Annotated in this window: 60 protein-coding genes (2 of these 60 cut by a window edge); 30 read left to right on the top strand and 30 right to left on the bottom strand. The window is 44.1% G+C overall.

Annotated features, from left to right (window positions below; all coding sequences use genetic code 11):
* Positions 1–163 carry the 5' portion of a hypothetical protein gene (locus tag CFI10_RS11640; RefSeq protein ID WP_206834608.1) on the bottom strand. 56 nt of this gene lie to the left of the window's left edge, so the window shows 163 of its 219 coding nt (coding positions 1–163); it begins with the start codon at positions 161–163; its stop codon lies beyond the left edge, outside the window.
* 1 nt (position 164) lies between these two features.
* Entirely contained in the window at positions 165–551 is a 387-nt protein-coding gene (locus CFI10_RS11635; protein ID WP_206834607.1) for a hypothetical protein, read from the bottom strand.
* A 320-nt stretch (positions 552–871) separates the two neighbouring features.
* On the opposite strand from CFI10_RS11635, the gene CFI10_RS11630 reads away from it, so the two are divergent.
* Positions 872–1,822 (top strand): hypothetical protein, encoded by a 951-nt coding sequence (locus CFI10_RS11630; protein ID WP_206834606.1) that lies wholly within the window; start codon positions 872–874, stop codon positions 1,820–1,822.
* Positions 1,823–1,835: 13 nt separating this feature from the next.
* Here the strand turns inward: CFI10_RS11630 and CFI10_RS11625 are convergent, their stop codons facing one another.
* Genes CFI10_RS11625 through CFI10_RS11615 form a run of 3 tightly spaced genes read right to left on the bottom strand, consistent with a single transcriptional unit; the run spans position 1,836 to position 4,354 of the window.
* Positions 1,836–2,651, bottom strand: a complete 816-nt coding sequence (locus CFI10_RS11625) for a hypothetical protein (protein WP_206834605.1) — start codon at positions 2,649–2,651, stop codon at positions 1,836–1,838.
* 4 nt (positions 2,652–2,655) lie between these two features.
* On the bottom strand, positions 2,656–3,168 hold the full coding sequence (locus CFI10_RS11620; RefSeq protein ID WP_206834604.1) for a hypothetical protein: 513 nt from the start codon (positions 3,166–3,168) through the stop codon (positions 2,656–2,658).
* Positions 3,169–3,187: 19 nt separating this feature from the next.
* Complete coding sequence (locus tag CFI10_RS11615) at positions 3,188–4,354, bottom strand: DUF4238 domain-containing protein (RefSeq protein WP_206834603.1); 1,167 nt, start codon at positions 4,352–4,354, stop codon at positions 3,188–3,190.
* 175 nt (positions 4,355–4,529) lie between these two features.
* Between CFI10_RS11615 and CFI10_RS11610 the strand changes: the two genes are divergently transcribed.
* The 5 genes from CFI10_RS11610 to CFI10_RS11590 all read left to right on the top strand — a co-directional run bounded on the left by CFI10_RS11610 (position 4,530) and on the right by CFI10_RS11590 (position 8,342).
* Positions 4,530–5,492: a hypothetical protein gene (locus CFI10_RS11610; protein ID WP_206834602.1), complete on the top strand. Its 963-nt coding sequence runs from the start codon at positions 4,530–4,532 to the stop codon at positions 5,490–5,492.
* A gap of 155 nt (positions 5,493–5,647) precedes the next feature.
* The gene (locus CFI10_RS11605) at positions 5,648–6,034 is read left to right on the top strand and encodes a hypothetical protein (RefSeq protein WP_206834600.1); all 387 of its coding nucleotides are present in this window, start codon (positions 5,648–5,650) and stop codon (positions 6,032–6,034) included.
* A 133-nt stretch (positions 6,035–6,167) separates the two neighbouring features.
* A complete protein-coding gene (locus tag CFI10_RS11600) occupies positions 6,168–6,773 on the top strand; it encodes a 3'-5' exonuclease (RefSeq protein WP_206834597.1) in 606 nt (201 codons plus the stop codon).
* A 158-nt stretch (positions 6,774–6,931) separates the two neighbouring features.
* Positions 6,932–7,504: a hypothetical protein gene (locus CFI10_RS11595; RefSeq protein ID WP_206834595.1), complete on the top strand. Its 573-nt coding sequence runs from the start codon at positions 6,932–6,934 to the stop codon at positions 7,502–7,504.
* A gap of 166 nt (positions 7,505–7,670) precedes the next feature.
* Positions 7,671–8,342: a hypothetical protein gene (locus CFI10_RS11590; RefSeq protein WP_206834593.1), complete on the top strand. Its 672-nt coding sequence runs from the start codon at positions 7,671–7,673 to the stop codon at positions 8,340–8,342.
* Between the two features lie 67 nt (positions 8,343–8,409).
* Here CFI10_RS11590 and CFI10_RS11585 read toward each other — a convergent pair whose 3' ends face one another.
* From CFI10_RS11585 to CFI10_RS11565, 5 genes are all read right to left on the bottom strand, one after another.
* Complete coding sequence (locus CFI10_RS11585) at positions 8,410–8,901, bottom strand: hypothetical protein (RefSeq protein ID WP_206834591.1); 492 nt, start codon at positions 8,899–8,901, stop codon at positions 8,410–8,412.
* On the bottom strand, positions 8,901–10,259 hold the full coding sequence (locus tag CFI10_RS11580) for a hypothetical protein (protein ID WP_206834589.1): 1,359 nt from the start codon (positions 10,257–10,259) through the stop codon (positions 8,901–8,903). The genes CFI10_RS11585 and CFI10_RS11580 overlap by 1 nt, the downstream gene beginning before the upstream one ends.
* A 233-nt stretch (positions 10,260–10,492) precedes the next feature.
* On the bottom strand, positions 10,493–12,748 hold the full coding sequence (locus CFI10_RS11575) for a hypothetical protein (RefSeq protein ID WP_206834587.1): 2,256 nt from the start codon (positions 12,746–12,748) through the stop codon (positions 10,493–10,495).
* Positions 12,749–12,752: 4 nt separating this feature from the next.
* Positions 12,753–13,682 carry a hypothetical protein gene (locus CFI10_RS11570; protein WP_206834585.1) on the bottom strand — a complete coding sequence of 310 codons (930 nt, stop codon included), beginning with the start codon at positions 13,680–13,682 and terminating at the stop codon, positions 12,753–12,755.
* A gap of 1 nt (position 13,683) precedes the next feature.
* A complete protein-coding gene (locus CFI10_RS11565; RefSeq protein WP_206834583.1) occupies positions 13,684–14,217 on the bottom strand; it encodes a hypothetical protein in 534 nt (177 codons plus the stop codon).
* A 379-nt stretch (positions 14,218–14,596) separates the two neighbouring features.
* Here CFI10_RS11565 and CFI10_RS11560 point away from each other — a divergent pair, with 379 nt between their 5' ends.
* The 5 genes from CFI10_RS11560 (at position 14,597) to CFI10_RS11540 (ending at position 22,285) form a co-directional block, all read left to right on the top strand.
* Positions 14,597–17,848: a hypothetical protein gene (locus CFI10_RS11560; protein WP_206834582.1), complete on the top strand. Its 3,252-nt coding sequence runs from the start codon at positions 14,597–14,599 to the stop codon at positions 17,846–17,848.
* An 84-nt stretch (positions 17,849–17,932) separates the two neighbouring features.
* Complete coding sequence (locus CFI10_RS11555; protein WP_206834581.1) at positions 17,933–18,829, top strand: hypothetical protein; 897 nt, start codon at positions 17,933–17,935, stop codon at positions 18,827–18,829.
* A gap of 289 nt (positions 18,830–19,118) precedes the next feature.
* Positions 19,119–21,527 (top strand): hypothetical protein, encoded by a 2,409-nt coding sequence (locus CFI10_RS11550; protein WP_206834580.1) that lies wholly within the window; start codon positions 19,119–19,121, stop codon positions 21,525–21,527.
* A 78-nt stretch (positions 21,528–21,605) separates the two neighbouring features.
* Positions 21,606–22,091, top strand: coding sequence for a hypothetical protein (locus CFI10_RS11545; RefSeq protein ID WP_206834579.1), 486 nt, complete (start codon positions 21,606–21,608; stop codon positions 22,089–22,091).
* Positions 22,088–22,285: a hypothetical protein gene (locus CFI10_RS11540; protein ID WP_206834578.1), complete on the top strand. Its 198-nt coding sequence runs from the start codon at positions 22,088–22,090 to the stop codon at positions 22,283–22,285. The genes CFI10_RS11545 and CFI10_RS11540 overlap by 4 nt, the downstream gene beginning before the upstream one ends.
* 911 nt (positions 22,286–23,196) lie before the next feature.
* On the opposite strand, the gene CFI10_RS11535 is transcribed toward CFI10_RS11540, so the two are convergent.
* Complete coding sequence (locus CFI10_RS11535) at positions 23,197–24,390, bottom strand: hypothetical protein (protein ID WP_206834576.1); 1,194 nt, start codon at positions 24,388–24,390, stop codon at positions 23,197–23,199.
* 447 nt (positions 24,391–24,837) lie between these two features.
* On the opposite strand from CFI10_RS11535, the gene CFI10_RS11530 reads away from it, so the two are divergent.
* The gene (locus tag CFI10_RS11530; RefSeq protein ID WP_206834575.1) at positions 24,838–25,365 is read left to right on the top strand and encodes a hypothetical protein; all 528 of its coding nucleotides are present in this window, start codon (positions 24,838–24,840) and stop codon (positions 25,363–25,365) included.
* A gap of 48 nt (positions 25,366–25,413) precedes the next feature.
* Here CFI10_RS11530 and CFI10_RS11525 read toward each other — a convergent pair whose 3' ends face one another.
* Entirely contained in the window at positions 25,414–25,620 is a 207-nt protein-coding gene (locus CFI10_RS11525) for a hypothetical protein (protein ID WP_206834574.1), read from the bottom strand.
* 134 nt (positions 25,621–25,754) lie between these two features.
* On the opposite strand from CFI10_RS11525, the gene CFI10_RS11520 reads away from it, so the two are divergent.
* The 3 genes from CFI10_RS11520 to CFI10_RS11510 are packed head-to-tail and all read left to right on the top strand — an operon-like array spanning position 25,755 to position 28,010.
* A complete protein-coding gene (locus tag CFI10_RS11520) occupies positions 25,755–26,348 on the top strand; it encodes a hypothetical protein (RefSeq protein WP_206834573.1) in 594 nt (197 codons plus the stop codon).
* A 19-nt stretch (positions 26,349–26,367) separates the two neighbouring features.
* Complete coding sequence (locus CFI10_RS11515) at positions 26,368–27,336, top strand: hypothetical protein (protein ID WP_206834572.1); 969 nt, start codon at positions 26,368–26,370, stop codon at positions 27,334–27,336.
* A gap of 11 nt (positions 27,337–27,347) precedes the next feature.
* Entirely contained in the window at positions 27,348–28,010 is a 663-nt protein-coding gene (locus CFI10_RS11510) for a hypothetical protein (protein WP_206834571.1), read from the top strand.
* On the opposite strand, the gene CFI10_RS11505 is transcribed toward CFI10_RS11510, so the two are convergent.
* Entirely contained in the window at positions 27,991–28,572 is a 582-nt protein-coding gene (locus CFI10_RS11505; protein ID WP_206834570.1) for a hypothetical protein, read from the bottom strand. The genes CFI10_RS11510 and CFI10_RS11505 overlap by 20 nt on opposite strands.
* Before the next feature lie 187 nt (positions 28,573–28,759).
* Positions 28,760–30,619: a recombinase family protein gene (locus tag CFI10_RS11500; RefSeq protein ID WP_206834569.1), complete on the bottom strand. Its 1,860-nt coding sequence runs from the start codon at positions 30,617–30,619 to the stop codon at positions 28,760–28,762.
* Positions 30,620–30,625: 6 nt separating this feature from the next.
* Here CFI10_RS11500 and hrpA point away from each other — a divergent pair, with 6 nt between their 5' ends.
* From hrpA to CFI10_RS11475, 5 genes are all read left to right on the top strand, one after another.
* Positions 30,626–33,676 (top strand): ATP-dependent RNA helicase HrpA, encoded by a 3,051-nt coding sequence (hrpA, locus tag CFI10_RS11495; protein WP_242529972.1) that lies wholly within the window; start codon positions 30,626–30,628, stop codon positions 33,674–33,676.
* Positions 33,677–33,997: 321 nt separating this feature from the next.
* Positions 33,998–34,972 (top strand): porin, encoded by a 975-nt coding sequence (locus tag CFI10_RS11490; protein WP_206834565.1) that lies wholly within the window; start codon positions 33,998–34,000, stop codon positions 34,970–34,972.
* Positions 34,973–35,164: 192 nt separating this feature from the next.
* Positions 35,165–35,869 (top strand): MlaA family lipoprotein, encoded by a 705-nt coding sequence (locus CFI10_RS11485; RefSeq protein WP_091823662.1) that lies wholly within the window; start codon positions 35,165–35,167, stop codon positions 35,867–35,869.
* A 71-nt stretch (positions 35,870–35,940) separates the two neighbouring features.
* Positions 35,941–37,110, top strand: a complete 1,170-nt coding sequence (locus CFI10_RS11480; protein WP_091823659.1) for a PP2C family protein-serine/threonine phosphatase — start codon at positions 35,941–35,943, stop codon at positions 37,108–37,110.
* The gene (locus tag CFI10_RS11475; protein ID WP_091823656.1) at positions 37,107–37,592 is read left to right on the top strand and encodes an STAS domain-containing protein; all 486 of its coding nucleotides are present in this window, start codon (positions 37,107–37,109) and stop codon (positions 37,590–37,592) included. The genes CFI10_RS11480 and CFI10_RS11475 overlap by 4 nt, the downstream gene beginning before the upstream one ends.
* A 19-nt stretch (positions 37,593–37,611) precedes the next feature.
* On the opposite strand, the gene tal is transcribed toward CFI10_RS11475, so the two are convergent.
* Entirely contained in the window at positions 37,612–38,559 is a 948-nt protein-coding gene (gene tal / locus CFI10_RS11470; RefSeq protein ID WP_425270395.1) for a transaldolase, read from the bottom strand.
* Between the two features lie 37 nt (positions 38,560–38,596).
* Complete coding sequence (gene dusA / locus CFI10_RS11465; protein ID WP_425270451.1) at positions 38,597–39,580, bottom strand: tRNA dihydrouridine(20/20a) synthase DusA; 984 nt, start codon at positions 39,578–39,580, stop codon at positions 38,597–38,599.
* Positions 39,581–39,731: 151 nt separating this feature from the next.
* On the opposite strand from dusA, the gene CFI10_RS11460 reads away from it, so the two are divergent.
* Together CFI10_RS11460 and CFI10_RS11455 are read left to right on the top strand one after the other, a co-directional pair.
* Positions 39,732–40,853, top strand: coding sequence for a site-specific integrase (locus tag CFI10_RS11460; RefSeq protein ID WP_206834560.1), 1,122 nt, complete (start codon positions 39,732–39,734; stop codon positions 40,851–40,853).
* Positions 40,826–41,509 (top strand): hypothetical protein, encoded by a 684-nt coding sequence (locus CFI10_RS11455; protein WP_206834559.1) that lies wholly within the window; start codon positions 40,826–40,828, stop codon positions 41,507–41,509. Before CFI10_RS11460 ends, CFI10_RS11455 begins: the two co-directional genes overlap by 28 nt.
* Positions 41,510–41,550: 41 nt before the next feature.
* On the opposite strand, the gene CFI10_RS11450 is transcribed toward CFI10_RS11455, so the two are convergent.
* The 11 genes from CFI10_RS11450 to CFI10_RS11395 form a co-directional block, all read right to left on the bottom strand.
* Entirely contained in the window at positions 41,551–41,910 is a 360-nt protein-coding gene (locus CFI10_RS11450) for a pyocin activator PrtN family protein (RefSeq protein WP_206834558.1), read from the bottom strand.
* A 292-nt stretch (positions 41,911–42,202) separates the two neighbouring features.
* On the bottom strand, positions 42,203–44,005 hold the full coding sequence (locus tag CFI10_RS11440; protein WP_242529971.1) for a DNA cytosine methyltransferase: 1,803 nt from the start codon (positions 44,003–44,005) through the stop codon (positions 42,203–42,205).
* Positions 44,002–44,205, bottom strand: coding sequence for a hypothetical protein (locus CFI10_RS11435; protein WP_206834556.1), 204 nt, complete (start codon positions 44,203–44,205; stop codon positions 44,002–44,004). Before CFI10_RS11435 ends, CFI10_RS11440 begins: the two co-directional genes overlap by 4 nt.
* A gap of 70 nt (positions 44,206–44,275) precedes the next feature.
* Positions 44,276–44,914: a DNA translocase FtsK gene (locus tag CFI10_RS19400; protein WP_341868531.1), complete on the bottom strand. Its 639-nt coding sequence runs from the start codon at positions 44,912–44,914 to the stop codon at positions 44,276–44,278.
* A gap of 25 nt (positions 44,915–44,939) precedes the next feature.
* Positions 44,940–46,049, bottom strand: coding sequence for a DUF1351 domain-containing protein (locus tag CFI10_RS11425; protein WP_206834554.1), 1,110 nt, complete (start codon positions 46,047–46,049; stop codon positions 44,940–44,942).
* Positions 46,046–47,017 (bottom strand): RecT family recombinase, encoded by a 972-nt coding sequence (locus tag CFI10_RS11420; protein ID WP_206834553.1) that lies wholly within the window; start codon positions 47,015–47,017, stop codon positions 46,046–46,048. Before CFI10_RS11420 ends, CFI10_RS11425 begins: the two co-directional genes overlap by 4 nt.
* Positions 47,014–47,895: a PD-(D/E)XK nuclease-like domain-containing protein gene (locus CFI10_RS11415; protein WP_206834552.1), complete on the bottom strand. Its 882-nt coding sequence runs from the start codon at positions 47,893–47,895 to the stop codon at positions 47,014–47,016. The genes CFI10_RS11420 and CFI10_RS11415 overlap by 4 nt, the downstream gene beginning before the upstream one ends.
* Positions 47,892–48,125: a hypothetical protein gene (locus CFI10_RS11410; protein ID WP_206834551.1), complete on the bottom strand. Its 234-nt coding sequence runs from the start codon at positions 48,123–48,125 to the stop codon at positions 47,892–47,894. The genes CFI10_RS11415 and CFI10_RS11410 overlap by 4 nt, the downstream gene beginning before the upstream one ends.
* Positions 48,122–48,424, bottom strand: coding sequence for a hypothetical protein (locus CFI10_RS11405; protein ID WP_206834550.1), 303 nt, complete (start codon positions 48,422–48,424; stop codon positions 48,122–48,124). Before CFI10_RS11405 ends, CFI10_RS11410 begins: the two co-directional genes overlap by 4 nt.
* Positions 48,424–48,588 (bottom strand): hypothetical protein, encoded by a 165-nt coding sequence (locus CFI10_RS11400; RefSeq protein ID WP_206834549.1) that lies wholly within the window; start codon positions 48,586–48,588, stop codon positions 48,424–48,426. The genes CFI10_RS11405 and CFI10_RS11400 overlap by 1 nt, the downstream gene beginning before the upstream one ends.
* On the bottom strand, positions 48,585–49,043 hold the full coding sequence (locus CFI10_RS11395; protein ID WP_206834548.1) for a helix-turn-helix transcriptional regulator: 459 nt from the start codon (positions 49,041–49,043) through the stop codon (positions 48,585–48,587). Before CFI10_RS11395 ends, CFI10_RS11400 begins: the two co-directional genes overlap by 4 nt.
* A gap of 162 nt (positions 49,044–49,205) precedes the next feature.
* Between CFI10_RS11395 and CFI10_RS11390 the strand changes: the two genes are divergently transcribed.
* Positions 49,206–49,514 (top strand): hypothetical protein, encoded by a 309-nt coding sequence (locus tag CFI10_RS11390; RefSeq protein ID WP_206834546.1) that lies wholly within the window; start codon positions 49,206–49,208, stop codon positions 49,512–49,514.
* A gap of 6 nt (positions 49,515–49,520) precedes the next feature.
* On the top strand, positions 49,521–50,000 hold the full coding sequence (locus CFI10_RS11385) for a hypothetical protein (RefSeq protein ID WP_206834545.1): 480 nt from the start codon (positions 49,521–49,523) through the stop codon (positions 49,998–50,000).
* 63 nt (positions 50,001–50,063) lie between these two features.
* Here CFI10_RS11385 and CFI10_RS11380 read toward each other — a convergent pair whose 3' ends face one another.
* The 3 genes from CFI10_RS11380 to CFI10_RS11370 are packed head-to-tail and all read right to left on the bottom strand — an operon-like array spanning position 50,064 to position 52,417.
* Positions 50,064–50,879, bottom strand: coding sequence for a DUF3037 domain-containing protein (locus CFI10_RS11380; RefSeq protein WP_206834544.1), 816 nt, complete (start codon positions 50,877–50,879; stop codon positions 50,064–50,066).
* A complete protein-coding gene (locus CFI10_RS11375; RefSeq protein WP_206834543.1) occupies positions 50,873–51,601 on the bottom strand; it encodes a HipA family kinase in 729 nt (242 codons plus the stop codon). Before CFI10_RS11375 ends, CFI10_RS11380 begins: the two co-directional genes overlap by 7 nt.
* Before the next feature lie 21 nt (positions 51,602–51,622).
* Positions 51,623–52,417, bottom strand: a complete 795-nt coding sequence (locus CFI10_RS11370; protein WP_206834542.1) for a LexA family transcriptional regulator — start codon at positions 52,415–52,417, stop codon at positions 51,623–51,625.
* 105 nt (positions 52,418–52,522) lie between these two features.
* Between CFI10_RS11370 and CFI10_RS11365 the strand changes: the two genes are divergently transcribed.
* From CFI10_RS11365 to dnaB, 6 genes are all read left to right on the top strand, one after another.
* Positions 52,523–52,729, top strand: a complete 207-nt coding sequence (locus tag CFI10_RS11365) for a Cro/CI family transcriptional regulator (RefSeq protein WP_206834541.1) — start codon at positions 52,523–52,525, stop codon at positions 52,727–52,729.
* A gap of 517 nt (positions 52,730–53,246) precedes the next feature.
* The gene (locus tag CFI10_RS11360; RefSeq protein ID WP_206834540.1) at positions 53,247–53,687 is read left to right on the top strand and encodes a tellurite resistance TerB family protein; all 441 of its coding nucleotides are present in this window, start codon (positions 53,247–53,249) and stop codon (positions 53,685–53,687) included.
* The gene (locus CFI10_RS11355; protein ID WP_206834539.1) at positions 53,684–53,860 is read left to right on the top strand and encodes a DUF3927 family protein; all 177 of its coding nucleotides are present in this window, start codon (positions 53,684–53,686) and stop codon (positions 53,858–53,860) included. The genes CFI10_RS11360 and CFI10_RS11355 overlap by 4 nt, the downstream gene beginning before the upstream one ends.
* Positions 53,861–54,330: 470 nt before the next feature.
* Entirely contained in the window at positions 54,331–54,855 is a 525-nt protein-coding gene (locus CFI10_RS19460; protein ID WP_206834538.1) for an HNH endonuclease signature motif containing protein, read from the top strand.
* Between the two features lie 262 nt (positions 54,856–55,117).
* A complete protein-coding gene (locus CFI10_RS11345; protein ID WP_206834536.1) occupies positions 55,118–56,077 on the top strand; it encodes a hypothetical protein in 960 nt (319 codons plus the stop codon).
* Positions 56,064–56,208, top strand: partial view of a replicative DNA helicase gene (gene dnaB, locus CFI10_RS11340; RefSeq protein ID WP_206834534.1) — the 5' portion only. 1,274 nt of this gene lie beyond the right edge of the window; 145 of the gene's 1,419 nt are visible here — the first part of the coding sequence; its start codon is at positions 56,064–56,066; its stop codon lies off the right edge, out of view. Before CFI10_RS11345 ends, dnaB begins: the two co-directional genes overlap by 14 nt.

The raw sequence follows: 56,208 nt of genomic DNA, 5'->3' as shown, positions 1-56,208 counted from the left end.
CAGCTTCTTCTTCTATAGCTATTGCTTGAGCTTTTAGTGATCGTTGCTCAAAGAAGAAATAGACAACTGAAAATATGATTGCTATTAGGGCGACCCAAATTGACACCCAGCATACAAATGTTCCTATGTTTAATAAGATTTGTCCTAGAAATTCCTCATTCATTTTATACTCCTTGAATTGTTTGTGTTGTTATGATTGCTACAATAAAAAGAAAAGCGATCAAAGTTATTGAAGAAACTTTAAGCGATTTTTTAAAGCTGAATTTTTCTTTTTTACTGTTTAGAGTTGAATCTAATACTTTACCAAGTGCTACAGCATCGTCATTTTCTGTTTTAGGTTTATTTCCAGTAAAAGCAATGTATCCAGTCAAAACAGAATTCAATGTTATATAAATAAATGGGTTCTGAATGTAAATGTGATCGAATGATATTGCTGAAATTGCAATATATGACAAGTATAGATTTTTATTTCCTCTTTGCTTTGTTGCTAAAAAATAGAACGATACAAGCAAGAGTATCAAATTAATTATTATTATAACTGATTCTGTCATTATTCTTCTCTTTGTTATTTTAAAACTAGTATGTGATTTATTATACATGTGTGTATAAACAATGCTGAATATAAAAAATGATAAAGGTATAGAGTTGTATTTCCTTTATGATTTGTTACTAAATTATAGTACGATTTAAGTAAGATCATCAAATTAAATATTGTTATAGCTGTTAGTATCATTATTATTCTCTTTGTTATTTATTTAAAAATTAACATATCATTATAATATGTCAATGATATATATTATATATATGTGTATTGATCTTTATGTAAATGGTGTTAATATTATAATAACGAACAATCTTTTAGGTTAAGAATATGGAGTCAATTAAATTAAATAATTTATTAATGAATGCTTTAGAAAGTGAAGATCCACAAACACTGCATGATATTTATTTCAAGTGTAAAGAAGTGGCTGAACATCTAAGAAATGAATTTGAGTCAGTAAAGGCTGAAAGATTTGATAATATAAGTGACTATGCACTTATTAAAAGTGGTTGTGTATTTGGCGACGCACCTTATGCAGAATCACTGAATGATTCTTTAAAGTCTGGTATTGGTCGTTCTGGATTGAATGTAATGATATTAGCTGAGTTATCCAATTTTAAACCGCATGACATTGTTCATGCTGGTGAGTGCTATGAGAACTCAGTCGTTAGCTTCTGTGATTTAATCAGAGAATCAGGATATAAAGACGGTATCAGTGACTTGTTGCACCAAGCTCTGAATGATATTGCTGAAGCGGGTATCAACATTCAATCTGATGAAGACTATGAAGAGGCTATGTCTGTTGTATCTGATGAAGTAAGAAGGCTTGTAACCTATACAAGAAGCATTGGTGTCTTTACAGCTCCAGTAGAGGATATAGGAGCAGCACAAGAACGAGTCTATGACACAATCATAGATAGCCTTGAATCAGGCGATAGAGTGCTTGCTGAAGCGATCTGCAAGGATTCAATTAACGCATTTGAAAAACAGGCTTCAAGATTAAAAATCGGGCAACATTGGCCTGAAATATTAGACAGAGCTGAAGCTGAACCTGACTTCTGGAAGTCTGTGTTTGAACTCAGAATGAGTGATCTTTTGAGTGATAAATACGAGATTTTGACAGTCGGTAAGAACGGTAATTCTATGTTCTACTACGACAAGGAGAAAAAGGAATCATTTGTCTTAGAGGCTCAAACACCAGAATCACTTTACCAAGTCTGTAAGCGAATCATGAAGACTCCAGAAGAGAAGCAAAACAACACAAGAAGAATGAGGCCATAAGCCTCATTTCTTTTTATCGTTTCCAGCTCCATTGCTTCTTTTTCAGTACCTGTTCTTTGAAGCAAAGAAAGAAAGGAAAAAATTCATAAAGGTGTGGGATTCGGCTTTCAATTCCCAGCTCATCCTCAAGATCAAAAAGTCTTTCAACTAAGCTCTGAAGAAGAAAGTAGAATGGATTGAGTATTGTAATGATTGTCCATATGATCCTTGGACTAACCTTCTCAATTCCAGTGTAATAGTAATGAAATTCAAATACAGTCATGAAGCCACCATCAAGGTGTCTTTCTTGAGAGTAATTGCTGTGTAGATTCCATTTATCTACATAATTTCCAGCATTTATCTGTAACTGTTCTCTAACACTTGGTCGTAATTCCCATAAGTGCGAGTCAATCACTTCTTTCCATAATGCTAGAGGGTCTTCATTCTTGTTGTCCTGTGTTAGCACATCAAGATTATAGTAACGAGAGCCTTTACCGAACTGAGATAGAACATTAATTATTTCAGCTTGTATATCATCTGCCTGCATATCAGTATGCGGTAAGTAAGTCTTCCCAATCTCTACTGATTTTTGATATAGCTGATTAATATCATGCCCATAGTCTTTAAGCTCTTTGTTAGAGGGGTATCTATGTTTGTTCTCGGACTTGTGGTGAAGAATAACAACCAGCTTTAAGAGTCTTTCAAATCCAATGGATAGTTGGAAAAGCCCTGAGTAGAATAGTCCTTTATCATCAAGATTCGCCTTTCTCAATGAATCCATACCAGATAGTAGGGCTGACTTGGCAAGATGAGCCTCTTGGCTGAGTAAGCGGTATTCTTCACTGAACATTAAATCATCCTTGCTCTAATGGCTGAATTTTATGAGGTGATAAATCTGAAGTGTAGGAAGTCGCTACGAAGTAGGGCGAAGCCAACACACATGACAGAAAGTAAGTTTGATGATAACTGTAATCAAATATAGCTTCTGCCAGTGTGTAACCGATCATAAAGAAAAAACCATATGATACAGCTCTTAAAAACCTATTCCCCAATAAAGTGTTGGGCATCTGTAACAGAGTGTTAGCCAATTCCTTATCAGCGATTGATTTCCAGTTATCAATAGCCTTTAGAACAGCAAAGCTCGCTACAACACCGCATAGGAGATAGAGAAGAAGCATAGTAAGCGTGAACGCTTCAAATGTAGGAACTTTAACTGATATGACTGGTATAGTGTAAAACTGAGGATCTTCACTACTACTGATAGACCAGTAAGCAACAATAGAAACAATAATGCCCGTATATATTGCTCTTTGAGCAAGAGTTAGAGAATCAGTAAAAAAATTTACTTTAATGTCTTCTTTATTCATATGTCGTATAAGTTGCAAGTTATGATCGAATAATTTGACCGAGTTTTAGTTGCTGAACTATCTGAATCTTGTTCCCTTTCACTGAACCCCACTCAATCTGTCTCATGCCTCTTATAGCATGGCCGTTCTCGTATAGCTCAAATGATACAGGCGATTCCGTTACAAGGCGCATCAGGGCTTCGGTATCGTCTAAAGTAAGCTCTATACCGTCTTGGATGTCGTTGTACTCCAGCACTTCGAGAAGGTATCTGTTTTCGTCTGTATAGAGTTTTATAACGATTCCTTCGGGCTTGTACTCTTGCTGAAGCTCTTGTGAAAGTTCGGGTTCTATCGCTCCAAATGGGAAGGGTCTATCAGCTATTACCAGTTCCTGAGCTTGATCTAAGAGGAGGCGATTCAGGCGAAAGATTGCATTAATGTCTGAGCAGGTTAGGTAAGGGCTATCAGAGTAGCTTTCCTCAATCATTCTGCATGATACAACGGCCAAGACTGGTGTAAGAGGTATGAAGAACAAGGGGGTCTGTTCGTTCGGCTTTATCCCTTGTTTACAGTGAGATCCTGAACCTACAAGAAGCGGTATCTCGTCTGAGTGACAGTCTCTTCTCAGAACGGGTGTATCCGTTGTAATAAACGGTAAATCGGTCGTGTTGACCAAGAAGTGAATGCCGTGATCGAGCAGGAGCAACCCAGCCTCACTCTCCAGAATCAGCCGTTTTGTGGTGTTCTCGTAGTCGCCTACATAGTCCCTGAACTCAAGGGTATCACCCATGAAGGCTTCGATATGACCTGTTATCTCGTTTATGAACTCTTGAAAGTGGTTCTGGAACGATTCAACACGAATAATCATCAAGCCTATGAACAAGGCCAGCTCTTCGATTTCTCGCTGTGTGAGCCTGCTGTGAGCCTCTACAGCTCTCAATAGTTCTGCATACCGGCCTTCATGTTCACCAAGATAGTGTTCAACAGCCAGTTCCTGTCCTTCGTCTGGCAAGTTGTAATACTGGTAACGAGTGAAGTCCTTGTGTCGAACTCCTTTCATCCTCCACTCACCGGAAAGCTTCTCGTTATTTGTATAAACACCCAATTCAAAATTGGGGTTGTTCCTGTGCTCTGGTGGTGGTTCAAAGGCTATGAAGCCTCTGAGATAGGCGGCTGGAAGAATGTGTTGGTTGTTGTGCTTTGACATGACAATCCCTGTTCTTAGTCAGAGTGTGTAACTGAAAATATTATATCCTATTAATCAGTGTCGATAAAATAAAAATAAATACAAATAAATTAAAGTTGAGCTATTGATATATATTATATATAGGGTAAAATAATATTATAATATCATATTAATATATTTATTCTGCTGATATAATATGATTTTTCTCTATCATATAGATAGTCTTGCAAGAGCAGGAGATAAAATAATAAACAATAAGAGGTTTAAAATGAATATAGAAAAATTTAAAGTACATACACAAGAATTAGTTTACATAGATAATCCAAGTGGTCGAGATAACTGTGAATATAGTGTCACTTTCGTTGATCATGATTCTGGTGTTACATATGAACATAGAATAGGTATTGATTCATCTAATACTGGATTTGACTTTAATGATGCTTTTGATTCTGATCTAATTGATAGAATTAATTTTGAAAATTCTAATTTATCAGATGAAGAAGAAGATGAATTATTAGAGAGCATTAATTTTTCATATTTTGACAAAGTATGCCAACAAGAGTTCTTGGAAAATGGTATTGATGAATATTATAGAAATAGATTTGACGATAGTGCATTAATAAATAATATAATCAGTGAATACAATTCATATGAATCAGAAAGTGGTAAAGAGTCAGTTAAGAGTAATTGGGCTGAATATGCTGGAATCTCTGAAGCCATATTTGAGGAAATAATTAAAAATGGAACGAGCCATTTAGATTATGAGTATATTGATAGCAGACTTTATTTTAATGTGTATAGTTCTTTGAATAATAAAGATCTTATCATTGTAAAAGATAACACAGGAAGTCAGCCTTGCTATGGATTTGCTTTAAAGGTTGAATACACTCCAAACGCATATAGTCATACAAATCATGTCAGAGTAGGTGATATTTACAAAGTTGAAGGAGCTTCTTTCGATAGCATGGAAGAGTTAACTGATTTTGCTAGAATAAACTCTACGACAGAAGCCGGATATTATGCTAGTGACGAATTTATGGTAGGACTTGAAATAGATGAAAGCGGTGATTATTGTATACCTGATTCATATCACGAAAAGTATCAAGAAGTCTTAAAGAATAGAGCTAAAAACAGAATTGGTTCAAGAAGAAGACCATAATCATGAAAACTCATAAATAATAAAGCTCCTTAAAGGGGCTTTTTTTATGTCTGCGTATTGATATATGTAATATATATGCTCTAATGATATTATAATATCGTATAAATTAAATAATTTATTTGGTATTATGTAAAAAAATAAAAAAGAGGAGCGGTATGGATAGTATAATAGTTATAGAAATATTTGATGATAATACTTCGCAAGTTTGGTCGGAAGCAAGCAAACAAGATTTGGTAGAAACTACAAAACAATTATTTGATGATTGTGATCAATTACCATATTACAAATGTGGTGTGAACTTAGACACTCTTGAATTTGCAGAATGTAGATCTCTTTTAAAACCTGAAAATGGTCGTGTTTTTATATTAAGTGTAGATCAAGCTATTGAAGCTTATAAAACAAGTGGTAAATCACTTAATATTTGCTTGTCAGAAAGTGCTCATAATCAACTAGGAGAAGAATTCAATAATCTTAAAGAAAAAAATATTCTCGACTTAACATTTCTGAATCATAAACCAAAAAGGAATAGAAGAAAGCCATGAAATATCAGTATGATTAATAAAGCTCCTTAATGGGGCTTTTTTAATTCCTATTGATTGCTATATATAATATATATGATAATATTTTATTATTGGCAATATTTTGCCAGAAAATAACAAATACAAGAGGAATGAAATGAATGAAATATTAAATCAAGAAATATACGCAAAGCTTCTATTAGCGAGTGATATAGTAATACTCGATACAGAAACAACAGGGTTAGAAGATCCTGAAGTCTGTGAAATAACGGTGATAGACAGTCAAGGCAATGTGTTACTAGACAGCCTTGTTAAGCCTTCCAAGCCCGTATCAGTTCAAGCTAAATTAATCCACGGCATAACATCCGAAATGCTCTCCACGGCTCCTACATGGCCTGAAATTCACGAAGACTTTATCAAAGCAACAGTCGGTAAGACGGTTCTCATCTACAATGCTGAATTTGACGAAAAAGCCATAGACAACACTATAAAGGCTGCTGGTTTAGACAGCTATCCATTCCGTTCTGAGTGTGTCATGGAGATGTTCGCCGCTTATAACGGTGAAGAAAACGAATACTGGGGCGGCTACAAGTGGAAGAATTTAGTCTTTGCTGCAAATAGCTTTGGTATCAATCCAGATGGTGCTCATAGAGCCAAGTCTGATTGTCTTATGACTCTTGGAGTATTGAAGGGTATGGCTGGGGAATTGGATACACCAGAACCTGAAAAAAAGGTTAAGAGTAGGAATAGAAACAAACCATGAAATATCAGTATGATTAATAAAGCTCCTTAATGGGGCTTTTTTAATGTCTGAATATAAAAAATAATTATTTTTCATTCATCTATTGTATTAAATAAATAGTGCGTTATAAATATTTATAGGGGCTTTAAATAGCGCTATTTAAACTATGTAGGTGGAATATGAAATATGAAATTAAAAAATTAAAAATGAGGGAAGTGTTAGAATCGCATGAATCGTTTTCTGAAGATACGAAAAGAAGATTGGATAGACTTAAAGGCATATATGAAAAGAAATTAGAATTGATTGAAATTCTAATGGAAGAAGGTGATGTCTTTGATGAAATGTTAAAGGAATTCGCAAGTATAGGCGGAAAAGTGAGCGGCATTATTCGTGAGCACAAATCCGATATAGCAATGATTTATCTTTTTGCTCTAAAGGAAGCAAATGAAGAAGTGTTCTCAGACTTCTCTGTTAATCATTACAGAGTGTTGGCAAAAGAGATGTTCGACTTTGCACCAACTACAAATAGCCTTCTTATACTTCTGAATCAGGAACAGCACTGGACAGACAGAAAGATAACGGTGAACAGAAGAGACTATAAAGAGGCTGTAGTAGAGCTTGTTGAAGGTGCTGGATTGAATTGTAAATCTGAATTTAATTCTATCTACAGTGATTTTAGAAGTAAGGTTCAGATTTTAAGTGAAGAATCTTCAGATAAATTCAAAGAATTAAAGAGGTTGGTGAAGTCTTGATTTATATGGGACTTTAAATAGCGCTATTTAAACCTTAACAAAACAAAATTAACTGATCTTTAAGCATTGCAATATATAATATATAGGGTAAAATATTATTATAATATCGTATAAATGAAATTATTTATCTGGTATTATAAAAAAAATAACTAAAAAGAGGAATGATATGAATGAATTAATAGTTTTGGAAATACCGCACCGAGAACCAGCTCAAGCTTGGACTGCTAATAATCAAAAGGATTATATAGAGAAAGTTGCAGAAGAATTCTATTCTAAAAATAGCTCACTGAATGAAATAGAAAATCCTACGTTTGATGATTATGTAGAAGCCGCTAGTGAAGATTTGTATGGTTATAGAGTAATGACTGTAAAAGAAGCTATTGAAGCTTATCAAACAGATGGAGAATCTATAAAACTAGGTGATCACCAGAAATGGAAGGCTCTTCTTTATCTTGAAGATAAGCTTTATGATCTTGGTGTTGCATATAAAAAAGATTCTGAATTAAAAGAATTTATAAGTGAATACCGTGAATATCTTGATGATAAATTTAAAAATACAGGAAAAACTTTTGCTGAAATAGGCGAAACAAGAAAATATCTTGAAATATATCTTAAAGATGAATATAATATTTGTAATATTTGTTCGTTTCATTCTAAAAATAAATATATAAGTGATCTTACAAATGGAGATTATAATTATGTGATTGGTCATATGGCTGACGAATTAAGAGAACCACAATTGGAACTTATAAATAAAGAGCTTGAAGTATATGATCAAGAGGTTATGAGACTTCAGCAAGCGAAAAGTAAAAAGAATCGTTCCAGAATGAGGCCATAACAATGAACCACTGTAAGTAAAGAAGCTCCTAAGTAGGAGCTTTTTGTTGTCTATCATTGATAAATATTTAATTAATCATTAATTTTTTCTTATATTCTTCAATGCTGAATTCATAAGCAATCAACTCAAATGGTTCATAGTCTTCAGCTTCAGCCTCAAAGATAGCCATAATCCATTTAAACAAATCAGTAAAAATCTTGTATGAATCCTCATCTGCAAGAAGATACTTATGACTAATCATCTTAAGTTCATAAGTCTTTGCGATGTTGAATTCTTCTTTACTTAATATTTGACCTTCTTTAATTTTTAAGACAGTAATGTTGTCTTTGTCTGTATCGAAGTCATGCTTGGTGCAATCATAAAGGAATTCTTCTATTGCAGCAGATAGAATCTCTTTTCTGAGATAACAATCGCCATCAATATATTTATCACAAGTCAATGATATATGATTCTTCACTTCACCAGTCAGAAGAGAAGATCTGATAATTTCAAATTCGTAATGCTTATCTTGATTCTCTAACGACATTACAAATTCATAATAAAGCTCGTCTATGTCCATCAAGACCACTTCCTATTTCTCATATAATGTTCCATTCTACTTCTTTGCTCTTTGAGCTGTGCTTGTAGATCCGCTTTCTGTTCTGGTGTGTTAATGAATTTCAGCCTTGCCTTTAATATTTTAATCTGAACCTGAATCTCTCTTGCTTGTTCAACATCTAAGTTGCAATAGTAAAGATCTGTATCAACATTTTTCTTCCTTTCATTCATCTCCGCTTTGTAATCAACCAGAACCTGTCTAATCTGGTCGTTCTTCCAGTAGAAGTGGTCGTTCCCTTTAAAGTCGGTATGGAACAGGAAGAAGTTGTCTGTACTCCTGAAGGCTACATTCTCAGCATAATACTGGTAAAGCTTTACAAGCTCTTTTCTGTCACTTCTTGAAGACAAATTGAATGTCTGGTCAATGTAGAAGGCATCTACGCCTCTGGCTCCGTCATAGCTGAATATGAAGTGATTCTTGCCTTCGTGCATGACTCTGGTAGGTCTGGAGAACTGCTGGTAGAGGGGCTGTATCTCGCTCTCTGGAAGGGGAGTGAAGATGTTCTTGCCTCTGTAGAGGCCGGTGTAATCAGCTTCAAAGTCTGCGAGGTCTGGAAGGTCTACGAATGACAATGAATCCATCCATTGTTTTATGCTGGTGTTTCGTTCCTCAACAAGAGCCTTCAGCTTGGCTCTACGCTCCTTTGTAAGCTTCTCTGTGAGTGTGTCGCTGACATGGAGCCATGTCTGTCTCTCTGGGGCTTGTAGGGCTTTTCTGAGCAACTGGCGAAGGTCTGGGTTGGTTGCCTCTTCAAGAAGGTCTGAAAGGTCTATCTCAATAGTTGAGAGATCCATTTTCTTAATCTTCTGTAGCTTCTGGTCGTCTACAGGGTGTGTGACATGGATTTCTATGTTCAACGGGTATGTCTGACCAGCTATCAAGAGTTCAGCTAAGACATCAGCTCGTATGTTGCCGTGCTGGGCTTCCTGCTGAACATTGTGGAGCTTTATGATTGTATTAAATGCTCTGTAGCAGCCGGACTTGTACTGGACACCCATGAAGTCTTCAGCCTCGATCAGGATGTCATATTTCTTGAAGAAGAAGGATTTGTCCTCTTCTATGATTTGCTTTGCATAGCGGTGAATAATGGATTCTTCTGTTCCGCTACAATAGACATCTGATTCGTGCCTGAAGTGAGCTGACTTCTTCCAGATTTTGTTGTTTCGTTTTTGGTAGTTCGCTATAGCGATAAGCGAGGCTGAACAATCAGAATTGGGGCATATACAACCGCATTCTTTGCCATTTGGAACTGAAAGAACATCTACTATCTTGTTTGTTTTTTTGTCTATTGCATAAATAAAATTGTCGTTAGTCTTCATACTTTAACAGGTTGTTATATAGTAAAATATATAACAATTATTAAAATAATCAACATGACAGGCTGTTGGTTAAATATTCTTTAATGATTTATTAAATATTTAACAATGATTATTCAATGATAAGTTAATTATTCTTTAATGGCGGGATAATTATTGATTAAATATTTATACAGCAATAAAATAAAAACCAGCTCTGAGGCTGGTTTTGTAAAATATTAAAATATAAAATTAACTTATTTGTTCTTCCTGTCAATGCTGGATTTATTATTTTTAATATTTGTTTTTGGTTTTTGAATTTCAGGTTTAATTTCTGTGTTATCAATTTCACTGAAATATTGTTTCATTAACTCAATTTTATCAGATGGTATAGCACTTAAGATTTTATCTCTATCTTGTAGAATTTCGTCAGTGCTGTAGTTATAGAATCGTTTAAACCCTTTCTCTACAGCTTGTGCCAAGCTCTGATATTTCAATTCTTCAATGTTCCAGTGTGTTGCCACTCTGACCATTTTTGACTCTGGTTCTTCACCTTTATTAAGTCTCTGAAGTTTCAAATCCAAGTTTTTTTCAGCCTTAGAAAGAGCATTAGCAATGAAGTCCTTCTTGGCCTGTTCAACCTCTACACTCAAAGACTGGTCGTATTCAGGCTTCCATAGTTCAGGGAAGTGTAGATCTATCTTCACCTCCAGCAACTGAGCCGCTATGTATGAGTTTCTGAAGAATGTGTCTGAGTCGATAGACTGTGAACTGACTTCGATTGAAAGCTGTTCTCCTGCCGCGATCCTTTCAGCATTCATAGACACGAACTGGTCAAGCATAGCCTTGGCTACACTGAGACTGCTCTTGCTTGTTGTAATAGTGGAGTTGTCTTCAGAGACACGGAACACTTCAATGTCTTTATTTATGTTCCAGAACGCATTACTACCTTCGATACCGATCTTGTGGTGAAGTCTTCTCTCTATAAGCTCAAGCTCGAAATTGGAGCCGTAGATGTAGCCTTGGCTGAACTCTTTGAAACTGTTTTCTCTTCTTCTCCAGTAGGCTTCTTCCTCCTCGATCTCTTCAAGCAACACCTGTTCTTCAAGTGCTAGAAGTTGCTGTATAGACATCCAATCGAAGCCGGGAAGCCATGACAGCTTCATAGAGATATTTTTATCGAGAATCCTGATAGTGCCACCTTCAACATACTTCTCACCTGTAGTCTTTGTTTTGAGCTTTGGAACGAGTCTTATGTTCTGCTTTTCAAGCTCACGGCAAAGAATAGGGTATGGAACGTGTTCAGGTATTGTAGAAAGAACTTTGTTGATTCTGGAGCGAACCTCTCTGATAGAGATGTCGTTCTCCTGCTGGTAGTGAATCTGTTGTCCGATCCTGTCCAGCTTCTGTGATAACTCCTTCTCAAAATAGGTGTGTTCCAACTTGATCTCTGGGTGTTGCTTGTGACGAAGCACAAGGTCTTTGAAAAGAGTTTTATCAGTTTTTCTACCAGCCTTGAGCTTGGACTTATTGTTTACAAAAGCTTCAAATCCAGTGTCGGCAAGAGCAGCATTTAGCTCCTCCAATGTAAGTATTTCTTCCTGTTCTTCAATGCTGTTTAGAATAGATGCTTCTACAAGCTCAATGGACTGGTGAAGTTTCTCTTTGACAGCATCCAAAACACGAATTTTATTATGTTCAGGGCTGGTCAATCTGACGAATGGAATCTTGTTCCCATTCTTATCTAAGATAAGCTCTTTCTTGAATAATCCGTCCTCGCCACGAACCAGATTCCCCATATCATCTTTGACTAATCTGAAGCGATATTGGAAGTTCAAATCGGCCTTGGCTGCTGCTGCACGAAGAGCAAGATTGGACTGTGTAACATTGAATGTTATGCCGTTGCTGGCCTTGGCTGAGAAAGTGAGATGAACATGGTAGTTATGGTTTAAAACCTCTACTGAACCAGTGTCATTGTCTTTCTCTGATTTTGTCTTTTCATTGTGAACGTTGATCGTGAACATTCGGTCTGTTCCACCACAATTTTCACAAAGATAGTGAAGTGTCTCTATCGCCAATGCTTCCTGATAAAGAGCTTTCTCATATGGGTCTTCAATCCAGTCAAAGTCTTCACTGTATACAGCACTTACGAACTCATAGACTGGTATCTTGGGAAGCTTCTGACTACGAGAATTGCGCTCATGGGCTTCTTGATTGTAACGAAGCATGGCGGTCGCCAAGTCCTGAGCATAAGTGTTGAGTTGCTGGTTGAAGAGTGGGCTTGTGTGAGAGACAAGGATAGGTCTTATCTGAGCGCCTATAGGAGCATTGTAGAATGATCTTCTAATGTTTCTTAATGTAGAACCGTCCTCTTTCAAATGTGCTTTCTCAACATTATTGAGATACTTTAATTTTCCCTTTAAATTCTTCTTATGAATGTGTCCTTGTTTCTGTTTGTCAGAAGGTCTTTCTGATTTCTTTTCGTTACTGTTTAATTGCCAAAATGCTGCCATATGTTTACCTATTATTGTTTATTTCATTGTCGATAATCCTCTTCAAGTCCTTGTTGATCTTTGTGTAAAGTTTCACTGAGTTGGATATGTTTTTATTCATTAATAATATAATGTCTGTTGTTAGTTCTCCGTCCATGTTCATGATATGAAAACTCTTGGTTGTGTCGTTTAGAATTTCAGAGTCCTTCTGAATCTTGTTAATAATATTTTTCAAATCCTTTTTTGAGGATTCTGAAGTTATCTCTCTCGCATAATTAATAAGATTTTTAGCACGAAAAACATTAATATTCTCAAAACTATAAGATATGATATTTCTTATTGGTATATTGTATTTGTACTTAAATCTTTTAAGTGCTTCCCACAGCTCTTCGCTATAACTGAAAAAGAAACAATCATCATAATTAGCGTATTGGTATGCGAGTTTGTCATTCACAAATGAATTGATTTTTTTGGCTTCAGTGTGCAAGACAAGTTGACCAAAAAATAGATCAATAGTTGAGTTTATAGCTTTAGATAAATCTGATAATTGTTCTGAAGTTGAAATGTAAAGATCATAATTCCTATCATCCTTATCAAATCGGTTGTATTTCTTTTTAATGTATTGTTGGCTCCAATTTTCGATTAGATACGCATTTTGATTTATGTTGGCATGATAGGAATTTAAAGTGTTATAAAGCTTTGATAATGTCTTGCCTTCTTTTCCATAAATAATGAATGTTTCTTGGTGAAAGTAGGCGAGAGACATCTTTACAAAAGATGCTTCAATTGTCTTAGATAAAGTTGTAAGACTTGCTCGAAATTCCTTGGTAGTATTAAATCTAAAATTATGTTTTTTACCACCAGTAAAAGATAGAGCATTAACAACTTCTTGATACTCTTTTGAACCTATAGCCCTCTTCAGTATTTCACGATCTAATTCATAGGAGCTGTCCATGTTAAGCTCCGTATGATTGATTGTTCTTATCCTTTAAAGCCTTATATATTTTGCTTTTTGAAGTAACTCTTTTATAGCGGTTAAGCAACTTGCTTTTTAAGCTATCATCTCCAAGTTCCCATATCTTAGAAATAAGAGACAATTCTAAATCTTCAGCAGATATACCAGCATCCATTATTGCCTTGATAATAGAATCGTTGCTTAGTGTAGTTTGAAGAGTTTGTATGTCTCTAGTAAAGGTATCTAGGGCTTCTTTCTCCTTCGCTTCACGTTCCTTCTTCTCTGCTTCGATTCGTTCTTTTTCAAGCTCTGCCTTCTTATCCATTAAAGCTTTTATCTGAGCTTCTATCTCTTCCTGAGTGATATTCTTTTTAATTCTCAAGGGTGCTTTTTTTAACTTAGACTTAGCCGAATCTTTGCCTGTCTTAGAAGCTTCAGGCTTCCCTACATTATCAAAATTATCGCCTGACAAATTACTTATATTGCTGTGATTTAATGCATTGTTATCGTTCATTGTATTATTGTTATTTTCCATTTTTTTACCTTTATGGTTGTTATCTATTCATTATAAAAATCCTCTTAGACTCAGCCTCAATTTCGGAGAAATTACGTTCTATTCCACCCGACACCCTCCTTGGAGGTGGAGGTGGGAAGAACACCACCTTGCTCTAAAATTAAGATCCCTTATTTATCGGATTCTCTATATTTAAAAAATTATCATAAAATAAAAGCACGTCAATACTTTAATATTGTTTTACCTTTCATCCTACCTTTTTAATTTAACGATTTTATAATCTGGTTTTTCTTTTGTTGTGCTTCGCACTTTTTATAAATGTTTATATATCGTCAAGTATTGCTTTTATTAATCAATATGGTAAATATTATAATATGGAGTAAATAATAAAAGGTTTGCAATGAATGGTAACAACAAAACAATAAAAAAATATTTAATAATTTTAATATCTATGATTCCAGTAATGTTTTCAGGTTTAACATTGAATGCTGAAAATGTATCGGGAAAGAAAGCTGAAGCTCAAGAATATTGTCAGCAAGTTCGTTCTGGTGAGATAGCTGGAAATTATGAACTACAACAAAGGGCTGTCGCTCAAGGCTGGATATGTAATGAAGACTTAGCAACAAATTCTCTTTATGCTGCATTTGGTGAAAATACAGGTTCTGAAAATCTTAAAGCTCATGGGTATGATTCATATTCTGAAATTGAAATTAAACATGAAAACAATAAACCATTTTGGGACACGATATCAGTCTTCTTAGAAAAGGCAATGATATATATAGGAGTGTTTGGTTTAGGATATTTTTTATTAATCCATGTCGCTCTTAGATTAGCTGCTGGAAAAGAACTTAATAATTCAAATGCTGCTGTTTATACATTAGTGACTGGAATCATTGGCTTTAAAGGAATGGCAATAATTTTCTTTGTCGTGTCGGTGTCAATTATATTAGCAAATCGCTTAACAATGTTCTTCTTAAATGAAATAGAAGTATCTGACTACAATCAAATCGTTTCAGATAAAAACATTGTAGCTATTGAGATGAACAACGCGAATGAATTTATTGCAATGTCATTACAAGCTGATAGAACAGGAAGAGTGAATCAAGGCAACTTCAATAACATATTCTCAGATGACAAAAGCAAGGCTTGGTATAACTTCATTGATCAAAAAATTTCAAAGTCTGGATCAAGAGAAAGAGTATTAAGTGAAACGGCTCCAACATATGCAGCTTCAGTTGATAACGAATTATATATTGAGTTCTTCAGATTCTCCGCTTCAATCAGAAAGTTCGTTGATAAGCTTGTGTTACTTAAGAACGATGAAGAGAAAAAGTTTGATTATGAAGAAGACTGGTATGGATATGAAGGGACATATGGAAGTGTGTCAGTTCAAAACAATGTAAAAGACTTAGAAGGAAGATTCGCAACTGGTGAAGTAGATAATCAAAGTGAGATACAAGAAGCAGCAGAACAAGCTTTATTGTCGTTATCACGTTCGTTAGCAAATGATACTCAATTAGAAATCTTGTATACACAAATAAGAAAGCAAGTTGAAAATAAAATTAATGCATCTGGTAAGTCAACATTAGAGCTTTCTGACATTAATGCTTCTATAACAAATTATCTTCTAAATCAAATGCAACCGGCATTCAATCAAGCCATGTCTCAAGCAAATATAGTCGATCCCAAAAAGAGACAAATCTTCGCTCAAATGATGGCTGGTCAAATTGTTTCAATGATGCAGGGAGCATCATATTCAGAGTTAGAGATTGAATCTGAAATGGGGGCTACAACTTACTCTCAACCGCGCTTTTTAGATATACAGAGAGTATTTGTTCAGCCGTTCATTAAACAAGCTGATTTGTATAGTTGTTCAGGTAAGAATAATTACCTCAACTATGTAGCTCCAAATAAATCAAAAGTTGAACTTTACAATACGATTCCAGAATCAACTTCACAGTATGAAGTCTTAGAGATGACTGACTACATCAATACAGCTTGTGTGAATGTAACTGAGACTGGATTGGAACTTATAGGTTCATATGATGAGCAGGCTCAAGACGAAGCTCTTAAGCAAATGCATATCGAAAAATTAACACTTGCCATGTATCTATCTGCTATCAAAAAAGCGGGTGTGATTATGGCTCAGGAACAAATGAGTAAAGAGAATGATTGGTTAAGACAAGTTCAACTTCATGGGTTCCTTGGTTTATTTATCAAGTTAAAGGATATCTTATCGGCTGACGACTCTTTGAATTTTGGTCGTGAATACTTAACTAACACTGTTACATATTCAGCCAATGTTGATTATGGAATTAAAAATTACTTCATTAATGATAATGTATTGAATGTAGAGAAAAATGATTCTGTAAGAAGAAGAATTGAAAAGGATTATCCAAAAATAGATCTATCTTCAGTGTTTAGAGCAGGGACAGTTTTACAACCAAGAGTTAATACAGCACTTACAAAAGATGAAAGTGCTTTTGCTGGTTCATTCTTAAGTATGGACGATATATTAGAGTTTTTACTTTTTGTAGATCTAACACCAGTTAAACAAATGGCTTGTGTCGATACTGAAAAATCTTTTGCTGAAGGTATAGCAGAGAAAAAAGAAGATAGAATTAATTATGAAAAAGGGAATTATAAATGTGTTGATCTTATGACTGGAACACAAACACTTGGAAAGAATTTAATTGAAACAGGTATTTTCATAAAAGTATCTAAAGCTTCAGTTGATGCACTTTTAGCAGGTATGGATTCTGCTGAAGAACTTGCTGGATTGAAGAATGGGAAAGCAGCAACTGTTTCAAAAATGATTCCGTGGAAATTAGTGGCAAAAGGTATATTGATAGCTATAGCAGCGGTATTAGTACTATACAATCCATTTGCAACTCTTATGATTATAGCGGGTGTAATGTTTCAATACTTAACTCCGCTTTCTGCCGCAATAGCTGGTATCAGTGCAATGATTGCTTACTTTGGTTTGATCTTTAGAGCGATGGTCACTTTGGTGTATGAGATTTTAACTTCAGCGATTAAAGGTGATCATATAGAAGAAAAAGCTTACAAAGCATTAATAGCAGCTTACCCGCAAACAACACGAAACTTGATAGCTCTATTACTTACACCATCCATATTGGTTCTCGGATTAATGTTGTTCGTTGTAATGATGAATTCAATCGGCACTGAAATAATTGTCACTATCATAGAATCAATTTTTAGTGTTACAGAAGCTGGTATATTCGTTCAAGCATTGCTTCAAGTTGGCGGAATAATAATATTCTTAGTATTGGTTTGGATTGTCATTCAAATGCTTATAAATGAATTCATTAAGAAGTTCCCTGAAACAATTCTTTCAATATTTAATGTTTCATTTAGATTTGAAGCTCAGATTGATAAAGCTGTAGAACAATTAATAGCAGGCGGTATGGTTACAAACACTATTGATTCTGGATTAAACGCTGCTAAAGCTGGTTCTAACAAAGTGACTCAAATGATTAAAGAGAGGAAAGAGCAGTTGAAGAATGCTCCGACAGCTCCTCAACAAAATGCTTTCAGTGAAAGAACTGAACAACCAGTGTCTACAGATACAAATCCTTCACAACCTGAAAAAGTTGATGAAGATAAGAAAAAAGAAGATGCGGATAAATAATAAAAAGGATTCTTCGGAGTCCTTTATTTATTGATTTAAAGGATATATATATGATATAATAATAGTTCAATAAAGGTAAATATTATGGGAACAATAAATTATGAAGAATTAAAAGAATGTGATAAAAAATTAGATAAAGGTTTTAATCAGCATGTTTATAAAAAATATCTTGAAGAAAGCTCTCTGAGATTGGCTCTTAATTATGACTTCTACTATTTCGAGCTAGATGCCTATGTTGATGATGATTATGACTTTGAAGATTTTGAAATCAGTTTAGATAATCATCTGAACTTCACAATTCCTTCTTTAGATACAGATAGCTCTTTAGTCAACTTCTTCATATCTAATTATGATATAGAAGATACTGACGCACTAATATCAACTCTCAAACACTATCTCACGAAAGAAGCTGAAGAGATTACTTCTTCTCTTCATAGAGATCTTCTAGTTTATCTTTTTAATCGTGAATTAGATATTAACAATCAAAGTCAGCAATTTGATTTAGAAGTTATTGATTCAAAGACACTCAAGATCACATATAGTCCTTTAGATGTGTCGTTTGTCACTACAGACAAATACTCTCTTGCTGATCATATCCCTATCATCAGCTTCATTGAAGAGTTTCAGAATGGTTATAACATTCAATATGAAGGTGATACTCCAGTCATTTATCACGGTGATGAAGTAGTAGCAAAATTAACTGAATCGATCTTTAGTGAAGGAATAGAAGCGGTCTTCAGGGATTACATAGGGAGAACAGGCTTACAGAATCATTTTCTAACGAGTCACTACAGAGAACTAATCGTTTTTGCATACAATAAAATTTTCGACCTGAATCATGAGACTGACGATTTCACTACAATGGAATTTGCAGAGTTAAGAATTAAACTCAATTCAATCTATGAATTCATTAAAGAAAATGAACTGGATATCGCTGAAGGGAAAAGTCTCAATATTGTGAAAATGAATTTTTCAAATTAATACAATAATATTGATTTTAAAAATGAACGTGCTATATATATTATATATAACAATAAAAAAGGTTAAATATGATATATGTATTAATTATAGGGGCTTTGCTTACAATTCTTTATTTTGCGGATAGAAAGGTAAGCCGATATATAAAAGAACAGAAGGAGTTGAAGGAATTTTCAGACGAAGAAAAAACAAAAAATAAAGAGTTGGCTATAAAAGCTTACTATGCTTTTGCAATCCCTTTTATAATTTTAGTAGTGGCTTTCATCATTAAAACATTTTAATGGTGAATGCTATGAAAAAAATCTTCTTACTACTTTCAACTTTAATCGTTAGCTTTACTTCAGCAGAACAAGCCATCGATCCAAATCTATCTACTGAATGTTCTCAGTATCAACAAGATCTAATCTCTTCAAATGAAGGGAAGTCTTCTTATGAAGTATCTAAGAATACAATGATCGGTGCTGGGAAATGTATCTCTTCTGAGTTAGATAATTTCGCTGTAATAAAATCAGTTACAAAAGAGCTATTCCCTGAAAGTTCATCAGGTTCATTAGCAATTCTTGGAACATACGGAAATGATTTAGCAGGCGAAAATGTTGTTCAGCATGGAAAGGAAGCAGGGGGTAAGAGTCTACTTGAGAAGTTGCTTGTAGCCTTCTTCAGCACTCTATTCACTGTTCTTGTTGGTGTTCTGTTGTTCACTCATGCAGGTTCATTAGTAGACTTGGCGAGATTCAAGAGAAGGGATGTAAAGAAGGAAGCCTTGCTTACAGGTGTTCAGGGTGGTGTCTCGATCATTCTATTGGCTCCTCTTTTTGGCGGTATACCGTTGATCGTCTACTTGATTGTAGGCGCTGCGATTATCGGTCTGGCTATCTTCTATGTCTTCTTAACCATTTTCACGTTATGGATGGTTCCTGAATCATTTGAAGATACAGATATAGTGAAGACTATTGAGTCTGATCTTCGTGTTCAGGTTGATACATTGATTGAGAATTCTTTGTCTATTCAGACTTGCGACATAACGAGCAGAAAGAACCTTCAGGTGCTGGAAGCCAATACATTGTTCTACAACAGCAAGAACAAGGTTCAAGACTACGAGAAGAGTAAGACTCAACAGTGTTTGACCAACACTAAGAAAGCTCCTCAGAGCTGGAATGGTGAGATTGCAGTTCTTCAGGACGATTACAGCTATACATCTAAAGAGTGTTTCTACGATAGCAGTGTTGTCTATGAATACGAGTGCGGTAGGACTCTTGCCAATCTCCAAAGCTCAGAATCTATCAATACTGATCTCATTGAGTTCTATAAGAAATACAACGACTACTATCAGCTCAAGGTGAGAGAAGTAGCAAATGCATTGGTTGAATTCACTTGTGCGACAAGGGACGACTTAGACAGCAAGAATGACCCTTACAACTATCAGCGATACTGTGCCGATCAGGACATTACAGGGCACTTCAAGGCTACTGAATCAGGTGACATAGCAACTTATGAGAAGAGCGATTCAATAGAACTTGCTGATGTGTCTGCCCAACTCCAGAACTTGAAGGACGAGTTTTACAACGAGTTCTTGTCCATTGCGAAGGCTGCGGCGAAGACGGAAGTGACTTACACAATGAGCAGGCAAGACCTTCTCAATCTTGGAACTTCAATAGTCTATATGTTCGAGAGGGAGAGTCGTTATGAACAACAGTATGCTGAATCTATCAAAAGAGCATTTAACGGCTTGCAAGTGAAACCAGAGCAATTGGTTAGCTTTGCCAACAAAACGATTCCAACACAGGAATCAGGGCTTAGAAGAGACAATCTATCTAACACTCTACAGAAAGATGAGAAGCTTGAAGAGAATCTTAAGACAATAATTAATTCTTCTTCTGAGAGTGCTGAAAGTTCTTTAGATTTTATTGGATTTGATATTGAAAAAATCACAATAGGAAACTTGCTTGAATGTAATGAAAAGGAATGTGATAAAGCTCCTGTATTTGCACCAAAATTATACGCAGACTATGCAGGAGAGGTTATGCAATTCAGTAGTAAAGTCTACCTTTCTGCTATTGCTATAGAGGCCACACTCAAGGCAGGAGGAATGGCAGTTGATGGATTAAAACAAAGTGCAATCATTGTAAACGCACTTAAGACTTTAGATTCTATTAAGGCTTACTCATTTTTGTCACTTATCATATCTGTATCGTTTGAGTTATTAATTGTATCAACAATAGTGGCATTCGTTTGTTTTGGATTGCTTGTATATATAATGAATGTTGTTAAATCAATATTTGAAATTCCAATAATGATAGTCTTCAGAACTTTGTTCAGTCAAACCGAAACATTCAATACATCAGATATAACGAAGCGATTCGTGTATATATTGGTAAAACCTGCTTTGATTGGATTGTCTTTGATGGTGATATTTATCTTAATGAGCTTTATTGTTTCAATCATAAGTGTTTCATTGGTTAGTGTATTAGATTTGTTCATATCTACAACAAATATTGTATCTCAGTTTATTTCATTTGTTGTCCAAGTAATTGTTTTCATGATTATGCTATATATAGCAATCAAAGAAGGTAAGCAGCTTTCAGCTACGATTGAAAGATCATTGGGAATAGAAGTGCATACATTTGATTATTCAGAGATGTTGGTTGGAATATTGGTTACACACTTGATATATAACAAATCAAATATTAGTAAAATATAACGACACATTAACTATATATATTGACTTTATATTGAATTGATCATATATTATATATATAGGACAATAAAAGAGGTTTTTATGAATTATAAAAAAATGGTTGGTATTGGAGCCGTGTTACTGTCATTTGCAGGTTCAAATGTAAGTGCTGAAATTATCAAATATGAAGCTTACAACAGAGCAACAGGTAAATATAACGAGCATGTGAATTTTACAGGTGAAGACATTCCCTTGAATGATACTTCATGGGTTGTTAGAGGTTATCCATTGAGCTATGAGAAAGGAGCTTCTACAGCCGATGTAAAAGTGCTATTTGATGATAATGGATATCTTAGTGTCTATACATTAGACGGTAATCCAATTGATAGTTTTAAATTTCACAGATTTACAATTGCTGAATTTGGCGGTTATAAACATTACAGATTCAATAAGAACAACTATTTGGTTTTTGCTATGAATGTTGTTGACACTGAGAATCCTGAAGAATGGCAATTTGTAATTGGTGATAGTGGAAAGATTATTTATAAGTTGGAACTCGAAAAAATAGATGATGAGGTGTTGAAATGAATAGAAACGGAAGGAGTTTAAAAGATTATGAAGATTTTGTTAATGGTCTTTATGTGGTACTCATGGTGTCAACTGTAGGATTTGTAATATTAACTTTTACAGTTGGTAGTGTTATTCTTTTTTATAATGGGATTGATGATTTTGGAATTGTTGAATCATTCAGGAAGGTCTACATTGAACCTTTCTTTGGTTAAAATGGATATCAGAGTTTGGGGTAAGTTGGGGTGAAAAGACTGATTCAGAAATGTTTCGGTCTTTTTTTTGTCCTTTCTACTGCCTTGTTTCAACGATTGTCATAGCTGGTTTTGTTATGTTGCTATCGCAACTATTCGCTTCGCTCTGTTAGGGAATCATCTTAACTCTCAAAATTAGCCATTTAAGCCCCTGTTTTGTTTTTCCTAACCACTTGCCTATGTTCAACCATTTACCCTTCTTAAAATTGAAATTAGAGCGGGTATTTTTGATATTTATAGTTGTTTTGTCTCTCTGGTACTACCCTCACAATCATTCTTTGCCCCTGTAAGCCGTTTTTATCAATCACAACAAGCAAATACATATCAGAAATGTAATTCAAGCTGTATGAGGCTATTTGGCACTATCCCTGAAGCTACAACCCAACTTCAACAACAATGTGCGAAGCACAACAAAGATTCAGATATAGCCTTAACTATCATCCAAGCTTCACTTAGTTGATCATCATCCCACCAAGACATAAAAAATGTTCTTCCAAGTGGTCGAGTTTTAACTTGACCTATTTAAGAGTTATTTACCTCTATTATTTAATAATTATTTAAGGGATTTTTTCGACCCTTAATTTTCTTAGTGTTTATGCGGGTTTTTTGGGTGTTGAAAAAAATAAAAGGTGTAGGGTTTACGGAAAAAGGTGTAGGCTTTACGGAAAAAAGGTGTAGGCTTTACGGGAAGGGGTGTAGGGTTTACGGAAAGGTGTTCGCTTGTCGGAAATAAAAGGTGTAGGGTTTACGAGAAGGTTGTGCTATATCAATAATAGTTTTTCCTTTAAATAATGTTTTTTTAATTTTTGGTGTAGGGTTTACGGATGAAATATTGCGGTATGTTCATAAATAAAAATAAACCTTTAAAAGGTTTATTTGTTTCTTTTTATATAGAATTTGAAGTTTCCCTTATCTATTCGTTCTTTTTTTATGAACTTTAAGTATTTTTTTTCTTCTAATGAAGACAATGCTTTGTTGAAGATTCTATTTGTCTCTTTAAATTCCTTTCTTTTCATATCTGTGACTTCGATGAAGTTCTGCATTGTGAATGAAACTACTTCATTGTCAGGTAGTGATTCAATATATAAATACAAAGCTTGTTCCCAGTCACTCATCTTTCTCATTAAGCTGATAGATGGAAACTTATTGTGTCCAACATATCTAATATTTTTAGCGAATTTTGAATCAATCTGGAATGTGATAGTTTCTTCTAAATAATCAATTTCAGTCGCACTACATACAATAAAATTAATATCTTTTTGAATAGCTCCAGTGTTCTTGTCGTAAACCTTGCTGCTTATTTTAAAGTTTCTAATTTTTATGGCAAGTAATTCGTAATGGGTCTGATTAACTCTTTTTATTTTACTTATTTCATTAATTGCTTCTTGAGTGGTTATTTTTCCGAAGTCTAAGTTTCTTTTTATTTCTTCGACTCTTTTCATTTCCTTATCATTGAATCTTTTTCTATCTGCCTTATCAGCAATAAAGCTCAAATTGTCCAATTCACTAAAAGTCATTGTGACTGTGTTGATGTCTTTCTTTTCAGTTATTGAATCATTGTTTATCTTATTTAATACACTAAGAAATAAAAAGAAATCAGTCCCATAATCAAACATATTGGAGCTAATAGTTACATATTTCTTATCTCTTACAATACGAGTCTTTTCTTTAACATTAAGACCGTTATTGTAAGAAGAAGTCGCAGTGTTATTTAGAAATAATACACTTAAAGGAGGGGCTTCAGCAGAAGTAGGGGAGTGAGCCAATCCGAACTCAACACCTGCTCCGAGATCTTTCAGAATCTCTTTATCTGTTTTGCTGGAAGGTTTCTTGGCTGGAGTTGTCGCTTTTCTATTAGAGTGATTTTCAGCATTCATAGATATCATGTCGTCTACTGAGAAATCTTCTTCTGCTTCTCTGTTCTTTCTTATGATCTCTCCTTCTATAGCCTCTTCTTCCTGAGCTATCTTAGTAGACCTTTCTTTTGAAGTAATTTCTCTTTGTTTGTGTTGTTCTATCTCTTCGTCTGTAAAGAAATCATAATCGTCATTAAAAATATCATTCATTGTTGTCCTCGTGTTAGTTGTTGGGAAAAAAACAGCCTTTCGGCTGTTAAAAGGTGAACGTTTAATTAGTTCAAGTTTAGTATTTCTTCAATCATATTCATTGTAACTAAAGGTTGTCCGTTAGAGTCATATCTATCAAAAGATCTAACTTCACCATTATTGTATTCGTAAACGTCGATTGTGTCATTTTTAACAAATACAGTTGAATTATTGTTATTGAAACCGTTTAATTCATTTCTTAAAATTGTTGTGTTCATATTAGCCTCTTTATTTATTTTTGTTATCTTATATTATTAATATAACCCATATTAAATATATGTCAATGATTAATTAAATATTTTTTAAATATATTTTAAATATTTTTCAATGATTGATTAAATATTGTGATTATTTCTACATTCATGGCTTTTATTTTATTTGGTGTACGTTATCATATGGATATCTTAGGTGAGAGATGAAGTTATGGAATTTGTTAATATTATCAATTCAATTAAAGAATCAGTTATTAAAGAATCACCAGATACACTCTTTCAGCTTTTCTCATATGATGGTCTTGGTTTGAATGAGATGGTTAGTCTTGAAGGCTTCAAGAACGATTCTGAGAAGGAAAAAGTCTCAGAAGCTCTAAGAACACAGATTGCTATAGAACAGCCTCAGTTCGTCATTTCAGTATGTATTGGCTTGTTCAATCCAATCCAGTTCAGCAAGAAGAAGAAGGACAAGAGAGAAGTCCTGATCATTGTTATAGAGAACAATGAGGGTGTGTATGAGATTCAGAATTTCTATATCAATCGCTCTAAGAAGAAAATTCTTGGTCTATCTCCAGCATGGAACTATGACAAGGCAACGATTGAAGAGAACAACTTCACTATGGCTGGTGTCTTGTGTGGCTGGTATCAGAGCTTGGAAGAGATCTATGAATACATACGGCAGGGGCAGATAAAGGCGAGTAGGGAAGGGTTCAGTTTCAATTAAGACACAATGATTAGATAAAAAAGAAAGGGAGCATTATGACTCCCTTTTTTAATTTCCGAATGTAAATCCTGTCAAATCCACTCCAACAATTTGTGCATAGAAAGCAGCTAACCATAAAAATCCTTTATCGGTATTCATAATTATTACGAGAGCAGGCATTATTGTAATTAACAAATAAATCACTAATCCTATTGGTGGCACATCCCAAAATAATATTCTTTTTTCTTCAAGCCAAAATTCTTTTAATCTATTCATAATATTCCCCTTCTATTTTCTTTAATTGTATACCAATTAAAAATAAAATCAATATATATAATATATACAGTGTTGACATATTATAATGATATGGTAATTTTTTAGTAAAGGACAAAAATAATAAGAGGTTTATTATGACTAATTTACAAAGAATAACAATTTCAGCAATTTTTGCTTTATCTATCCCAGCATATTTATCTGCGAATACTGCTCATGCTGCCAATGTTTCATATGGTTCAGCTTGGAGTGTTCAGAATGTAGGTGGGAATGTTGCTAGGGTGATTCCAGCTAATGGAACTGGAGTTACCTTCGTTGATGAAAGTGTTTTAAGCAATAAAAACTTATCTCAGTATCCGATCTACGGTTGTGCAAAGGTTGGATATTCAATGAACATTACTAATGCTAATGGTTTCAAGATAGGGGTTATTAATCCAACTAAGAATTATGGTTATCGCTACAACTTAAGTTCATACGGATTCTCAGTTGATTTTAGAGTTTCAGCTTCAGACCCTGCTTTCAGCTCTGGTTTGTGGAATGTATCTAATAGAAAACCATTAACTTATTTTGATAAGAACGATGTTTTAAGAATGAGAAGTGATTGGGACCAATTCATTATGTTTTATGCATATGCTGATAATAGTGGTACTCCTAACGTAAAAGCATTTAATGACACTGCTTTCTGGAGCAAAGTATGTGGATCTAACATGGCTCCAGTATTCAACAAATAACAATAAGAGAGGCTTAAATATGAATAATTCAATTAAATTAATAGTGGTTTCGATACTTGCTTGCTATGTCTCCATAGCATCAGCAAGAGAATCGTTATCAGCAATATCTATAAATAATGATGCTATAAATAGCAAAAAATTCACTTCTGTAGTTGAGGGTGTAAAGGCTAAGTTAGGTTCAGAATATCAAAATGAAAACTATGATCCTTACACTAATGCTTATGACGATGGTACGGAATTCACAAAAACTTGGACTAACTACACATATAAGAAAGTGGTCGTTGGTGGTGAAACAAAGTATGAAGTTACTTATACCTTTTCAGAAGGTGCTATATCTAAGAACTTACTAAATACAAAAATAATGAACAGTGTTGATATGGCTTACAATGAAAATCAATTAACTGTGATTCAGGATTCTATATTCCCTGACGATAGTCTTTTCACTACTGCGCCTCCTACACCAGAAAATGTATATTATGGTATGGCTGAAGGTGGGGAGACTTTAAATATATCTGTTGCTCAAATTGATGGAATGTTATCAGGTAAAGGTTTCAAGTTTGCAGACAAAGATACATTAAAGACAAAAGATTTATCAGTTTATCCAGTGTATGGTTGTGCAAGAGTTGGTTATCCAATGAACATAGCCAATAAGAATGGAGACACTATTGGAACAATAGATACAACAATCGGATATGGTTATAAGAAGGATTTCAGCAAATATGGATTCTCAGTAGATTATGAAGTAACACCAATTCCTTATTATGAAGAAGGTGTATGGGATACATCTAAAAGATTTCCTGTTACTTATTTCGACAAAAACGATGTTCTTGTAACAGCTACTGAGTGGGATCAATTCGTCTTATTCTATGCTCATGCTGATAAGGACTATTCCTCTTTTACTTCAGTATATGATAATAATCAATATATAATGAAAGACAGTACGTTTTTAGAAAAGGTGTGCGGTAAAGATATTTCGTCTGTGTTATAAAAGGAGGTCTTATGAAAAAATATCTATTTTTAATGTTTATTTCAATTTCCAGCATTACTCATGCTGGTCAATACGATGCTATAAGCTCGAATAATGATACTTTGAATCAGAAAAGATATGGAGCGGTTCAAGAAGAAATACAGGGCAAGTTAGATGTTTACTATGTCAATTCTCATAATGTAAAAGCCATGAAAGAAGGAGCAAAGGTAAAGACTGATACGACAAATGCTCAACTTATTTCAGCTAAGAGAACTGTCGTTGATCGAAAGGGCAGTGCTATTCACGAAAAATGGACTAACACTTATATGACTCTGACAAAAGAAGTGGAATCCAACTCAGGTCAGATGTTCAACTTTGATATGTCTACAAGTGAATGGACTGAAACTGTTGATGTCTACAAAGACGAACAGGGTAATGTCATTACAGCTTATGAGTATGCAACTATTACAATTCCTTTTGACTTAACAGGTTCTACGACTTCTACTACTGGATCTACTTCAGGAAGCGGCTCTACAGGCTCTACAGGCGGTTCTGGTGGTTCTACGACAACAACCTACTCATTAGCCAACTGCACTCCAACTTCAGCCCCATACTCGCTTACAGGGAGTGTCACCTTGAAGTATTACTATGTCTGTGACGGTAAGAAGGTCTGGTTCAATGAGCCACTGAAGTAACCAAAGCCTCTCTTACAAGAGGCTTTATTCTTTCCCCTGTAAATCTTCCTGTTTCGTCCCTTCTGAACACAACACAATCTTCAGACTTCAATTCTTTCATGATGTGAGTGATTGTTGTGTCGCCACTCCACTCAATAACCTTCTTGGTCGTTAGATTCGTCTTGTAGTCCTTCAGCAATCCAGCCTCAACTATCTTCTTGAACTGAAAAGGAGAGTAGAGGTGATAGACATTCTTGATCCATTCCTCAATATTATCCATTCCTTTTCTGTTCAAAATTCTAATCGGTATTTCTGTAGTGAGGTCATACATGAAATAGACCAGTGTGAACAGCTCAAAGGGTTCTATCTTCAAGCAAAATGAATTTGGCGAATTATAGGGGCTATCGTCAAATGTCAGATGAGGAAGTTCAGGGTAATGGAAAAGGGCTTCTTCGATAGGAAGGCCAGCAAACTTTATTACATTACCTTCACAAGTGAATTCTTCACCGAAATGATTCTGGTTGGTGAACTCAATGAAGAATTTATAATTGCAGTTTTCATTAACAATGTTTAGATAATTCATTGTCAATGTATCCTGTTTTGTGAATGAATTATTATTATATTATTAATCAATGGCACGTCAATGGGTATTAAATGATTGATTAAATATTTATCAATGAGTGATTAAATATTTTTTAATGATTTATCAATGATAATTCAATTATTTTCTAATGTTAGGGTATGGAAAGCCCCTGTTCAGGAGCTTTTCGTTATGATGCTTTTTGTTGTTCTAATTCTTTTCGAGTTAGTTCAGCCATTTTGTCTGAATTCATTGTTTTTCTAATGTCATCAATTTCTTCTAATGAAAGTGATAGGTCTTGTTTGGTTAGCAGTCGTGTTGTCTGCTTCCTTGTTAATCCTTCATCAATCTGTCGTTGAAAGATATACTTTGTGATTCTTGTATCAATAACCCTTTTATATTTTTCTAAAAATTTATCCGTATTTGTAATATGAATATTATCTAGATCAACAGGTCTTCTTGCAGGACTTCTTTCTAATCCATTTGCATGAGGATTGTCATACTTTTTCAGCAATAGATCTGGTAAGTATTCATGTGTAACAATCTCATAATCAGCATCTTTAATACGAATGAATATATATTTGTTATAGAATTGAATGTATTCAATCTCGTTTCTAATTATAAGATTAAATTTTTCTCTATTCAGTGGGTCGTCAAGATTGAACGAATTATCAATATTGAAGATTCTCACTCGATTCAGGCGGTTAGTATCTTCTGCTATTTGTAGATTTATATCTTCTATTTCTTCTGCAATCTGGTTTATTCGCTCAACTGTTCTTGATATGAAGCCAATGTCTTTTGCTGTTTCAAGAGCAATCTCCAGATTCTTCTGTATCTGCTTTAAGTTGTTCGCTTTGTTTTTTAGATTGTTAACTTCAGAAGGCTTTTCATCTATGTTCTGAATGTCTTCAAGAAACTCTTTAGATTTGAAGTATGTCAGAATCTTCTCTTCAAACTTATCATATATGATATAGCTGTTGGTGCATGGATGCTTGGGATTCATGCAGCACAAATATTTAGCCTTTATATTATATACGCTTCCGCATTTGCGGCAGAAGGTTAGATGTCTGAATAGATTCTTAAATGAACCTTTCCTTCCTTTCAGCTTTACAGTAGAAGCTCGTTTCTGGAATGTGCCTTGAGTGGCATGAAATGTGTCTAAATCAATTATTTGAGGATAGTAATTATCAATAGGTTCTCCATTAGGTATATCAATCCTCATTCCTGATTCGATTTGTTCCAATAACTCAGGGTCATTCCTCGCATGTTCTTCTCTCGCTCTGGTGACAGGCTGATATATTCCACAAACAGCAATATTTCTTAGAAGATTGCTTACGGCAGTATATGTCCAGACTTCACTATCACTGAACGGCTTGATACCTTCTCGATTGAGGTAATGAACAATTCTCCTGACTCCAAGCTTGTCATGGAGCTTCATCTTAAAGATATGTTCAATAATGGCTCTATTTTCAGGAGGGCAGATAAAGCCGGATTCGTCTTCATTAAGCTCCAACCAAGTAGGCTTCACACCTTTCTTAAAGAGTCGTTTTCTTTTCCGTGTTTCATCTAAGTAGAACTCAAATGTCTTGAGTATTCGTTTACTCTTTTGCTCTGACTCCAAGCGGCCAAGGTATAGGCCAGATGTGATCTGGATAGAGTTGGCAAGGTCGTTGTCTTCCCACCACCAGAGCACCAGATTGAATTTCACAATAGCAACGTTGATTTTGTGATCACGCAGCTCGTCAAAAATTTTCTGACCTTTTCTGATACCTAATCGTGAGATTCGGTCTACTGCCTCAACAACAAGAAGGGAATCGGGTTCAATCTTTCCTTCCCTGACAACCTGAAGGAATCCACCTAGACCAGCATCTTTCTTCACATTCTTCGGATAGAATGCTGAAGTTCCGGCATCCTCGAAAATGTCAGCAATCTCATATTCGGGGTATTGAGCCAAGAATTCTTTGGCAAGCTCGGTCTGTCGCAGAAGACCCTTACCGAACTTCGCCTGTTTCTCTTTTGATACACGACTGTATAAATACGCTTTTTTCATATGCTTATGACAAATTATTCTAACGAATCTCAGATCCTCGGTTTCTCGAAAGATCAGGAGTGGGAATACGAGCTAGTCCCTGAAGGCACTCCCGAAGACCCTGACTATGAGTATGTCGAGCCTGACGATTCTGAAGAAATTTATGTATGGCAGGAGTCTATCACCAAGGGAACCAAAAATAGAAGAATCATCCTGTCTACAAATGTTGCTGAAACATCGCTGACTGTGCCGGGTATCCGTTATGTGATTGATCCCGGTCTGGCGCGTATCTCTCGCTACAGCTATCGCTCCAAAGTGCAGCGACTTCCGGTTGAGGCCGTATCCCAGGCCAGCGCCAATCAGCGCGCTGGTCGTTGTGGTCGTGTGGCGCCGGGTATTTGTGTCCGCCTCTATTCCGAGGAAGACTTTCTCGGTAGACCCGAGTTTACCGACGCCGAGATTCGGCGCACCAATCTGGCAGCTGTTATCTTGCAGATGTTGCAGCTCAAGTTGGGGGATGTCCGAGACTTCCCGTTTGTTGATCCGCCCGATAGTCGCATGGTCAATGATGGCTACAAGCTGCTGGAGGAACTGGGCGCTGTCGACAGTTCACGCAACCTGACACCGATTGGGCGGCAGCTGGCAAGGCTGCCCGTGGACCCGCGCATCGCGCGCATGGTGATCGAGGCCGGCCGGCTGGATGCGTTGCGTGAGGTGATCATAGTTGCCAGTGCACTCAGCGTACAGGATCCGCGTGAGCGCCCGCATGACAAACGCCAGGCTGCAGACCAGAAGCACAAGGAACACAGTGATGAAGAGTCTGATTTCGTCTCGCTGGTCAATCTGTGGGATCTGTACAATGAACAGCGCGAAGCGCTCAGCCAGGGCCAGTTGCGGCGCTGGTGTCAGAAAAGCTTTCTTTCTTTCATGCGTCTGCGTGAATGGCGTGATGTACACCGCCAGCTGCACCTGAGCATCCGTGAGTTGGGCCTGAAGGAAAATACCGAGCCAGCGGATTACAAGGCGATGCATTGTTCCCTGCTGGCTGGGCTGCTAAGCCAGATCGGTTTCAAACAGGAGAAAGGCGAGTATCTGGGTGCGCGTAACCGTCGCTTCAAGATATTTCCGGCTTCGGGGGTGTTCAAGAAAGCTCCCAAGTGGGTCATGGCGGCAGAGTTGCTGGAAACCAGTCAGCTGTTTGCACATCAGGTGGCGCGGATTGAACCTGAATGGGTGGAAGCCCCGGCTCGGCATCTGATCAAGAAAACATGGATGGAACCGCACTGGGAGAAAAAGCGTGCTCAGGTTGTGGCGACTGAGCAGGTCAGCCTGTTCGGGTTGATCATTGTGCCCAAGCGCAAGGTCAACTATGGCGCCATCGATCCGGTTGCCTCCCATGAAATATTCATTCGCGCGGCGCTGGTAGAAGGTGAGTATCAAACGAGTGCCGCCTTCTTCCAGCATAACCGTGAACTGCTGGCCAGTGTCGAGGCGCTGGAGGACAAGTCACGCCGCCGCGACCTGTTGGTGGATGAGGAGCAGTTGTACGCTTTTTATGCCAAACGGTTTGAAGAGCTGAATGGCACTCATCTCGTCAATGGCAAGGGCTTTGAACACTGGCGCAAACAGGCCGAGCAGGATAACCCCGAAGCGCTGTTTATGCGTGAAGAGGATATCCTGCAGCGAGAAGCGGCTCATGTAACAGCACGCCAATACCCGGATCATCTGGATCTGGAGGGAGCCCGGCTTAAACTCAGCTACCAGTTTGAGCCAGGTGCCGAGGATGACGGCGTGACGTTGGAACTGCCCCTGGCACTGCTGCGTATCGCACCGCTGCAACGGCTGGAGTGGCTGGTGCCGGGGGTGCTCGCGGACAAGGTGACAGCGATTCTGAAGGGGCTGCCCAAATCATTGCGCAAGCACTATGTACCTGTACCCAATTATGTTGAAGCCTTTTGTGCTGCAGTGGTGTTTGCAGAGGGTGACCTGTACGAAGCATTGGCGCTTCAGCTGCTGCGCATGACCGGTATCCGAATTGATGCCGATACCCTGCGTGATGTAGAACTGGAGCCGCATCATCGATTCAACCTGCGCCTGCGTGACGAAAAGGATCGGGTCGTGGGGGAGGGGCGTGACTGGGACGCGCTTAACCGTCGCTTCGGTGACAAGGCTGAAGCGGCACTGCAGGCAGGGCCGTCACAACAATGGGGCAAAATCGGTATTACCGGTTGGGATTTTGGTGAGTTGCCTGCGTCATTGCGACTGCGTCAGGCAGGTGGTATCGAAGTCGAAGTCTGGCCTGCCCTGATTGATCGGCAGGACAGTATTGAACTTAAAGTAATGCCTTCTCCCGATCTGGCTCAGCAGGAAAGCCTGCTGGGCATCTGCCGACTGTTGCTGTTGTCACTGCCGGCACAACAACTCAAATACCTGCGCCGCGATATCCCGCAGCTGAACCAGAGTCTGATCCTGACCGGAAAGCTGTTTGAGCGCAAAAGGCTGGAAGATGAGGTTCTGCTGCTGGCAGCACGGCGTGCGTCCGGGCTTGACCCCGACAATCTGCCGCGTGATGAAAATCGCTTTGATGCCCTGCGTGAACAGATGCGAGGCAGTATTGCCGACGAAGTGGCGCAGATTGGTCAGTTTGTGCTGCAGTGTCATCAATCAGTGCACCGTATTAACAAACAACTGGGTGGCCGTATTAACCTGCAGGCTGTGCCTGTCCTGAATGATATTAAGCAGCAGTTGGCGGAACTGATGCATCCGCACTACCTTAGTCGTACAGAAGAGGAGTGGTTGCAACAGTATCCGCGCTATCTGCAGGCGATTGAAATCCGGCTGGAAAAATATCAGCGCGATCTCCGCCAGCAATGCCTGCTGTCAGATCAATTAAGCCAATTCTGGCAGCAATATAAAAAAAAGGAGCAGGAGTACCGGGCGCGCCATGAGTTACCGCAGGCCCTGAGTCGTTTTCGCTGGCTGCTGGAGGAATACAGAGTGTCCCTGTTTGCCCAGCAGCTGGGTACAAAAGTGACTGTTTCAGAGAAGCGCCTTAAACAGGCCCTGGCCGAGCTTTGAGTATTGTTATGACGGGGGTCAAAAACCCGTCCAGCCCTTGCGAGCAAAGGCTCTAAAGGGTTGCACCAGTGCGGTGCTTGTGCTGTAATGCCGCCAATTTAGGTGGTTGCTCAGCCGGACGCGAGCCATTCTCAGCAGAGAACCTTGCAAGGGAGGGCAGTTACCATGCAACATCGAACCGGTAAAAGTTTAAAAGTTATGGAACTTTTTGCTTTGATTGGTTTGCAATAATCTGGATTTATAGTATTTTTCTGATAGCGCTGATAGTGCTGAGAAAAACTAGAATTCACTACTAGTATGTTGAATGAAGGGGAAATGTTGATGAAAAAGTCACTGATTGCTCTGGCTGTTGCTGGTGCCATGACTGCTCCGATGGTCGCTCAGGCTGACGCTACTCTGTACGGTTCTTTCCGTGCCGAGCTGCACTCTGTAGATGATGCAGATCTGGACCTGAAAGACGGCTCTACCCGTATCGGTATCAAGGGTGATGTTGATCTGGGCCTGGAAAGCACCAAAGGTCTGTTCCACTGGGAAGCAAACGTAAACATCACTGATAAAGGTGGTTACGGTGCAGACATGTTTGCGCCGCGTTTGTCTTACCTGGGTGCTACCGGTAACTGGGGTACTGCCCTGGTTGGTCGTCAGTACCACCCGCACTACCTGCTCATCAACCTGACTACCGGTATCTTTGATACTGCTAGCAGCACTACTGGTGAGTGGAACCAGCTTGGTAACGATGTTCACAAGCGTGAAGACAATACTGTTGCATACCACTCTCCGGTAATGGGTGGCTTCCAGTTCATCGGTGGTGCTGTTATCGCCGGTAACAACGATGACGCTGACGGTGTTGCAGACAGCGAAGTTGACGGCTACAACGTAGCTGTTAAGTACAACGCTAACGACCTGTATGTTGCTGCTTCTTACGGTGATGTTCAGGAAGACGTATTTGGTACAGTAAGCGACAAGGAAACTTGGGGTGTTGCAGCTTCCTACAAAATCGCTGACTTTGGTCTGGCTGCCAAGTATGAAGAGCAGGAAGACGGTGTCAACGACGAAACTGCTTGGGAACTGGCTGGTACCTACGACATCGGTGCGACTCAGCTGATGGCTCGTTACTCTGACTACGAGAACGACGTCAACGGTGCTGAAGGCAACCAGTGGGCTGTTGGTGTAATGCACAAACTGGGTGGTAAAGGACGCGTTTGGGTTAACTACTTTGACTTCGATAGCGATGCTCAGAATGTTAACGCCAACTTCCGCGACGCCCTGGTTCTGGGTTACCGCGTAGATTTCTAATCTAAACATAGATTAGTATCTGGTATGAAAAGGCTCCTTCGGGGGCCTTTTTGCATTATTAGAGACATTATCACTCCTGAGTATATTTGCTTGAATGGCTGTTACTTGGCTTAGTTTAAGTGAGCTCATTTACTCTGTTTGCCCCCCGAGATAGAATTGCCCCATTGTCATGTCAGCTTTTAAGGATCGAGCATGCTGAAATCTGCACTGCGTACAGGGCTTCTGGTAACCGGTTTTTCACTGGCGGCTATTGCTGCCCCTTTGTCGGCGAACAGCGAAGTTGACCCTTGGGAAGGCTTTAATCGCCCGGTATTCAACTTCAATGAAGGCGTGGACAAGTATGCGTTGAAGCCGCTGGCGCAGGGATACCGTTATGTCACGCCTGACATTGCCGAAAAGGGCGTCAGTAATTTCTTCGATAACCTGAGCGATGTGCGCAATTTGCTCAACAATCTGCTGCAATTTAAGCTTGAGGCGGCCGGTCAGAGTTTTGCTCGCCTTACGTTCAACTCAACCTTCGGTCTGTTTGGTCTGATTGATGTGGCAACACCGATGGGAATAGCTCAGAAGCCTGAAGACTTCGGTCAGACGCTGGGTTACTGGGGCATGCCTTCGGGGCCTTATCTTGTGCTGCCGCTGCTGGGGCCAAGTAACCCGCGTGACGGTATTTCACTGCTCGCGGATAGTGCTGTCGACCCTGTACGCCAGGTCGGTGACACGTCTGACCGCAATGCGCTTTACGGTTTGCGCCTGATTGATACTCGCAGCCGGTTGCTTCAGGCTGAGCAGATCATCAGTGGCGACAAATACAGTTTTATTCGTGATGCGTATATGCAACGTCGTGAATATCAGATTAACGATAAAGCCGTTGATGTCGACTACAAGAACGACTTCTGATTCAGTTGCAACCGGGCGCGGTTGTGGCTACTGTTGAGACTCTTGATTTAGAGTCTCTTAATGGCTGATTAATGGGTCTACACCATCAGCGGGTGTTGCTGGTCTCAGACAGCACCCGCACCACCGATCGTATCTTCGAGCTCTGTGAGGAATGTGATCATCAGCGTCTGCGTCTGATTGTTTGTCGTGACACTGACGATGCCGATCAACAGCTCGACCACTATGATATCTCCCTGATAATTTTCGATCTTGCTTCTGTCGGCAGCAGCCTGTCGATGGATCGCATCGCACAGCGACTTAACCCCAAGCCACTTATCGCCCTGATCAATGAAGGCACGGCCGAGAGTTTGGTTGCTGCACTGCGCAGCGGGGCTGATGATGTTTACGTATCGGGCGAGCTGGATCTGCACCCTGAGTTGTTCGTTCGTTCGGTTGAGCGGCAATTGAAGCGGGCACGCTATATTGAGGAGGTGCGCAGTCTTCGTGACAGCCTTGAGCGCAGCCTGGATGAGCTGCGTGAGGATCAGCATGCTGCTCAGCAGGTGCAGCAGAATCTGCTTCCGCCTCAGCAACAGGATATCAATGGTATCGAGTACGCCTATGTGCTCCAGCCTTCCTTGCTGCTCAGCGGTGATTTTGTTGATGCCTTTGTTGTCAGTGACAAGTTGAGCCTGTTCTATCTGGCGGATGTATCCGGGCATGGGGCTTCATCGGCGCTGGTGACGGTGTTGCTGAAAAACATGACACACAGGCTGCTGCGTAACTACCGCCGTAATTCAAGCTTTGACATTCTGTCGCCTTCTGCCACGTTGCACCGCATTAATCGTGAAATGTTGCTGACTTCGCTGGGCAAGCATTTGACCATGTTTGTCGGTTTGATTAACCACGATACTCAAACCCTGAGCTATGCTGTAGGTGGTCATCATCCGCTGCCGATTTTGCTTCAGGATGGGAGGGTGCGTTTTCTGGAAGGGAGGGGTATGCCCCTTGGCTTGTTTGAAGAGCCGGTGTTTGATGAGTTAGAGTGTCCGCTTGGCGACAATTTTACACTGACTCTGTTCTCCGATGGTGTGCTTGAAGTGATTGATGGTGAAACGCTGGAAGATAAAGAGCAGGTGCTGCTGAATATGTGCAGTGCAAAATACGGGTCGCCAGCCGAGTTTTTGCAGAGTATGATGCCCGCCGGGCGGGGACATCCCGATGATGTGGCGATCATGACTGTACGCAGAGAGTCTTTATGAGTGATGGGGCGATCTATTACGCGTGCCGCGACGGGCACTACGTTCTGAAATTTGTAGGTGATGTGCGCCTGACCCTCTGCTCGACTATCGAGCGACACCTCGAAGCCGTGTTGGAGCGTGAAGATGTGTCAGATACGCTGGTTGACCTGACTGAAACTGACAACATCGACAGCACATCTCTTGGGTTGATTGCAAAGCTTGCGATCAAGGCGCGAGAGAAAGGAATGCCGTTGCCGACCTTGGTGTCCACCAACGGCGATATCACACGCATTCTCTACAGTATGGGGTTTGATCGCGTGTTTGTGTTGCTGGAGGAGTTGCCTACCAGCCGCTGTGACCTCAAGCAGGTGCCGTTTGTGCAGGAGTCTGAAGATGAAGTGCGCGAGCGAATTCTCGATGCTCACAAGGTGCTGATTGATCTGAACGAGTCCAACCGTAACGCCTTTAAGGATCTGGTCGCAACATTGGAGAGCTGCCGTTAAAGCCGCTCTCCTGCAACCGTCAGTGACCTGCCAGTAGTTGTTCCAGCTTGATCTGGTCCTTGGCAAAATTGCGAATCCCTTCTGCCAGCTTTTCCTGTGCCATTACATCTTCGTTCATATCCCAGCGGAAGTCGCTTTCGTTCAGGTGTAGGCGAGTATCATCACTGCTGCATTCAGCTGACAGCATGCGGTGCAGGGGCTGCTCAGTGCTGGCCAGTTCCTGCATCAGGGCGGGGCTGATCGTGAGTCGATCACAGCCTGCCAATGACTGGATTTCGCCGATATTGCGGAAACTGGCACCCATCACGACTGTATCGTAGTTGTGTGCTTTGTAGTAATGGTAGATTCGAGCCACTGATCGTACCCCCGGGTCACGCTGCAGGCTGAAATCAGCCTCTGGCTCTCGAGCCTTGTACCAGTCCAGTATGCGGCCAACAAAGGGTGAAATCAGATAAATGCCGGCATCGGCGCAGGCGCGGGCCTGAGCAAAGCCAAATAGTAAGGTCAGGTTGCAGTTGATGCCTTCCTGCTCCAGTTGACGGCCAGCTTCGATACCCTCCCAAGTGGAGGCAATCTTGATCAATACGCGTTCCCGGGGAATATCAAGGGCTTCGTACATGCTGATCAGCTCTCGCGCCTTGGCAACCGTAGCTGCCGTATCAAATGACAGGCGGGCATCAACTTCGGTAGAGACGCGTCCCGGTACCAGTTGAGTAATTTCACGGCCGATCAGTACGGCGAAGCGATCTGTCATCAGTCCGAACTGGTCGGTTGTGTTGGAGGTTTGTGCAGCAGCCCAGTTCTGTGCCTCCTTCAGCAGGGGGGTATATTTTGCATCCTGTGCGGCCTTGAGCAGCAGTGATGGGTTCGTGGTGGCATCGACCGGTGCAAACTGGCGGATGGCGTCGATGTCGCCGGTATCCGCCACCACGGTTGTTATCTGTTTCAATTGTTCAAGCTGGTTCATCAAATCTAGTCCTGTAAAAGCAAATAAAGTCTTTAGCTCAATCCTGTGCGACCAATGCAAGCGCAGCCCTGAAGGTGTCAACGCCTGCTTCCCTTGCATGACCGTTTTCGCTTAGATATCGGCGGAACTGTTTACCGCCACGCTGGCCGTGGAAGAGTCCAAGCAGGTGTTTCGCAACGGCGTACAGGGGAGCGCCTTCAGCCAGGCGCTGCTCCAAGTAAGGGATGAATGCTTCGGCAATGTCCATGCGGCTGCGTGCCGGACGATCAATGCCGAAGTAGCGTTGGTCCACCTCACTGAGCAGTGGCCAGGGATTCTGGTAGGCCTCACGCCCGATCATCACGCCGTCGACCCTCTCAAGATGCTGGTCGCACTCGGCAAGTGTTTTAATGCCGCCATTGATGATGATCTCCAGCTCGGGGTATAGAGCCTTTATGCGGTAAACATGGTCGTAGATCAGTGGCGGGATATCGCGATTTTCCTTGGGGCTCAAGCCCTGAAGAATCGCCTTGCGTGCATGAATGGTAAAGCTGGTGCAGCCGCTTTGGCGAACTGTCTCGACAAACTGGTGCAAGTGTTCAAAGCTGTCCAGATCATCAATGCCAAGTCGGTGTTTGACCGTGACGGGAATGCCTGCCGCTGCCCGCATTTCTCCCAGGCATTCCGCCACAAGCTGTGGGTGCGCCATCAGGCAGGCGCCGATCATATTGTTCTGAACCCGATCACTTGGGCAGCCTACATTCAGGTTCACCTCGTCATAGCCCCACTCTTCGGCCATGCGGGCGCACTGAGCGAGTTCACTCGGGTTGCTGCCACCCAACTGAAGCGCGACTGGATGCTCACTGGCGTGATAGTCAAGATGGCGTGCGGCGTCGCCATGGATCAGCGCGCCTGTCGTAACCATTTCGGTGTACAGCAAAGTGTGGTCTGAGAACAGGCGATGAAAGACCCTGCAATCAGATGTTGTCCAGTCCATCATCGGCGCAACAGAGAACCGCCGAAACCCCGTATCCCGCGCCATTCCTGCCTTGTGGCCTGATTCTGCTGTCTTTTCGGCTGTCTGATTTTCGTTCATTTTTACCCGTTTTGTGCTATTTTTCCGGCTTAGTTGTCCCGTGTTTTGTCCCAAATCGCGTGGGACAAGTCGAGGCATGGAGCACGGGGTGTAAACAATGGCGACGATCATACCACGGGTGGGCAAGTCCGGGGAAAAGCGGTATCAGGCGAAGGTGCGGCTGCAGCGTGACGGGCAGGGGTACAGCGAGTCAAAAACATTCAGCAGCAAAAAGGCGGCTGAGAAGTGGGCGAAGGCGCGTGAAGTCGAGCTGGAGCAAACCGGTCTGCCGCGCAAGCATAGCGGGGTGACGGTGGCTCAGGCGTGCAAGCTGTATGTGGATGACCTGCTCGCCACGCCCAGGGGTGTTGGGCGGACGAAGCGCATGGCGTTGGTGCGTATGAGCAAAGATGACGTGCTGGCTGGGTTTACCCTGGCGGGGGCGCGGTCGGCGGATTGGATCGACTACCTGAAAAGTCGGTACCAGTACACGATCGAGGACCGGGTGATCACCCGTGCGCCGTCCACGCTGGCTGAGGACTATGCGTATTTCCGTGGGCTGATCGAGCATGCGGCTGTGGACTGGGGTGTAAAAGCCTCAATGGATGAGCTGGAGGCGGCGGGCAAGCATGCGCGCAAGGTGGGGCTGATCGGGGTGTCTGAAAGCCGTGATGTGCGCCCCACGCTGCAGCAGCTGGATGAGGTGTTCGACTACTTTTACCGCGAGCGGTCGGGCAAGGGCGCGAACAATGTCACGCGGCTGCCGGTGATCACGATATTCCTGTTCCTGATTTTCTCGACTCGCCGGGTCAGTGAAGTGACGCGCCTGCGCTGGGCGGATCTGGACCGTGAGCATCAGCGCATCCTCGTGCGGCAAATGAAGCATCCGCGGGCGAAGTCCAGCAATGATGTCTGGGTGCATCTGCCCGATCGTGCCATGGCGTTGATCGATACTATGCCCCAGGTGGATGAGCGCATTTTCCCGTTCGCTGAAAAGTCGATTGCCAAGCAGTGGCAGACTGCCCGCAACTGGGCGGGCCATGAAGACCTGCGTCTGCACGACCTGCGACATGAGGGCGTCAGCCACCTGTTCGAGTTGGGCTGGGATATTCCCCGGGTGGCGATGGTGTCAGGGCATCAGAGTTGGGATATGCTGAAGCGGTACACGCACCTGGTGCGGCCTGAGCCGGTTGATAAGTACAGGGAGTGGAAATGGCTGGAGAAGATCGGGCTGGAATGAATGAGGTCAAAGCAAGGGGACCTAACAGGCCATTGCATGATCAGCAGGATGAGTTTTTTAGATTTTCGCAGTTTATCAACTCTGAGGTGATCCTGCGCTGTCATTACAACACGATGCTCACTTTTGAAAAGTTCGTTCATGATGAGGTTGCAGCCGGTCGCATGGAGCAAGGACTCGGAAGAGCAAGTGTTCAAGAACACCTCAACCAGATGTGTAAGGCTACGTTCCTCTGCTTGTTCAGCCATGCTGAGGAAGAGCTGGAAAATATGGCTAGGGCACGGTTTCGTAGTGAGCTGGAACAGGTCAGGGATTATGCCAGCAATAGCAGTGTAGAGCGGTTCAAGTGCGTCATCAGGGACGGGTTTGGGATCGACCTGATGACCTGTACGCAATGGAAAGTTTTAAAGGATGCAGCGACCGTCAGAAATGCGCTTCTGCACTGTGGTGGTGTTATTCACCATCTGCCGAAGAGTAAGAAACGAAAGGTCGAAGAAGTGCTGAGAACTCGAACCGATGTGTTACTCAGATCTGGTCGTCTTTATGTGACCGAGGCATGGATTGATCACGTTGCTAAAGCATTTCAAGAGTTGCATGACCGGATGGTTGATTCGCTCGTTGAGCAAGCTAAGCAGGGCGACCCCCGGCCGCCCGTTTGATCTTTCCATGCCTGCCCGCCCCAGGCCACCTTATCCCCCAATCATCCTGCAGCACGAACACCTGGATTGTTGTCACTATTCTCATCTGATCGATCGTTTTCTGAGATCCGTTTTTGGCTAGGATTAAGGTTGTGCAGCTTTTTGAACTCGTCACGTGCCTCTGCAACTCGCTTATCAATGAACGCTGCCAAGTCCGTCAGGTGAATGAGCCGCACATTTTTCTGGCTACCTTCCAAGCGGTAGAAGGGCACCGGCAGCTCAAGGTCACGAGCTGCATCTGATGCTTTTTTGATGCTGGGGTAGCCCAGATGGTGGTAGCACTCAGTCAACGGAACAGTAGGACGCCCGCCAAACTCAGCCAACAACATCCACAGGGTTTGGGTTGGCATATTGGGTTTCATGATCTCTTCCTCCGCTTACCGTGTCCGTTTATCTCTCTGCAAGCACGCCGCCAGTCCCAGTGCTGGGGCTGTATCTTCACGCTCACAGCTCTGACTCTGCACTGGTTGCTGCCTGTGCCAGGTTGCTTAATCTGTTCCATCGCTCTACTGCCTCTTCTTTTGTCTTGCAGTCTGGGCCAAACATGCCGCAGGGCCTGCACCAGACGCTGTTTGTTGTCTCCAGTGGGCGGATGACGAGGAGCTCTGTGCTGCGGCAGTTTGGGCAGGGGGCTGGGTGGGTCATAAAGAGTCCTCAAGCTGCCACTGGCTGGCGCTGCTCTATTCGATATGGATTGTTTACCCGGGCAATTGCGGCCATCGGTGGCGGACTGACAGAGTTGCCACACATGTGGACCTGCTCGCTCTTGGTGAACTTTCGCCCGTCATGGCCGTGGGTGATGATGTAGTTACTCGGGAAACCCTGGGCGGCATACAGCTCGTGTGGCTGTAGCATGCGCAGGTGGATATCAACGATCACGTAGGGATCGCCACTGATCCAGACCGTAACTAGTGCCAGGCGGTCCCGAGTGGTCAGCGTGTCAGCCGGAGCCTCCACCGAACGGGCATCACCATTGCCGTAGTAGTTGATCAGGAACGCCGCGCAGCGCAGGGCGCCTTCCTCAACTTCCGGGGACAGCTGAAGCTCGACCAGCGAAGTCTTTCCCATGCCGCCGGCCGTAATGGTTGGGGCGGGTGCATCTGCGGGCTGACCAACGCTGGCGCCGAACTGGCGGCTGAGGAATGCAGTGACCAGGCCATGATGCTGACCACCGGCGCTGATCGTGTGCAGCGGGGCATCAACTGATCGTGCATTACAGTTGCCGCGCAGGTGCAGCAGGTTTGCAGTAACCAGCTGCTGCTGGCTGCCAGTGTTCGTGATAGTGGTGGTCGGCACATCCAGCGGCTTGCTGTGGGTGATATTGAATCCGCCGTTGGCCTGGGCCATGAAGGCTGTGACCAATGCGAATCTGTTTTCAGTCGTCTGGGTTCTCAGCGGTTCGTGGGTGCCGTGTGCACGATTACCTTTTCTTTCGCCGCCATAAAATGGCGTCAACACCGGGCTGGCTATTGCAAATGATCCACCCCTTGGCCAGGCGGTGATCGTATTCAGAGGCTGGTCGACTGGTTGTACTGTTTCTGAACTCCAGTTAGCGATCGGCACAATGAAAGGCTCGGCCCGGTCGAGCACTTCGCGCTTCACGCCCTTGGCGATCCGGCGCATAGTAGCGTCAGCCAGTGGGCGAGGGCGATTGAAAATGCTTTTACCTGGAACGCTCCAATCGATGCATTCGGCGGCAGTGCGGTATGGCTTTTGGCCCTTGGCTGGTTTCGCTGCATGAGTCGGCTTCGGCCACACAATAGGTTCACCATCACAGCGAGCAATCAGAAACAGGCGTTCACGGCTGGTTGGTGCGCCGAAGTCGCAGGCTTTCAGCAACTGGTGTTCGACGTCATAGCCAAGCCCCTGCAGCGCCCGCAGAAAACGGCGCCACGTTTTGCCGCGGCGCTTCTGGTCCGGTACCAGGAACTGCTCGTTACGCGGAACCCGCTCGCCACGCTCAGCAACCGTGCCGTCCAGCTTCATGACGCGGCCGGTCTTCTTGCAGCGTTTGGCGATCAACGGCCCCCACTGGCGGATCTGTTTGACGTTCTCCAAGCTGAGGATGAGCGGCTTGGTTTTACCTGCCCACTTGGTTACCACCCACGAGAGATTTCGGATCTCGGCCTTGCGCGGCTGACCGCCTGCAGCCTGGCTGTGGTGGGTGCAATCTGGGCTGGCGTGGAACCAGCCAATGCGACGACCGGCCAGAACCTCAACAGGGTCTACATCCCATACGTCAGTCTGCAGGTGCAGGCAGCCCGGGTGATTAGCCTCGTGCATGCTGATTGCTGCCGGGTTGTGGTTGATGGCGATATGTACCGGACGCTCAAGCCCCATTTCAAGACCTGTACTGGCACCGCCGCCACCGGCGAAAAGGTCGACATTGATATGGTCGTCATACTCGTTCAGTGCCAAGCCGTATTGAGTGGTGAAGTGGGTGTTGATGGCATTCATCCCCGCATCCTCATGTTGTGCTCATAACGCTGCGCGCACTCGGGGCCGCAGAACAGTCGAGCGCCATCAAGTTCATCGGCGCACCAGTGGCAGCATCCATCTGGGATCGGTCGCGGTGTGCTGTTGGCCTGCAGGTTCTGCAGCGAATGCTTGAGCTGCTGCTCGGCGTAGTCGTTGGCGATATCGGCTTCGTCTGCCATGTCATTTCTCCTTGTTGCTGGGTGAGGCACCTGCTGCTGCAGATGCCGTCAATGCACGTTGGGCAGGGCATCAGCCCAGTACCATTCGCTGTCCGTTATGCTGGAGCTCGCTGACCACACCTGCTTTCTCCATGATCTCGACCAGCCGTGCGGCGCGGTTGTAACCAACCCTCAGTTCACGCTGGAGGGCAGAGATCGAGATGGTTCCGGTTTCGGTAGCAAAGGCCACGGCTTCGTCGTAAAGATCATCGGAGGCAGAGTCGAGCAGATCCGGCTGGTCTTCTTCCGCGGTCGGCTTGTCGGCCTCTGATGCTGTGTAGCCGCCCAGCCCCGGCAGGATGATCATCACCATTTCACCGGTGTTATCGGCCAACTCATGTGCACCACTGGGTGCGCCTTCCTGGTGAGCGTCACGCTCGATCGACAGCTTGGCTTCGATGCCGCGCTTGAATACCACCTGGTCGACTTTGCCCAGCACGTACGGGCGGTCGTCAGCGGCGATGGTTTTCACGCAGCTGGTCACCAGCTCCTTGATCTGACGATCAATTGAGTCGATGAAGTCTTGTTGCTGTTCCTCGTTCATCTTCTGCCAGACGTTCGGCAGGGCCTTGCAGGTGTTGATCACCACGCCCATCAGGTCGGTGTGCATGGTGTGGGCTGAAGTGCTGAATACGGTTTCATCAAAATCGATCATGGCTGCAGAGTTCATGAGGTCGTTCCTGTCTTGTTGATGATTACGGCTTGCGGAAAATGGCACCGCCATAGGCGATGGCGATCAGTTCACCCGGTACCCAGATACCGAATGCTTCTGTCATGGCGTTGGCTGACAGCTGGATGGCCTGTGCCTCAGCCTCTGCCTGAGTGCATTTGGCGATGGCGGCTGCTGCTGGATTATCCAGTGGGCCGTAGGCATGCTTCTGCGCAACCGCTGTCGATGCAGGTGCAGGTGCCGGTTCGGCTTGATAAGCAGGCTCGTTTTCATATTGCTGCGGCGCTGACGGCTGAGGTTCAGGTTCAGGCTGTGCCGTCTGCTGCTGGGCCTGCTGTTCCGCCTCCACTCGGCGGCGGTCTGCGTCAGCCTTGCGCTGTTGGCTCTCTTCGGCACGGCGCTGCTCTTCTTCGAATCGCTTGCGGCTGCGTTCTTCGGCCACCTTCTGGCGCTCCAGCTCGGAGGCGATCATGGTTTGCAGGCGCTGGCTGTACTCTTCGTCAGAGGCAAACAGGAAGGTTTCAACGTGAGCCCGGGTCAACGGTGCTGCCAGTCCGGCGCGGTAGCTGTCGTTCTCAAGCAGGTGCAGGCGGATCTGGGTCTGCTGCTGGAGCTTGAGGTCTGCGTTCACACGGATCAGCAGTTCCTGCTTGGCCACTGCCGACAGCTTGCCGGTCTTGGTCAGGGTGCTGAGTTTCACCAGGTCATCGATCTGTGCGCGGCGGAACTCCTCGGCCACTTCCTGCTCAGCCCACATGGCAGATCGGGCCGCTTCCAGTGCCGCTTTGGCTTTGGCCTTGGTCTCATCCTCGAACACCTGCACCTGGTCCAGCAGTCGCTGCCGACCGTCCTTGCACATCTGTTCCAGGGACTTGGCTTTGCCCTCGAAGTCTTTGATCGGTGCGCTCACCTCTGCAACGGCTTCACGGCGGCGCTTGCTGATCTCGGCAGCCAGTTTGTTCAGCTCGGTGGCCAGCTTTTTGCAATCGGCAAGGGTGTCGGCGGTGACCACTACGTCGTACTGTTCCAGCTCACTTTCAAGCCAGGCACGGGTTTCCTCAAAGTTGAACGCGATGGCAGCAGGGGTGGCACTGACGCTGATCATGGCGGTGGCTTCGGTTACGGGTGCGTTCATGCGTGATCTCCAGTCAGGGCATTTTTCTTGGCCTGGTAGGCCCGCTTCACTTCAATCAGATCGACTTCCGGGTGGTCTTCGGCAAACTCACCGATGTCCTGTCCCCACTGGCTGAGCTCTTCAATGCTGGTACATTCCTTCACGCCATCGATCATGGTCTGAATCGCGCTGGAGTAGTCCTGAGCTGGTTGCTGCTGGGGCTCACCAAAGTCCGGCATGCTTTGCTGCGTCTGTTGGGTTGGTTGCTGGGCCGGTGCTGATTCTGCATCGATCGGGGCACGGGTTTTCTTCATCCGGTTCTTGAGCGATGAAGCCTGAGTGCCGGTATCAACGGGATTGATTTCGCGCTCGACCGGGGTGCGGTCGTGCAGCTCGTCTGGCGTGTAGACGCCCAAGATCACGTCAGGGCAGTACATGCGTGCCCAGTATTTCACGGCGAGGTATGCGGCCTGCTGCTTGGGGTTGGTCTTCCAGAGCGGGCTGTTCTTGGTCGTGATGGTGTGCAGGTACACCGGCTCGCCCCAAGTGATATCGGTTTCACCGGCCAACACGGCGCCGGTACGCACCCAGGCATCCTTCTTGGACTCATTCAGCCAGTCACCACCGTACTCGTACTTGAAGCGGCCCTGAATGGCGCGGGAAGAACTGATCACCGCATTGACCAGCTGTGCCTCATAACCCAAGGTGCCGTTGACCAGGTGTGTCTTCTGCGCCACAGCGAAGGGGTTCATGCCCCACTGCGCGGCCTGCATGGTCACTGCCATGCAATCGCCCATGCTGCCCTGCAGATGCTTGGGCACAGTGGAGCGGCCGGTGGACATCACTTCGGCAAACTTCTGGATCTGGCCCATGATCTGCGGGTTCATGAGCATATTGGCCGTATGCGTGGCGTAAGGGGCCTGCATGTCTGGCTGGTAGTCAGCAACGGCCTGTGGCTGCTGGTAGGCCTGCATGGTGTTCTGGTTCATGAAAGTCTCCGTTCATCGTTGCGCACCGCCCAGCCCGGTCTTTCCAGGCGGCGGATGTGTACCCAGTCATCGTTGACCCGGCACTGGTGATAGGTTTCGAGCGCTTCGCGGTACAGTTCATGGCCGCGTTGCACCCAGTCCGGTGGCAGGTCAACTACATCCACGGCGTAACGACCGGCGCTGACGCTGGAGCTGACTGCCAGGAATAGGAACTGTGGCTCTATGCCGAAGTGCTGCTTGTAGCCCTCGCAGTACATGGCGTGCTGAACGTGGTAGCGGAACTCCTCGACGTGCTTCTCGAACCGCTCCAGCCCGTCGACCTTCTTCACATCCACGATGATGTGGTGGTCGATCAGGATGCGGTCAGGACGCACCCGGCACAGCTCGCCGGTCTGCTCATCGGTCCAGTAGATGGACGCCTCGTTCATGCCCTGCTGTTCGAAGATCCAGCGCGCTGTCGGGTGCGCCTGAACGCTGTCGAGCATGATCTGCAGCTGACGCCACTCGTCGGCAGTCAGGATGATCTTGTTGTCATGCTCGATCTGGAACGCTTCCCACTCGGCCTTACCGTCATTGGTGCGGCGGTTGAACTCCGGTGCCACGATGAATTGCTTGTCGAACTCATGCGGCTCCAGCAGCAGGCAGTGCAGGGCTGTGCCGAAGTCCAGCGCTTTGGTCTTCACCTCATCCACCGGGGCCGCTTTTGACCAGGGCAGGGAGGAGGGGCAGTGCGCGACCAGATCCAGGCCGCTCTTGCTGATGCCGGGGCCAGAGTGGTATTCGGCATTGCTCAGACCGGTAAATAAGCCGGGACCGGGGATCACTGGTGCATCGTCCGGCTGCAGCTGCAGGTCGAAAGGGTTGGCCGGGGCATTCATGCGGCTTTCTCCTGTTCGCGGATCTTCTGTGCAGCCAGGAACAGTGCAACGCCACGCTTCTTGGCGGCCTCCAGTGCCACGGGATCAGGCAGGGAAATATCCACTTCGATTTCAGCCAGCGGGATCATGCCCAGCCGAATTTCGTCCGGCTCAATCGGGAATACTCGGTAGCTCACGGTTTCGGTGTCACCGATCGCCCAGGTATAGGCGTACAGGGTCAGCGTTTTCATGAGGGCTCCTTGATTGAACGGGGGTGGCGTAGCGCTGGCAGAAAATCAGCCAGCGTGTAGGGCACTGGCGCTGTTGCCAGCTCGATGGCGGTGGCCAATGTTGCGTTGAAGTTGCTTTCGTTGGCTGAAGCAACCGCCTTGATGGCTGTGCGTAAGCGATAGTTCTCGTCCGCAATCTCTTTCATTTTGCTCATAGCTTTATCGAGCAGCTCGGTATCAGTTATTGGCCGGGGCTTGCAGGCCGAGTTGGGTACAAGCTCCACGGCCTCAGCTGCATGTTTTTCGGTGCTGTCCAGCATCACCATTCCTCCATCATCATTTTCAAAACTGGTCGTATTGGCTCGCGCTTGAACACAGCCCGCAGGCAGAAGCCAGCAGTGACCATTACCCAGCCCGCGACGAATACACTGATCAAACCCACCAGCATCAGATACAACTGGAAAACCGCTTCGATAGCGCTCATGACAGTGCCCCCAAGTGAGTGGTAGACGGGATCGACCCATCAGGGCCGCTGCCGATCTCGCACAGCTCGTCACGGCGGGTACGGCCAGTGCGGGCGGTGATGCGTGCCTGGCCACGTGGGCGCAGTACATCGTCACTGCCGGACACCGCGGCACCGAACAGCGCCACCACGATCAGCAGCAGCTGCAGGCGGTGCAGGGCGCCGACCTCGATCATTTTGTTGATTGCCACCACCACATCGTCACAGCCGGTCTTGAAGTAGATGCTCTTCCAGTACTGGTAGACGGTGTTCTTCGAGCAGTGGAGCTCGCGGCCAGCATCGGCAGCATTGAGGCCATTGGCCCGGCAGACGGCGGCACGGACTTCACCCGGTGTCAGCTTGCGGCCTGACTCCAGCAGGGTTGGGATGCCCTCCCAGTGGCCGAGGGCGTAGCCGTGTTCAGTGCGTGTGATCATGGTGGGTGCCTCATTGCCTGTTGTGTGACTTAAAATTACCAACGGTATTATTAATAGTCAACACCATTGGTAATATTTATTTTGGTGATTCAATCAAACAGGTTCGGTAAGGTGTGCTTTGCGCAGTAGGAAGTCGCGCACCCAGGCAAGCAAGGAGTAGTCATGAGCGCAAAGCCAACCCCCGGAAAACGTGTCATATCAGCCATTCTCGCTGCTGTTCTGCTTACCCACGGATACTTTCTGATTCGCTACAAGGCGCTATCGCCTTGCGAGGCTGCTGCACGCAAAATGGTTTTGGATGTTGTTCAAGAGCATTCTGGAAAAAACGGGACAGCTGGTCAGGCTATGGGCTCAGCCTTTGCTGCGAAGTATGTCGGGTTGCCAGTGGCGCGGCTGAAAATGAGCATGGAGTCTGTTCCGAGCTGCTATGCGATAGCGCTTGGGCTGAAGGACCACAACGATCAGGGATGAAGCGACATGGAGTGGATCATCGGCACGGTGTTGGTGCTGTGGATTATCGGCAAGCTGAGCTCTGGTAAGAGCAAATCCAATCCAGCAAAGGCACGGGGCGCGGGAAACACAGAACCCCAGATAGGATTCAGGGTGAAGACTGTCGAGCAAACCGATTGGCAGAGTGGCGGCCCGAAAAGCAGGAAAGAATTTGATATTGCCCAGTGGGAATCAGAGCTCCGCTCCGTTTGGTCTGGCGATCCTCTGGCCGTCACCTTCACCTACCACGGGCATCGTCGCCAAGTTCAAGTCCGGGAAGTTTTACACCACCCGAGCGGGCACGTATTCATGCTGGGGCATTGCTCGTACCGTGATGAATACCGGTACTTTGACCTGGCCAAGCTGGATACCATGATCCTGATGAAGAGCAAGCGGTACGATGCTTACGACTGGCTGATTCGCGTACTGGGCGAGGATGCGGTGATGGGGATGGAGTTGGTGTTGTAGGGGCGGCGCTGAAGCCTGAAACAAAGAACCCGCCGGAGCGGGCTCGACATTGAGAAAGCTGTATCAGTGAGTCTGTGCAAACTCTGCAATGCTTCGGCTGTCGCTGGTATCCGCTGTGTGAATACCAATATCTTCGAGCTTGTCCTGAAACATTTTCAGATAGTCCCTGAGCCGTTCGTCTTCAGTGTGGCTGATATCCAGCGCAAACATCAGGCTGCCCGCGTCAATGCTGTTAGAAATCAGGTGTTCAGCCCGACTTAACCATAGGTCAGCGTGCTCAACAGCTTTGCCGGTAGTTTTCTGGTCAAATGCCAGAGGCTTTATAGCCCCCTTGGTTTGGTTGCCAGTCTGCCGAACAAAAGGCAAGGTGATTTCATATAGGCCTGCGCTGAGCCCCGCTTTCTTGTATACCCTGTCCAGGCTCAGTCTTTTGAGGCTTTCCTTTACGTTGCGCTCAAGCACTTTCTCCCGGTATACGGGCGTGTTAAAGCTGCGATTAACGTAATGATCGAATAGCATATCAAGCTGGCAAGTTACATCGCCAGTAAGTACGGCTCTCATGTCAGAAAACTGAACAACGCCACCTTTTGTCCGTGTCAGCTCTGTAAAGACAGCCTGCGCAGTGTGCTTGCTCTCTTGGGCCAGCAGGTTCTGAATGCGTGTGAACTCATTACGCAGTCCGTAGATGACGTTCTTGTACACGTCAGCCTCAAGTCCTTCGAAGAAGGTGGTTACGCGACCAAAGCGAGCATTGGCGAACTTAAATTCAAGGCGTGCGGAGGCCGGGCAGAAAAGAACGATGCCGATGTTGGCAAACTCTTCTGTCTCAGCGAATGGCGCAAAGCGCACAATCTTGTACTGGCATGCATGCTTTACCATGTCAGACCTCCCCAAAAATCATCCCTTCTGTATCTTGAAAGCTGTTCCCTGATCCTTTGCAGAATAGCACTGGATGAGGGCGAGTATTCTATCCACTCGTCAGGAATGGCGCTAATGAAAACCTCTAATTCAGCTATGCACTTCTCAAAACGTGCCCCGTAATTGCTTTGGTCATCGAGATCTATGGGCTTGTTCGCAAGCGCGTTACGGAACACGTGGGTGTTCATATCGCTCGGGTTGAAATCGTCAGCAAACGCCAAATTGAAGTCTATAACCTGAAGAGACTGAGAGTGTGGCTGGAATAGTAAGTTCACGTTGCCTGCCGTTTCACCCAGATGCCTGTCTTCGTTTTGCACCCAGTAATCAAACACGAAAACATCTCTCTGCAGCGTAGTCGGTATTGCTGCGAGGTCGGTAATGGTTACCGTCTCGCATGGCATAACCGATCTAGAGGCAAAAAGGTGTTCAAATTCAAGATCAGCCTGCCACGCAGGGTCCAAGATAGACTTGAGCGTTGGATCTAAGTAAGCGATGGCACATGGCGGAGTCGGCAAGCCGAACGCATGGGCCATGTTGGCAGCGATCCACTCGCTGATGAGGCCGCGAACACCAGAGTTTGAGCCTTTGGCAAAATAGTACTCACTGTCATTGAGCCGACAAATAAACGGCTGCAAGACTCCTCTGGAAAAGTCACATCGACTGGTGACTTCGTCAATGAACATCCTGTTTCTGGCGCTCCTCGATCACAAATTCCTCGAAACCAGCTTCTTGACCTCAGCAATCACCCGCAGCTGCTGGGCGTTGTGCGCCGACACCACTTCATCGGTGTAGGCCGGATCGTCTTTGTTGTCGCTGGAGATCAGCCAGCTGCCATCCATCTTCTTGGTGAAGCGCTTTACCTTCAGTTCACCATCGAACTCAAACGCATAGATCTTGCCGCTGATCAGGCGGGGCACGTAGGTATCAGCCAGCACCTCATCACCATCCCACAGCGTTGACCACATGGAGTCACCGCGGATCTTGATTATGCGTGCGTTGCTTGGCTGGATGTTGAGGGCGGTCAGGTCAGAGTGGCTGATGTCCTTGAAGCCATCCACGAAGTCTTCCAGCTTCTCAGCTGCCGCACCTTGGCCGGCTGAAAATGCTTGGTCCATGATCGGTACCTGGGCTGTCGTCCAGTCTGGCGCCACGGTTACGCCTAGCTGGGTGTGGTTTTCTGGGGGTGGGGTAGGGCGTCGGTCTTCATCATCTACCACAGACAGCCCTGTTTGAGCCATGCGCTCTATTTCCAGCGCAAGAGAGGGGCTGAAGTCGCTCACTTTGACCTTGAGCACTTCTGCAAACCGTGCGGCTGCTCTTGCATTTAGACGATTGTAGCCGTTCAGGTAATGACTGACTGCGCTCTGGCCTATATCCATAGCGTCCGCCAGCAATTCTTGATTGAGCCTCAGCTCAGCCTTTTTGCTGTTCCAGATTGCTTTGAGCCTGTCATTGTCGGCTCGTTCTTCAGGCGGCAGTGGCCTTTTGGCTTTACTCATCATGGCAATTTATTACCACAGGTTATGCATATCAAATACCAATGGTGTTGACACGATTAACACCGTTGGTAATACTGGTTCTGTTGTTCAATCTGGAGCTTGGTAATGGACCGCAAACCTCTTTCTGAATTTGTCGATGAGGTAGGGCAGGCCGAAGCGGCGGCTGCACTTGGCTGCACGCAAGGCGCTATCAGCAAAGCCCTACGTCAGAAACGAGAAATCACTGTCCTCATTGAGGATGACGGCACCATCAAAGGCCATGAATTAAGGCGATTCCCTACTCCTGCGAGAAGTGGGCAGCCTGCAGCATGAGCCCCGATCTGGACCCAGTATCGCTGTTTGGATCGGTAATTTTTATCTATTGGCTGGGGTGTGGATTCATACAGTGGCGCTGAGCCTGACCGGCTTCTCCCTTTCGCCGGTCCTTTTTTGAGCGCCTTCGTTGAGGGTGCTGAAGAAAGCTGACGGGAGATCCAGCTTAGCCCGGCGGGATTGTCGGGCGCATCCAACGCATGTGAGCGACCCGGCGGCAGGGGATATATGCCGACTGGCGAATAGCTGTGAAGTCGGTGGCCAGACATGAAACAACCAGGCAGCAGCAGATCGACGGGGTTTCACTCCTTTACCCGGGCGGTCTCCTGAAAACACAGGGTCATACAGCTGCAGTGGGGCAGCGCCTTGAATGAGTAGGGTCGCGGACAGCCCGGAAAGACGGGTAACAACCGAACAGCACCTTCGGCCGCTGGGTTTTTATCCTGTCCCGTAGGCAAGGAAGAGGGTGCTGTTCAGTTGCTAAAGGGGCAGCTTAACCAACGGTGAGGAAATACAAATGTTTGGATTTTTCGGCAAGAAAGCAAAGGCAGCAAAAGCAAATCTGCACAAGGTTGAAAATCGCGACCTGATGGAGGCGATTGTCGCCGGATCAATCATGGTGGCTTTTGCTGACGGCGAGTGCGAAGACAGCGAGCTTCAGAACCTGGAGAAGCTGATCGCCGCCAATGAAAACCTGAAGCACTTCGGCAGCGAGATCAACACCACTATTGGCCGCTTCATGCAGATGTTCGAGGCCGGTCCTCGCATGGGCAAGATGAAAGCCATGCGTGAGCTGGATGACATCAAGGCCAGCCCGGAAGAGATCGAAGAGGCCTTCGTCATGATGATCGAAATTGCCGAAGCTGATGGTCAGATCGAGCCGGAAGAGCTGGCGATCCTGAAGGAAGTCGGCCAGAAGCTGGGCGTGCGCCTGTCTGACTTTGGTCTCGCAGCATGATCGACCAGAAAAATATTCGCATTGGTGCCGCAATCTTCCTGCTGTTCGCTGTGATCGCGGTCGATTTCGCCTCCAAGTTCATGTCAATCATCTTTGACGGGGTGTTTGTTGCCCTGGTTCTGGTAGTGCTCAAACCCATGATTTGGGGCGCGAAGGATAAAGCCGAGCAGTAACGGTTGGCCCGCATCCCCTTGCGCGGGCTAAGGAAGCAGGGGGCAACGGAAAGAGCGCGGGCGTGCAAAAAAGTAGCTACCCACTCGGCTGAAGTCCTGAACCCGAACAGGGCCGAAAACACGGGAGCGGACCGCTCTTTTTCCGTTGTGATGAATGCGCAGGCTAACTGCGGATGCGTAGCTGATAGGACGGAGTAAGACGAGACTCCACGACTCTGCAATTGGTGACGATCGTCGTTAAGCCAGCAGCGAAAGTCAGCATGCCGGGATCAGCACCGGCCACCACAACAAGATCGAGGCAACTGCCGAAAGGAGGGTGATCGATCTCGCCGCTGCAGCGTGAAGCAGCAAGGACGGCCCCAGCTGTGAAGCTCGGAGTCGGAACCGCGGGGGCACAGTACACGCTGCCATAAGCCTCGCCGGATGGCGTAACCGGCACCGAATTTCAGGCAAAAGAAAAAGGTTTCGTGATGGAAAAGCTTACGCAATCAGAGCTGAAGAAACGCATCCGATATGACCCCGATACCGGTGAATTTACCTGGATAGGTAAATGCAGAAGTTGCTTGATTGGTCGGGTTGCAGGGTGTCTTGACGGTGAGGGTTACCGGTGCATCCAGATAAATAGAACTCGATATATGGCTCACCGCCTCGTCTTTTTGTATGTGCATGGCCAGCTGCCGGATAGGCAGGTTGATCATATCAACGGGGTCAGAGACGACAATCGCATCGAGAACCTGAGAATCGTTTCGCAGGGGGAGAATCTCAGAAACAGTTCTCGATCCATTGCCAATACGAGCGGAAAAACCGGGGTTTGTTGGTGTAAGAGATCCGAAAGATGGGTGGTTCACATCGGCGTTGACGGCAGTCTCAAGCGACTTGGTAGCTCAACCAATTTTGAAGAAGCCGTGAGATTGAGGGAGGAGGGCGAAGACCGGTACGGGTATCACAAGAATCACGGTCGCGATCCAATCAGAACCACAAAACAATCTGCATAAACAGAAAGAACCCCGGTGCACCTTTGCTGGGCAGCAAACACCGGGGTTCTCACACAGGAGCTGAGTATGTTCCAGATCAGACAAAGATTCAAGGATTGGTGGCTGGAGTGGCGTATACGTCAGTACAGCCAGCGTGCGGTCAGGGCCCTTAAGTCGGGTGATCGCTCAGATGCGTGTTGCGCAATGGATCATGTTCGCCGTCTTCAATCGACACGATCCCCAGGGCAAATTGAGCGGATGGAGCGCCGCATAGGAGGTTGCCGTGGGTAACGTGGTATCAATTCAGCAGGCGCGTATGAAGCGAAATCAGGCCGGTGGTGATGAGGTTCTGGACGGTGGTTATATCAAGCTGTCCAGACGCATTCAGGACTGCGCCTTTAAGCGGGATCCGGATCGGTTCGCGCTGTGGGTGCACATGCTCCTGGAGGCGACTCACAAGCCTTACAAGACGCTCTTGGGCAATCAGACTGTTCAGTTGCAGGTTGGGCAATTTGTGTCAGGTGTGCGCGACCTTGCTCGAGACACCGGCAGCACTGAGCGCAAGGTTCGCACAAGCATTGAGTATTTCGAGCGTGAGGGAATGATTCTGCGCGACACCTCAAACCGTTTGGGCACCGTGTTCACCATCGTCAAATACGCTGATTATCAGGGTAAAAATACCGTTTTTGGCGACACACCTACGACACACCTAAACGACACACCAAGCGACACGCTGAAAGCCAGATATGGCGAGGCCTCCGGCGATAATGCGACACACCAACCGACACACCAGCGACACACCAAAACGACACGTATACAAGAAGACAATAAATATACTTCTCCTTACGGAGAAGAGTGCGAATCTGACGATTCGACACACTCCACGCCGCAGGAAAAATCATCTCGATATCCGTCATGCCCTCACCGGGAACTGTTGGCCCTTTGGGCAGAGGTAATTCCGGAGACTGTCCAACACAACCCCAGTGAGTGGAGATCTGGCCGAGCGGGGTACAAGGCTCTGGCAGCTCGTTGGAAGGCTGGTTTCACGACCATGAAACGCGATGGCGTCACACCCCTGTACACCGATCGGGAGAGCGGGATGGCTTGGTGGCGGTCGTTTTTCGAGTATCTGCGCAAGTCTGATTTCCTGATGACCAAGTGCCGGCCGTTTTGCCTGGAGTGGGTGGTCAAGCAGGAGAATTACCTGAAGACCAAGGAGGGCAAGTTCCATGACAAGCCCTGAGTATGATTACGGCTACGAGCAGCTTGAGATGGCAGGCGCTGCGCCGGCATACAGCATGGAAGCAGAGCAGGCGGTACTGGGTGCGCTGCTGATGACGGGCAGCCCGGATGCCGTGGACGCGCAAGACGTGG

The organism is Marinobacterium iners, assembly GCF_017310015.1.
GTDB lineage: Bacteria > Pseudomonadota > Gammaproteobacteria > Pseudomonadales > Balneatricaceae > Marinobacterium > Marinobacterium iners.
This window is presented reverse-complemented; position numbering and strand designations above follow the sequence as displayed.

What these genes read in the sequence shown, in the direction of transcription:
- CFI10_RS11630 (WP_206834606.1), top strand. Translation starts at nt 872, where the DNA reads ATGGAGTCAATTAAATTAAATAATTTATTAATGAATGCTTTAGAAAGT.
- CFI10_RS11510 (WP_206834571.1), top strand. Translation starts at nt 27,348, where the DNA reads ATGAAAAAATATCTATTTTTAATGTTTATTTCAATTTCCAGCATTACT.
- CFI10_RS11460 (WP_206834560.1), top strand. Translation starts at nt 39,732, where the DNA reads ATGGCGACGATCATACCACGGGTGGGCAAGTCCGGGGAAAAGCGGTAT.
- CFI10_RS19400 (WP_341868531.1), bottom strand. Translation starts at nt 44,914, where the DNA reads ATGAACTCTGCAGCCATGATCGATTTTGATGAAACCGTATTCAGCACT.
- CFI10_RS11580 (WP_206834589.1), bottom strand. Translation starts at nt 10,259, where the DNA reads ATGAAGACTAACGACAATTTTATTTATGCAATAGACAAAAAAACAAAC.
- CFI10_RS11635 (WP_206834607.1), bottom strand. Translation starts at nt 551, where the DNA reads ATGACAGAATCAGTTATAATAATAATTAATTTGATACTCTTGCTTGTA.
- CFI10_RS19460 (WP_206834538.1), top strand. Translation starts at nt 54,331, where the DNA reads ATGGAAAAGCTTACGCAATCAGAGCTGAAGAAACGCATCCGATATGAC.
- CFI10_RS11535 (WP_206834576.1), bottom strand. Translation starts at nt 24,390, where the DNA reads ATGAATGATATTTTTAATGACGATTATGATTTCTTTACAGACGAAGAG.
- CFI10_RS11615 (WP_206834603.1), bottom strand. Translation starts at nt 4,354, where the DNA reads ATGTCAAAGCACAACAACCAACACATTCTTCCAGCCGCCTATCTCAGA.
- CFI10_RS11425 (WP_206834554.1), bottom strand. Translation starts at nt 46,049, where the DNA reads ATGAACGCACCCGTAACCGAAGCCACCGCCATGATCAGCGTCAGTGCC.
- CFI10_RS11420 (WP_206834553.1), bottom strand. Translation starts at nt 47,017, where the DNA reads ATGAACCAGAACACCATGCAGGCCTACCAGCAGCCACAGGCCGTTGCT.
- CFI10_RS11475 (WP_091823656.1), top strand. Translation starts at nt 37,107, where the DNA reads ATGAGTGATGGGGCGATCTATTACGCGTGCCGCGACGGGCACTACGTT.
- CFI10_RS11545 (WP_206834579.1), top strand. Translation starts at nt 21,606, where the DNA reads ATGAATTATAAAAAAATGGTTGGTATTGGAGCCGTGTTACTGTCATTT.
- CFI10_RS11455 (WP_206834559.1), top strand. Translation starts at nt 40,826, where the DNA reads ATGGCTGGAGAAGATCGGGCTGGAATGAATGAGGTCAAAGCAAGGGGA.
- CFI10_RS11605 (WP_206834600.1), top strand. Translation starts at nt 5,648, where the DNA reads ATGGATAGTATAATAGTTATAGAAATATTTGATGATAATACTTCGCAA.
- CFI10_RS11585 (WP_206834591.1), bottom strand. Translation starts at nt 8,901, where the DNA reads ATGGACATAGACGAGCTTTATTATGAATTTGTAATGTCGTTAGAGAAT.
- CFI10_RS11390 (WP_206834546.1), top strand. Translation starts at nt 49,206, where the DNA reads ATGAGCGCAAAGCCAACCCCCGGAAAACGTGTCATATCAGCCATTCTC.
- CFI10_RS11610 (WP_206834602.1), top strand. Translation starts at nt 4,530, where the DNA reads ATGATTTTTCTCTATCATATAGATAGTCTTGCAAGAGCAGGAGATAAA.
- dusA (WP_425270451.1), bottom strand. Translation starts at nt 39,580, where the DNA reads ATGGCGCGGGATACGGGGTTTCGGCGGTTCTCTGTTGCGCCGATGATG.
- CFI10_RS11375 (WP_206834543.1), bottom strand. Translation starts at nt 51,601, where the DNA reads ATGTTCATTGACGAAGTCACCAGTCGATGTGACTTTTCCAGAGGAGTC.
- CFI10_RS11440 (WP_242529971.1), bottom strand. Translation starts at nt 44,005, where the DNA reads ATGAATGCCATCAACACCCACTTCACCACTCAATACGGCTTGGCACTG.
- CFI10_RS11550 (WP_206834580.1), top strand. Translation starts at nt 19,119, where the DNA reads ATGAAAAAAATCTTCTTACTACTTTCAACTTTAATCGTTAGCTTTACT.
- CFI10_RS11400 (WP_206834549.1), bottom strand. Translation starts at nt 48,588, where the DNA reads ATGAGCGCTATCGAAGCGGTTTTCCAGTTGTATCTGATGCTGGTGGGT.
- CFI10_RS11620 (WP_206834604.1), bottom strand. Translation starts at nt 3,168, where the DNA reads ATGAATAAAGAAGACATTAAAGTAAATTTTTTTACTGATTCTCTAACT.
- tal (WP_425270395.1), bottom strand. Translation starts at nt 38,559, where the DNA reads ATGAACCAGCTTGAACAATTGAAACAGATAACAACCGTGGTGGCGGAT.
- CFI10_RS11385 (WP_206834545.1), top strand. Translation starts at nt 49,521, where the DNA reads ATGGAGTGGATCATCGGCACGGTGTTGGTGCTGTGGATTATCGGCAAG.
- CFI10_RS11540 (WP_206834578.1), top strand. Translation starts at nt 22,088, where the DNA reads ATGAATAGAAACGGAAGGAGTTTAAAAGATTATGAAGATTTTGTTAAT.
- CFI10_RS11600 (WP_206834597.1), top strand. Translation starts at nt 6,168, where the DNA reads ATGAATGAAATATTAAATCAAGAAATATACGCAAAGCTTCTATTAGCG.
- CFI10_RS11565 (WP_206834583.1), bottom strand. Translation starts at nt 14,217, where the DNA reads ATGGAAAATAACAATAATACAATGAACGATAACAATGCATTAAATCAC.
- CFI10_RS11525 (WP_206834574.1), bottom strand. Translation starts at nt 25,620, where the DNA reads ATGAATAGATTAAAAGAATTTTGGCTTGAAGAAAAAAGAATATTATTT.
- CFI10_RS11415 (WP_206834552.1), bottom strand. Translation starts at nt 47,895, where the DNA reads ATGAATGCCCCGGCCAACCCTTTCGACCTGCAGCTGCAGCCGGACGAT.
- CFI10_RS11595 (WP_206834595.1), top strand. Translation starts at nt 6,932, where the DNA reads ATGAAATATGAAATTAAAAAATTAAAAATGAGGGAAGTGTTAGAATCG.
- CFI10_RS11490 (WP_206834565.1), top strand. Translation starts at nt 33,998, where the DNA reads ATGAAAAAGTCACTGATTGCTCTGGCTGTTGCTGGTGCCATGACTGCT.
- CFI10_RS11355 (WP_206834539.1), top strand. Translation starts at nt 53,684, where the DNA reads ATGATCGACCAGAAAAATATTCGCATTGGTGCCGCAATCTTCCTGCTG.
- CFI10_RS11500 (WP_206834569.1), bottom strand. Translation starts at nt 30,619, where the DNA reads ATGAAAAAAGCGTATTTATACAGTCGTGTATCAAAAGAGAAACAGGCG.
- CFI10_RS11480 (WP_091823659.1), top strand. Translation starts at nt 35,941, where the DNA reads ATGGGTCTACACCATCAGCGGGTGTTGCTGGTCTCAGACAGCACCCGC.
- CFI10_RS11590 (WP_206834593.1), top strand. Translation starts at nt 7,671, where the DNA reads ATGAATGAATTAATAGTTTTGGAAATACCGCACCGAGAACCAGCTCAA.
- CFI10_RS11395 (WP_206834548.1), bottom strand. Translation starts at nt 49,043, where the DNA reads ATGATCACACGCACTGAACACGGCTACGCCCTCGGCCACTGGGAGGGC.
- CFI10_RS11360 (WP_206834540.1), top strand. Translation starts at nt 53,247, where the DNA reads ATGTTTGGATTTTTCGGCAAGAAAGCAAAGGCAGCAAAAGCAAATCTG.
- CFI10_RS11405 (WP_206834550.1), bottom strand. Translation starts at nt 48,424, where the DNA reads ATGCTGGACAGCACCGAAAAACATGCAGCTGAGGCCGTGGAGCTTGTA.
- CFI10_RS11450 (WP_206834558.1), bottom strand. Translation starts at nt 41,910, where the DNA reads ATGAAACCCAATATGCCAACCCAAACCCTGTGGATGTTGTTGGCTGAG.
- CFI10_RS11625 (WP_206834605.1), bottom strand. Translation starts at nt 2,651, where the DNA reads ATGTTCAGTGAAGAATACCGCTTACTCAGCCAAGAGGCTCATCTTGCC.
- CFI10_RS11515 (WP_206834572.1), top strand. Translation starts at nt 26,368, where the DNA reads ATGAATAATTCAATTAAATTAATAGTGGTTTCGATACTTGCTTGCTAT.
- CFI10_RS11555 (WP_206834581.1), top strand. Translation starts at nt 17,933, where the DNA reads ATGGGAACAATAAATTATGAAGAATTAAAAGAATGTGATAAAAAATTA.
- CFI10_RS11485 (WP_091823662.1), top strand. Translation starts at nt 35,165, where the DNA reads ATGCTGAAATCTGCACTGCGTACAGGGCTTCTGGTAACCGGTTTTTCA.
- CFI10_RS11570 (WP_206834585.1), bottom strand. Translation starts at nt 13,682, where the DNA reads ATGGACAGCTCCTATGAATTAGATCGTGAAATACTGAAGAGGGCTATA.
- CFI10_RS11560 (WP_206834582.1), top strand. Translation starts at nt 14,597, where the DNA reads ATGAATGGTAACAACAAAACAATAAAAAAATATTTAATAATTTTAATA.
- CFI10_RS11520 (WP_206834573.1), top strand. Translation starts at nt 25,755, where the DNA reads ATGACTAATTTACAAAGAATAACAATTTCAGCAATTTTTGCTTTATCT.
- CFI10_RS11380 (WP_206834544.1), bottom strand. Translation starts at nt 50,879, where the DNA reads ATGGTAAAGCATGCATGCCAGTACAAGATTGTGCGCTTTGCGCCATTC.
- CFI10_RS11410 (WP_206834551.1), bottom strand. Translation starts at nt 48,125, where the DNA reads ATGAAAACGCTGACCCTGTACGCCTATACCTGGGCGATCGGTGACACC.
- hrpA (WP_242529972.1), top strand. Translation starts at nt 30,626, where the DNA reads ATGACAAATTATTCTAACGAATCTCAGATCCTCGGTTTCTCGAAAGAT.
- CFI10_RS11435 (WP_206834556.1), bottom strand. Translation starts at nt 44,205, where the DNA reads ATGGCAGACGAAGCCGATATCGCCAACGACTACGCCGAGCAGCAGCTC.
- CFI10_RS11575 (WP_206834587.1), bottom strand. Translation starts at nt 12,748, where the DNA reads ATGGCAGCATTTTGGCAATTAAACAGTAACGAAAAGAAATCAGAAAGA.
- CFI10_RS11365 (WP_206834541.1), top strand. Translation starts at nt 52,523, where the DNA reads ATGGACCGCAAACCTCTTTCTGAATTTGTCGATGAGGTAGGGCAGGCC.
- CFI10_RS11505 (WP_206834570.1), bottom strand. Translation starts at nt 28,572, where the DNA reads ATGAATTATCTAAACATTGTTAATGAAAACTGCAATTATAAATTCTTC.
- CFI10_RS11370 (WP_206834542.1), bottom strand. Translation starts at nt 52,417, where the DNA reads ATGAGTAAAGCCAAAAGGCCACTGCCGCCTGAAGAACGAGCCGACAAT.